This window comes from Microcoleus sp. AT3-A2, assembly GCF_036705685.1.
Taxonomy (GTDB): Bacteria; Cyanobacteriota; Cyanobacteriia; order Cyanobacteriales; family Microcoleaceae; genus Microcoleus.
Genome location: NZ_JAUBVF010000026.1, coordinates 1 through 57,671 on the forward strand (window position 1 = coordinate 1; position 57,671 = coordinate 57,671).

Below are 57,671 nucleotides of genomic sequence, written 5' to 3' on the forward strand. Positions count from 1 at the left end.
TAAACCTTTTAAGTGGACATATAAGGGCAAAGTTTTGGCTATTTAATGGTCTGTGGATTTCCGCCTCGCTGTACTAGAGTAGTGCAAAATCGGTGGTAGTAATCACGCTTGCAGGCACATTATTGAGAGTTGCCAGAAGTTGCCCGGAACCAGTAACTCGGATGAGAGTTGAACTATTCTCGGCAACAATGCTCAGTTGAGAGAAATCCAGGCCACCCATTAAGCCGATCGAATCGATACCGTATTGAAAGTCTAAAATAGTCTCGCTGCCGAGGTCAATACCCAACATAAATCGATCGTTTCCGGTGCCTCCAGTCAGAGTATCATTCCCTTGATCTCCGAACAAGAAATCGTCCCCAGCACTGCCAAGCAAACTATCCTCATCCTTACCGCCGTAAAGAGTATCGTTCCCAGTTTCCCCGTTAACGGTATCCTGACCTTCATTGCCAAACAGCAAATCGTTGCCCAAACCGCCACATATTTGGTCTTTTCCGCCAGTAGAACCAATGGGGAGGGGGCTACCAATATCCCCGTACACTGTATCTTCCCCCTCGCCGCCACAGATAGTATCACTGCCTTCATCGCCAAACAGCAGGTTGCTGCCCAATTCGCCGAAAACTAAGTCATCGCCCTTGCCGGCACGCACTGTATCATCACCCTCACCGCTGGCGATCGTATCTTGATTTTTCTCCCCGCTGAGGAAGTCATCGCCCGCCAAACCGAACACCAAATCATTGCCAGTCAAATCCGGCTCCAAAGGGTTAATAGTTCCCCCGTAGATAGTATCGTTACCCTGGTCGCCAATTAAAGTATCGCTTTCTTGGTCGCCGAAAATAATGTCGTCATCTTTGCCGCCGTAAACCACATCGTCGTTCTTGCCCGCAAAGATTAAATCATCTCCAGCAACCCCATTGAGGTAATCATTACCCTCATTGCCAAACACCAAGTCCCTATCTATATCTGGGCCAACCGGGAAAGCACTGTTAAGTCCTCCGTAAATATTATCATTGCCCTGTAATCCGGCCAACAAATCATCGCCGTCAAAACCATTTATTTCGTCACCGTTATTAGTGCCGAGAATAGTGTCGTTGCCGTTAGTACCGTTGCGGGTATTAGTGACAGAATTTGGACCGCCAATACTGCTAAGGCTGGGTAAAACAATTTGCGAACAAATGCAGTCAGCATCTTGTCCTTCTTGCGGTGGTGGTGTTGGTGTTGGTGTTGGTGTTGGTTGGACTTGGGCGAAGAAATTGCCAAAGTTAATATTGTCAACATTACTGCCGCTGACAGCAATAATATCAGCAGGATTGGCAGTAGTTTGTGTCCAACCAGGTTGATTGACTTCCCGAACTCGATAAGTTCCTGGGCCTAAATTAGCGAAACTGTAGCCGCCCAAACTATCAGTTGAAGTGTTAACTTCTCCACCATCTAAAGAGTCATTGCTGTTAGCGTCAAGGAAGACTTGCCAGTTCGGTAAGAGCGGTTCTTGAGCATCCAAAACCCCATTATTATTGAGGTCATTAAACTTGTTGCCGGAGATGCTAATATTTTGGAAATTGCCAAAATTAACGTTCGATTGACTTTCGCCACTACCCAGATTAACCGCCGCCGGATTAGCAGTAGTTTGCGTCCAACCAGTTTGCTGCACTTCCCGCACATTGTAGGTGCCGGGATTGAGGTTGTTGAAGCTGTAATTACCAGAATTGTCAGTGGTAACAGTAGTTTCGCCCGAATCTAAAGAGTTGTTCCCGTTATCATCGAGAAAAATTTGCCATCCCGAAAGACCAGTTTCCTCTGCATCCTGAGTACCGTTGCCGTTGCCGTCGTTGAATTTAAGACCGCTGATGCTGCCTTGTTGTACGGGAGTGGGAGGCAGAGGCGGAGTCGGAGGCGGAGTCGGAGTCGGAGTCGGAGTCGGCGTTGGTGTTGGCGGGACTGGTTGGTTGCCGAAATTGGCAGTGGAAGTTTGACCTGGATCTAACGGAACGGTTCGGGGGTTAGGGGTGGTTGCCGTAAAACCTGTCGGCACTACTTCCCGGACGTTGTAGGTGCCTGTTTGCAGGTTGGGGAAGCTATAGCTGCCATCGGTACCGGTAGTAACTTGGGTTTCTCCGGTGTCTGGAGTGCCGTTGTTGTTAGTGTCAAGGAAAATCGTGACGCCAGGGATGGCAATTTCTCCGGTATCTTGAGTGCCGTTACCGTTGGTGTCGTTGAATTTAATGCCAGTTATGGTGCCCGTCTGGAGGCGATTCCCAAAATTAACTGTAGCAGGAGTAGTTTGACCTGCTGCCAGCGTCACTTCAACCGGATTGGGAGTAGTTGGCTGGCTGAATGACGGTACAACTTCGCGAACGTTGTAAGTACCCGATGCCAAGTTGGGGAAAGTGAAACTGCCGTCAGCCCCAGTAGTTGCCGAAGTTTCTGTGGCATCGAGAATGCCGTCGTTGTTAGTGTCGAGGAAAACAGTGACTCCGGGCACACCTAGTTCTCCGGCTGCTTGAGTGCCGTTGCCGTCAATGTCGTTAAATTTGATACCAATAATGGTTCCCAATTCAGGAAACAGATCAAACGGGCGATTGCCGAAATTCACCACAGCGGGAGTCGTTTGGCCTGTCGCCAGCGTCACTGAAACCGGATTGGGAGTAGTCGGCAGGTAGGGAAACAGCCCGACTTCCTGAACGCTGTAAGTACCTGCAGGCAAGTTGGGGAAATTGAAGCTGCCGTCAGCCCCGGTAGTTGCGGAAGTTTCTCCGACATCGAGAATGCCGTCATTGTTAGTGTCGAGGAAAACAGTGTTTCCGGCTAAGCCAGTTTCTCCCGCACCTTGAGTGCCGTTGTCGTCGTCGTCCTGAAATGTTATGCCAGTAATGCTGCCGAGTAGAGCGGATATAGATCGATTGCCGAAATTCACCGTAGCAGGAGTAGTTTGGCCTGCTGCCAGCGTCACTGCAACCGGATTGGGAGTAGTTGGCTGGCTGTTGGCGGGTACAACTTCCCGAACGTTGTAAGTGCCTGCGGGCAAGTTGGGGAAATTGAAGCCGCCGTTAGCATCGGTAGTTGCGGAAGTTTCGCCGGCAGTGAGAATGCCGTCACCGTTTGTGTCGAGGAAAACTGTAACTCCGGGCACACCAACTTCTCCGGCTGCTTGAGTGCCGTTGCCGTCAATGTCGTTAAATTTGATGCCGGTGATGGTACTCAGCGGTACTGGTATTGCTTGGTTGCCGAAATTAACTGTAGCAGGAGTAGTTTGACCTGCTGCCAGCGTCACTGCAACCGGGTTAAGCGTAGTTGTTTGGCTTCCAGCCGGTACAACTTCCCGAACGTTGTAAGTGCCAGCAGGCAAGTTGCCGAAAGTGAAAGTGCCGTCAGCCCCGGTAGTTGCGGAAGTTTCGCCGGCAGTGAGAATGGCGTCACCGTTGGTGTCGAGAAAAACAGTCACTCCGGGAACGCCAAGTTCTCCGGCGGTTTGAGTGCCGTTGCCGTCAATGTCGTTGAATTTGATGCCCGTGATGGTACTCAGCGGTACGACAACAGGAACAGGCTGTGCGGAAAATTCCGAAGTGTTGCCGGCGGCGTCGGTTGCTGTCGCGGTGATTAATTGGCCTGCGGTGACTGCTGCTGCGAAAGTTTGATTGAAGGCAGCGTTGCCGGCGGCGTCAGTAGTTACCGGGATAGAAGCGATGAAGGTTTGACCTTGGGTGCCCGGGGGAGTGTTGGCGAAAATTTGCAGGGTGAATGTGGTACTGGGAATGCTGTTGTAAGTTCCCGCGACGGTGACGCTGCCAGCACTGGCGGTAGCGGTAGTGAGTACGGGGGTGTTTTGGAGGTTGTTTGCACCGATGTCGGCGTCGCCCGCATCGTTGGCGGTGATGCCGTTGTTGCCGAGGTCGATGCCTAGGCCGGCGTTGGCGAAGATCGAGTTGTTTTGGATGCTGTTGCCGGTACCGGCGATGATATTTACTGCCGAACCGAGGTTGTTGGCGATCGTATTTCCTTGACCTGCTGCTGTACCGCCGATCGCATTATTGATTGCTCCGTCAATCAACACCCCAGTAATATTGGGCACGGGGGAGGTACCGTCGGAGCCGACGCCGATGAAGTTACCGAACAAGGAGTTGCCCGTGGTGGTGGGACCAGACAGTGATACGCCGTTACCGTTGCTGTTGCCGGAAATAATGTTGCGGGCGGCTGGGGTTGTCCCGCCAACAATGTTGTTGTTTGCACCTCCCTGGATGACGACGCCGACACCAGTGTTGGGCAAAGCGGCGTTACCTGAGACGTTGGTGCCGATGAAGTTCCCTGTCAGAGTATTGCCCGTAGTGGTGGGACCAGACAGTCCCACACCGTTACTGTTGCCGGAAATAATGTTGCGGGCTGCTAGGGCTGTCCCGCCAACAATGTTGTTGTTTGCACCTCCCTCAATGGAGACGCCGAAAGCAGCGTTGGGCAAAGCGGCGCTGCCGATAGCGTTGGTGCCGATGAAGTTGCCTGTCAGGGTATTGCCGATGGCACCGGCACCCAGAATGGCAGCACCGTGAATGCTGTTACCGGAAATGACATTCCCGCTAATCGTGTTGGTGGGTAAGCCGTTGATGCTAACGCCGCTGGTGTTGGGCAAGGCCAGGGTGCCGGCAGCGTTGGTGCCAATGTAGTTGCCCAGCACTTGGTTGCCTCCTGTACCGCCAACGATGGTGATACCGTCGGCTGTATTCCCAGAAATGATGTTGCGATCGCCCGGGTTAGTCCCGCCAATTATGTTGCCACTGCCACTCTGAACGGCGATGCCGAAAACAGCGTTGGGCAAGGCAGCAGTGCCCGCAGCGTTGGTACCGATGTAGTTGCCCAGCACTTGGTTGCCTCCTGTACCGCCAACGATGGCGATACCGTTGGCTGTATTCCCAGAAATGACGTTGCGATCGCCCAGGTTAGGCCCGCCAATTATGTTACCGCTGCCACTCTGAACAAGGACGCCAAATAAGTTGGGTGCAGCGGTGTCAGTGGCGTTGATGCCGATGTAGTTGCCTACTAAGGTGTTGCCGTTGCTTTGGAGGGATATGCCGCTGTTGGTGAAGCGATTAATTATTAATCCCCGCAAAGTGCTGCCACCGCTACCAGCGAGGCTCAAACCCGTGTCAACCGCATTTGCTCCATCGAGTTGGATCAGGGGGGTGCCGGCGAACCCCGGTTGGCTAGTACCGTCGATGATTGTGGGAACGTTAATATTTGGCAAGGCAGTCAGGGGTGCGATCGTCTGCGCGCCTGTACCAATGGCAAAGTTAATATTGTGCGGTGGTGTGGCCGCTGCATTCGCATCCGTAATCGCTTGTCGCAGCGAACCCGGCCCAGCATCGTTGGTATTAAAAACAGTGAATATAGCCAAGGTATGTGCGTAATTTGCCATTACCTCTGGCTCGATCGCCAATCCTGTTTTAATCGCTCCAGTAGCGTATTCAAGTACCCAGTTTCCGCCTTTTTGGGCGCTCCCCGTAATATCTGAAGAAGCAGCAATATTAGCTTTTGTTAACTTGCTTAGCTTTTGTACAAAAGCCTCTCCTTTTTCACCGGCTGCTACGTTACATCCGTATAGCAGAATTTCAAATCGATTTTTAATTGAGTTTACAGATGACGAAAACCACTGTTTCAAACAGTCGCTATATGTTTCTAAATTGTCGGAATTCAGGATAGTTGGCCCTAGCTGCAAACTTCCAGATTCCCCGTGAGAAATAATGTGAACGCTTTCTATACCTTTGCGGCTCTGCAGTGCTTCGGCAATTTGTTCGATGCCGTCGCGCGCCCGATCGACTAAAATTACCTCCATCCCCGCTTTAACACCAACCGCCAGACTTAGCCAATCTTCAACTGCTGAATCTACGAAGACTATGTGTAGGTTTTTCATAATTACTGTTCCCCCATGCACCTAAGTAGGTTTTCAAAATGTTGTTTCCGTGCGATTATAATCGCTACTTCAATCCACCACAAATATGGCTACCACAAAACCCGCCTTCAACTAAGTAAAAGTTGTACAGACAAAGCTTTACAATTATCTATTTTTGTGCTTCTTCTAAATCTGTTGGAGCTGGAAAGTTGCTCGATCGCACTTTTTCATTCTCAACTTAAAAAAACCAGACCCCAGGTACAGCTAGCTTGTTCCCGGTTACGGAAATTTTTCAAAAAACGTAAGTATAATTTACACAACTTAATGTTCGGTTTTTTACTAAGTACACTTTTGTGAAAAAGAATCCAACTCTGTATAAGTTCCAAACCCAGAGAGTCGTGGGTATGCAGCAATTATTCAATCTCAAATCTCCAGTCTCGAAGCTAAAACCGCATGGCTGGGATTTTGGCAAATTCAGCGTGTCCCTCATAACATAGAGGAATAGTCGCCTTCATGGCATCATAGAAACTTGTCCCTCACATAATTGAAATCGATGACCGCTCAAAACTCCCCTGTTTCGCCCGTCACTTGGATGGAAGACCGAGTTCTGCTAATTGACCAAAACCGATTGCCGAAAGAATACGGTGTAGTCGAAATTAGCCGCTACGAAGATATGGCTGAGGCGATTAAAACTATGATAGTCCGAGGTGCTCCGGCGATCGGGGTAGCAGCAGCTTACGGGATGTATTTGGGGGCGCGAGAAATCGAAACGAGCGATCGTACCGAGTTTTTTATTAAACTAGAACAAGTTGGCGAGTTATTGCGATCGACTCGTCCCACTGCGGTTAATTTGTTTTGGGCAATATCGCGAATGCTCAAAACAGCCGAGAGAACTAGCGGTTCTGTCGAACAAGTGCAAAAAACTTTGTTAGAAATGGCCAAAACCATTCAAGCAGAAGACTTGCAAACTTGTAAAGATATCGGCGACAAAGGTTTAGAAGTTCTGCCAGCTACACCAGAAAAATTGAACTTACTAACTCACTGCAATGCCGGTGCATTAGCAACAGCAGGCTACGGTACTGCTTTAGGTGTATTTCGTTCTGCTTGGCGAGAAGGAAGACTTGGAAGAGTTTTTGCCGATGAAACTCGGCCCCGTCTCCAAGGTGCAAAACTGACCACTTGGGAATGCGTGCAAGAAGGAATTCCAGTCACATTAATAGCCGACAATATGGCTGCTCACTGTATGAAACTCGGCATGATTCACGCAGTAGTTGTCGGTGCAGACAGAATCGCTGCTAACGGCGACGCCGCCAATAAAATTGGCACTTACAGTTTAGCAATTGTTGCCAAAGCTCACAACGTCCCGTTTTTTGTCGCTGCGCCTCTATCTACAATTGATTTTGAACTTTCCGACGGCAGCAAAATCCCCATTGAGGAACGCGATTCAGTGGAAATGTATCAAGTTGGAACTACGCGGATTTGTCCTGTGGGAGTTGAATTTTACAATCCCGCTTTTGACGTAACTCCGGCGGAATTAATATCGGGAATAATAACAGAACACGGCACGGTTGCTCCTGGGGCGTTGAAACAGTTTCAGGCAAAACAATTAGTTTAATTATATGTTTCTCAACTGCTCATCCCACCTGTTGTCTGTGAAATTAAGCAGGATTTATAGCAGCAACTGGCAGATCAAAGTTGCGATCGCAGCTCTAACTCTGCCAGTTGTTTTCAGTCCTATCTCGGAAGCTCAAGTTTCACAAACGCTTGAAGCTAAGGAATCACAAGCGAAAAATTTTGTGGGTTCGATGAATAAAGCTCAGCAAGTTTACTATGCTGAAAAAGCAGGCTTTACAAGTTCTGTTTCCAATCTATTGGTTTATCTCGGTCTCCAAGTTAAACCTAACTCAGCCAATTACAGCTACTCGATCGGCATGATGAAAAAAGGTGCTGTATTTAACTACGGAGTATCGAAACAAGCTAATCTCAAAAGTTTTGTGGGGGGAGTCTTTTTGGTGGGAAACAAGACACAAACAATCTTGTGTCTAAATGCTGCTCCTGGCAAGACTAAACCAGCTAATCCAACTAATACCAAAGGGGTTTTAGCCTGCGGTGCTAATACAGCCAAAGTTACTCAATAAATTATGTCTAATTTACTGGGTAATTTAGCAAATAACTGGATAGTAAATGCAGATTTAGCTAAGCAATTGCTGGAACAAGAAGCTACTTTACTAGATGCTCGCGCACCCATTTTAAAGTGGTTTTGCCGTATCCCACCAGCTATTCCCGTAACTTGGCAGGAATTTTCGCGTTCCGACTTTCCCCACAAGGGAAAAATTATCGAAAATAACACAGTTTTAACTCAAAAACTGCAAGCCAGTGGTATTTGTCAAGACAAACCTGTCATAGTCGTTGCCGATTCCGTGAAAGGGTGGGGCGAAGACGGGCGAATTGTTTGGATGTTGCGGACTTTGGGACAGGAAAAAGCAGTTTTTGTCGATGGAGGATATAGGGCTTTAATCCAAGCTGGAATTAATCGAGTAAAAGCTGCAAACAATCCACCAAAAACAGGAGATTTTGTAATATCTCGCCGCTCGAATTGGGAAATTCAGCGGGATGAATTGAAAGCTATTTTAGGAGATGAGAATTTAGTCATTATTGACGCCAGAGAGCCGCGAGAATATGCAGGTAAAACGCCTTACGGAGAAAAGCGGGGCGGCCACATTCCCGGTGCGGTTCACCTCTATTACAAACAGTTAATGGACAAACAGGGAAAACTGCTGGATCGCGGGGAAATTGTCGCTATTTTGCAGCAAAAAGGAGTTTCGCAGTCAACTCAAATTGTCAGTTATTGCTCCGGGGGAATTCGCTCTGGATGGTTGACTTGTGTCTTGACAAATGTGGGATTTAATGCTAAGAATTATGCAGGTTCAATGTGGGAATGGTCGGCTTCGCCTGCTGATAGGTATCCTTTGTCAGTAATCCTTTCACGGGCCGCCTAGAAACCCAACCCCTACTCCCCACAAGAAAATTCAATGTTTGTGGAACAGGCTGGAAAGCCTGTTCTTGAGAATGGTATCTGAACTCAGATTCAACCTATTAACTACAAACGATCGAGGTTGAGAATCTCAACCCACTTGTTCGATATACTGAGCGAGATCGTCGCGCAGGCGGCTGAGTTCGGCTTCGGTGGTCACGCGCACACGATCGTCCCGAACCGTAATCAGCACTTTTGCAGCAAAAGGAGTTGGCCAGATATTCGGGTTGCAGAAAACTTCCAAAAATACATCTCCTGCATACCGATATTCCATCGGTTTTTGGGGAGAAGCTTTAGCGCCAGAGGTTTTGGCTGCTACAGCTTTCAAGCTTTCCATCAAAGCTGCAATTTCGCTTTGCAAATCCCGCGCGGCTTGCGGGGAAAAGCTAAAGGAGACAGAACCTTCGACTAAATTCAGTGTCAGCGGAGAAAGAGACATGGGCAATGAAATTTAACATACTATTGTTAATGATAAAAAATATAGTAACCCAAAAGAAGTACATTCCAGCTCAATTGCACTGCGAAACTGGTATTAATTAAAATTTGTCTCAAGAAGCTCGGCTAAATTAATGAATATCAATCTAGTCGCAAGCTAGATTCCGCAAGAGTTTTAACCTTTTATGACTTGATAAGCTTTAAACTAGAAACCAGAAAACTTAACGGCAGATAGAGGAGATTTTATGGTTGCCGATAACCGTTCCGAAGTCCGCAAGGTTTTAATAATTACCTTATTGCTAAATTTGCTGGTGATGGCAATTAAAGCAGTCGTGGGATGGCTGACTGGTTCCCTCAGTTTGCTGGCAGATGCTTTGCACAGCGTCACGGACAGCGCTAATAATATTTTAGGATTGGTAACTAATCATTATGCCAATCCGCAGCCCGATCGCGATCATCCCTACGGACACCAAAAATTTGATGCTCTCGGAGCTCTGGGAATTGCTGCTTTTCTGGGAATTGCCTGTTTTGAAATTATCAGCGGTGCTGTCGAAAGGTTGCTCAAAGGTGGCACAGTTGTCAAAATATCCCCAAATGAACTGTGGATTTTGCTGATTGTACTGGGGATTAATATTTTTGTCACTTTTTACGAGCGCAGAGTTGGCCAACGTCTCGGTAGCGCGATTTTAGTGGCTGACGCTCAGCACACGATGAGCGATGTTTGGGTGACAATTATGGTCATCGGCGGGTTGATTGGTGTTTGGCAAGGGCAGGTTTGGAATATACCTCAACTGCAATTCCTGGACGTGTTTTTGTCTTTTCCTGTGGCTGTTTTGGTATTTAGCAGCGGTTGGAAAGTTTTAAGGGAAAATCTGCCTTGGTTGGTGGATGAAATGGCGATCGCACCGGAAGTTATTCATGCGATCGCGATCGATGTACCGGGGGTTGTAAACTGTCACTCGATCGCCTCCCGTGGCGTTGTAGGGCGTCAAGTATTTATTGAGATGCACATGATTGTCGATGCTGTCGATGTAGAAACAGCTCACCGGATTACAGAAGAAGTAGAAGCCCGTTTGGAAGAACGTTTCAGCCCTGTACGCATCTTAATTCACGTTGAGCCGCCGGCTTACCATTCCGACCAAATTAGCTACGATTCTGAAAAATGAAGGCACAACCAGTGATTTTGACACGGATACACGGATTAATTGAAGAATCGGGAAAGTATTTTTACTTACCGCAATTCCTCCAATTTTTTAAATCCTATCAATCGGGTTAGAGCGATCGCACTTAATTTAGTAGCAGTTTTCCACAGGAAAACGAGGGTTTTCCACAGAAAAGGGCAAGTTTTCCACAATAGATCGATCGGCTGTCGTCGATTTCTGTCTTTCTATTTGTATAAATTCCAAGTATTTTGAATTTCTGTAGCCATTTCCCCCCGCAAATGCCAAGGTAGCAAAATCTCCACTTTTGAACCGAGAGCTCGCAGCCATCTCAACGGGTAGTGCCGATGGAATTTTTACTTTATTTTATCTGGTGCTAGCCTATCTACTCTCGATCGTAGCGGAAATTCTCCTACTCTGTTTTAGCCGACGATTCTCTTAATTCAGAGAAAGATGAAGAAATGTTTCGATCGAGTGGGATTTGGGGGTGTGAGTGCGATCGGGCCTGAGTTGGTGAAAAAGCGATCGCCTTCTGCCAAAATCAAAATTCAAGCCTCCAAAATCGATCGATGCAGCCATTTCAAAACTGCATCGATGAGATTCGGATGGTTAGGAGAAATGCGTTTTACATTGTCGCATGGTCGATCGGTGATGATTGCGATCGTGCCTCCAAAAGCACTCAGTGCAGTTAGAAAAGGTTCGCTGAATTCGCGATCGATTTTAGAGTTGTAGAACACCAACGCAACTCGTTTTTCTAGGTTTCTCAAATTCAGTCGCCAATAGGCTTTGAGCAGTGGCATAGTTGTGGGTGTTCCTTCTTGTCGTTCTGGACAACCTTGCTCTACCATTTGGATATAGATATCAGTGGCAGGATTATCTGGAGGGTTAAATTCGCTACCATCAATACAAATCAGTTGTACTGCTTGATTGAGTTCTTCATTATGGGAAACCGCAGACTTAAAAACTGAAAATTTCTCAACAATGTTGAGGTATTGAGCAGTAGAAGAGTTAGCAAGAGAGATGTTTTCAAATGCCTCTAAGTCAGTACAAGATGGTTGAACACAACAAGCGTCATAAAATTCCGTATAACTCAAGTGATTAGCACAATGCCACAGCACTGAATGAGCAATTATATATAAATCCGTGTCAAACTTAGCAACTGCATTTTCTACATAATCCTTTAGACCAAAAACTAGCCTTTGCAGTTGTGATTTGTGAGTAATTTGTTTTAATTCGGCGCCAAGAAACCCTTGAATTTGACGGTCTTTTAAATTGACGGTTAAGTTTACTAATTTATCAACAATAGATTGTGGTGACAACGTTTCAATGTTAACTAATATTTCCATACAAATAAAGCGTAATATGTTGTCTTTATTTATTTGGAGAATTTCCATTAGTTTATCGATGACTTCAAAATTAGTTTGTTTAATTTTGGCAATCGCAATTTCTTCGCAATCATATAATTTCTCAGCAAAACTATTTAGCCGCCAATTTATAATGTTTAGTTCTTGTGGCTCGTTAATTAGTGAAACAAATTCAACATATTGTCTTTCAATCAAAAAACCTTCTATATTTTCTGTATCGTCACTTGTGGGTAAATTTAACTCCTCGGTTGTATTTTTATTCAGATAGTTTTCTATCAATAAACTTATATAATCAATGAATGTCTTATCTTTGCTACTTTGGTAGCCTACTATTTTAAAACGCTCATACATTGTTGTAGTTTGAGAAAAAATTTGTACTAAATGTAGTAAAAGATAGTCAAAGTCAATTTTTACTTTTACCAAACAAATCAATTTTTTAATAATTGACCGATTCTCGAAAATTTTTGGATAGCTCAAGCTTGCCATTACTAACATTTGAGCATAAGCTATAGATTCATCTGTGTCTTCTTCATTTGCAATTAATTGGATTAATTTATTAATGATTTCTACAATAAAACCTTGTGTCTCCAAATAGTCAAATAAAGATAGAATAATCACTGGATTTTGTGAAGTATATAACAAATCCATGATTGCTCTGTTGACTTTTGAAATATCAATATCAAGTCTCTTGACTATATCTATACCAGGAATAATACTTATTTGATTGTCTCGATTTTGACTTATGAAATCAATCAAAGCATCCAATACGTCTTGATTGTTGACTAAAGCGTTATGATTTAGGCTTAGTTCGTCTAAATGTGAAATAGCTAGCAATTGAATCATAGAATCTTGACTATTTAAAAATGATGTTAACTTACCAATAACCACTTTGTCCAAAATCTTAAAATCCATTAAAATATTAACGATATCAAAACTTTTTCTTTCGTATTGCTCATCTTCGTTCAATAAAGCCTTAACTAAAAAATCAACGGCAATTTGCTTGAAATTATCATTTTTTAAAGCTATTTTTGCTACTTCTATGGCACCTCCCTCATTATCATCTTTTAATAATTTAGGGATTAATACTTTTAAGCATTCATGCTCCGGGTTGATTTTAAATAAAACTTCCAAAAGCCTAGATAGTTCGTATAGTTCTAAATCAGTATTATTATTGATGACTTCACTTATAATATCACAGGCTTCTTTGGAAGCGTAATATTTTAACGATTCTATGATGAATTCCTCATAACCCGGAAGCATTGATTTGCATACTTTTGTTTGTATATTATCATCCAAGCAAACGAAATACACCCGTCCAGCAATAAATTCTATTTCGCCAGATTGACACGAGTAAACTATCTTTAATGGTAGAAGCTTAAGCCGATACATATTTTTCCATTTATCTTCCTTAAGATTGGTTATTGTGTCGATCAATTCTTTCTTTAGCAGTGCTGAAATTTGGAAACTTTCTAACCATAATATAGCTACTTCTAGCCATTGGGTTTCAAAGATTCGATAGCGCTCCATGAAAAATTGATAATTATCAATTACTAAAGATGCAAAATATTCCTGGAATGTAGGATGAAAGAATGCGTAAACAGGTTCATCTGTTGCAGCTTCTCGATCTACTAAGTTCAGCAAACCGAGATCCCAGGCTAATTTAAAAAGCCTATCGCCCATTTGTTTTTCAATTAAACTCAGCGGCAACCGAAATCTAGCATGGCTATCCAATCCTGCTATAGACAAACGACCGAGGGCTTGATGTAATTCTTCTCGCAAACCTGGTTGAGTTGCCCAATCAATAACCGTTTGGGATGGTTTCCACTCATAGAAATAGCGGACAAAGTGTTGATATAGTTCGGCTTTGGTTTCTGGTAATTCGACTTGCTTATTTTTGCTGGATATTTGACACAGTAGAGATAAGCGAAGCGGATTTTTTACGAGTTGGCGGATGCGATCTTTTTGCGGTTCTTGCAGCTTTTTCTGTAACTCCTGTCCCCGTTGAATATTTTTTGCTTCAGCAAACCACTGCTGAATAAAATCCTCTACTTGCTCTGGTTTAAACTCCTGAGTTTTGTAAGTATCAAAACCTGTGAGGGGATTCTTGAGACTGGCATCCCAAACATTGGTTCGACAGGTCAAAACAACTCGCACATTACCCAACCAATCAGTAAGCTGGTTTCGGATTTCTTCTAAGGACAAACAACTGTTCGCCCCTACAGCCATTTCATCAACACCATCGAGTAACAGCCACACCCCACCGTGACGCAAGCGTTTTTGTAGAGATGTTTTGTGAGACTTCTCTACATCAATATCGGGATAAACCAGAGAAATTGCTTCTGGCAACCATTCCTGAATAATGTATTCTTTCAGTGTCTTTCCTTGCAAACTTGCCAGCGCAATGCAAATCGGCAAATCTTGATTATTTTCCTGAATGTGAGTGGCGATTTTATCTAACAGCGTTGTCTTTCCTGCTCCTGGTTCGCCGACAATAGCAATATGTTTATTTTTTCCAGTAGGGTTTTGTTCAATAACGTCAGTCATGAATTCATCATGTTCGTAAATTCTGGTAACGACTTCCGGTTCTAATTGATGCAACAGTTCCATAGGCACATTACCACTGCGACGCTGCTGCTGTTTCCGTTCGATTAAACCTAGCGGTACAAAAACATTGATTTCAAATCCCATTTCTGTCGCTCTCCGTCTGAAGCGTTGCTCCTCTTGCTGTTCATTTAACATTTCTTGGCAAACTCGCTGCCAATCAATAGCAATGTTTTGCTGTGGCTCTAGCTCGGAATTCTGCAAGTTGGAGTCATGTTCGGCAATAAATTTTATGGGTTCAAATCCTAATGCTTTAAGAATTAAGATGACCTTACTGCGATCGCGTGGCGTACCTTCAAGAAAGCGTTTTATGGTACTGAGACTCACATGAGCTTGTTCTTCAAGATTTTCTTGAGACCAGCCCCGTTTGTCTGGATTTCGTGGCTTCTCCAGTTCAGCCATCCGTTGACGAACTTTATCCAAACCTGCGCCATCAATCCGAACACTGCGAGATGCCATAGTTTGACTCATTCCTAACAACTAGAGTGGATGAAATTGAGAATTTTGCATCAGTTGCATAGCCCGCCAGGGGTTTAAACCCCTGGCTGATAGCGAAAGTCCTCTGCAAGAGGACTAAATGCTGACCCTAAAAAGCGCTCTTCAGTCCACTTGAGTGGACTTTCGCTATCAGCCGTGGACTTGAGTCCACGGCGGGACAACAGCACAGGCGCAAAATCTCAATCAAAACTATCCCTAGCATAGTCAGCATCAAGTTTCTTGACCAGTTCAGATCAGTTCACTTTTTTCTGAACCGTTTTGCTCTGGAGAAATTCAGTTGACCCCAATAGGCTTGAATCATTAACACTCAAAGGTTCAGTTTATGACAGCCTTCCAACTCAGCCTTTTCCCAGACGAGCCACCCACTCCCCTCGACTCCCTTAACAAAAAGAGAAGGGTAAAACTCCCATCGCAACCAACTGTAATTGAGCAATCCTGCACAACCCATAGAGCCGCACAACTGCTGGAGGTATCCACCACAACTCTCTACCGCGCTCGGAAAGAAGGCAAACCTTACCAGAAGGGCGCTTGGACTGCCACCGCTATTGGTGCAAACGCTTGGACAGTCGTCTACAACCTCTTTAATTCCCACTAACCCTAATCGGAAATAAAACTAATGCTATACGCCTTTGACTGTGACAATTCTTTGTCTTCATTTCCCGAATTCCTAAGCGGAGAAATCATCAACGAGTTAGAAACGATCGCTATCGATATTCTAGAGATGATTTTAGGCGATCGCTTCCGTTACTGTCCCCAAGTTCCCCTAGAAATCATCTGTTCTCGTCGAGAAACTTTCACCCGTCTTCCCATTGAACTTTGGAAATTTTGGGTGAGTTCCAGAGTCGATATCGCCTTGATGGAACGCGGCTGTGGTGGTAGTCGCAAAGTCAAATTGGTGATAGAATGTCAATCTCATTGGCACGATCGCCCAGAGGTGCAGGAGCGCGATCGCACAAAAGCCCAACTCCTTGCATCTGTTGGCGTTCCCTTAGTATACCTGCGACCAATCGATCGAGATCGACGCTTCTATTGTTTCTACACTCCCAATGGACAAAAAGAAGTCTTATACAACTCAATTACCCAACAAGGACGGACAGAACTGGAAGCATTTTTGCAACACTATTTAACACAGTTTACAGTTGACAGTTGACTCTTAGACTATAACTTTTCTGTGTAAGTCCTGTAATTAACACAGGACTTACAGACGGCATTTATCCAAATCGAAAATCAATAATCGACAATGGTATCACTCCCACTCGATCTTTCCCGGCGGCTTAGAAGTAATATCGTAAACCACCCGATTCACCCCCTTAACCTCATTCACAATCCGATTCGAGATCAGTTCCAACAAATCGTAAGGAACCCGCGCCCAATCAGCTTTTGCTCTGATCTACTGAATACCGTGTTCCACAAATGGAATATGCTGGATGATTACAAATACCGATCGCAACTTGGACAACGGTACAACATGGGTGAGAATTGTGCGGACAAGCTTTACTTCCTAAAATGTTAAAAATTGTGGAGGTGGGACATTTTTTAAATATAAGTTGGTGGCAGAATTATCTATCTTTAGCCCTGGGCGCATTAATACCTTTATAACCGGGTTTTTTACCCTTTTTAAAGGCTAATTATGCAGTTTGTTTGTCCATCAAACCCGGTTTCTGGCAACCCGTGCGTCCATGAGTATATCTTCCTTTACAAGGATGACTTGATTCCGATTTGTGGTATGTTTTGTTGGCGAGGGGATTTTTTAGGACAATGTTCAATATGAAACGTTTAACATTAAAATCAATGCTGGCGGCGGCGATCGCGATCGCCTTTTGTTTAATTGCGATCGCCAGCTACGCCCAAGCCAACAAGACTTTAACACTGGCGACTTCCCCAGACTACCCGCCCTATGAATTTAAAGATACGGCTGTTAGCGGCAACGAAATCATCGGTTTTGACATCGATATTGCCAAATATATTACTAAAAAATTAGGCTACGAACTGAAAGTAGTTGGCATGGATTTTAACGGCTTAATTCCCGCTTTGCAGGCCGGAAGAGCCGATTTTGTGATGGCTGGAATGACTCCCACAGCAGAAAGGAAAAAAAATGTTGATTTTTCTGACCTTTACTACGAAGCTCAAAATACAATTGTCGCCAATAAAGGCAGCAATTTGACCAAAGCTGAAGATTTAGCCGGGAAAAAAGTAGGCGTTCAACTCGGAAGCATTCAGCAGGAAGCTGTGAAAAAAATGCCCGGTGTGCAACTGGCTGCTCTCAATAGGATTCCTGACATTATTCAAGAAATTAAATCGAACCGCATCGCGGCAGGAGTGATCGAGGATACTGTTGCTACGGGTTATGCAGCAGCGAACCCGGACTTGGAATTTAACACAATTCCGAATACTGAAGAAAGCGGTTCGGCGATCGCCTTTAGCAAAGGTTCGAGATTAGTTCCAGAATTCAACCGAGTCCTCCAGCAAATGAAAGCCAGCGGTCAAATTAAGGAACTAGCTACTAAGTGGTTTTCTCGACCGATTCCGCAAGAATCTGCTCAAGCAAATCAGCCTGCGGTAGCGCCCAAGTTCGGGTTATATTTTGGCAAAATCTTGCCGAGTTTGCCTTATATTTTGTCCGGGATTTGGGTAACGCTAACTTTTACCTTGCTGTCGGCATTTCTGGGATTTATCTGGGGAATCGTGCTGTCTCTGTTTAAGATTTCTAGCATTAAACCGCTGTTCTGGTTTGCGACTGCTTACACCTCAATTTTTCGCGGAACACCGCTAATTTTGCAGTTGACGTTAGTTTATTTTGCCACGCCGCAGCTTACGGGCTATAATATATCGGCGCTGCAAGCTGGCGTGATTACTTTTTTCTTGAATTCTGGGGCTTATATTTCCGAAACAATCCGCGCGGGAATTCAAGCCGTAGATAAAGGTCAAAAAGAAGCCGCAGAATCCCTTGGCGTTCCCTACAAACTGATGATGGGCGATATTATCTTGCCGCAAGCCTTGAAAAATATTTTGCCTGCATTGGTGAATGAAAGTATTGCTTTGCTGAAGGATTCAGCTTTAGTTTCAGTAATTGGCGTAGAAGACTTGCTGCGCCGCGCTACAATTGTGGGAGCAGAAAAGTATATTTACTTTGAACCTTTGATATTTGTCGGCGCAATTTATTATTTGATGGTGCTTAGTTTAACTTGGGGGGCCAATGTACTCGAACGCAGACTCCAAAGTAGCAGTTAAGGTCGATCGCCTGTATAAATCTTTTGGCAATCTGAAGGTTTTGCGCGAGATAACTACTGAGATTCATAAAGGAGAAGTGATTGCCATTATCGGCCCTTCGGGGTGCGGCAAGTCTACTTTTTTGCGGTGTTTGAATTTACTGGAAATTCCGACTTCTGGACACATATACATTGACGGGGTGGATATTACTCTGCCGAAGGTAGATATTCTGAAAATCCGCCAGAAAGTGGGGATGGTTTTTCAGCATTTCCACTTGTTCCCGCACATGACAGTGCTGCAAAATGTGATGTATGCGCCTGTAAAGGTGAAGCAGGTGGCTAAGGATGAGGCGCGTCTGAAGGGGTTAGAATTGCTGGAAAAAGTGGGTTTGTCAGATAAGGCCGAGGTTTATCCTTCTAAGCTTTCGGGGGGACAAAAACAGCGGGTGGCGATCGCCCGCTGTTTGGCTATGGAACCGGAAATTTTGTTGATGGACGAACCGACTTCTGCACTCGATCCAGAAATGGTTAAAGAAGTGTTAGATGTGATGAAAGCTTTGACGAAAACGGGAATTACGATGGCAATTGTAACTCACGAAATGGGTTTTGCGCGGGAAGTCGCCCACCGGATATTGTTTCTCGATGGCGGAAAGGTAGCCGAAGATGTGCCACCGCAGGAGTTTTTTAGCAACCCTCAGTGCGATCGCGCCAAGCAATTTCTGGAAAAAATGCTTTAATCTGATATCGCATCCGCAATTAAATAGGTTTGTTGTTCGATCGCACATAATCTCACATTCTCAGCCCCGCACCCTACAATCACGAGAATATTTAGTTTTAAATTCACCTTTTTGGACTGTGCCGATCGCGCTGGCGATCGAGCTTTGCCAAAGCAGCACCCGAAACATCCGCCAGAATGCTAATTATCCGATACAAGGCCACGGCACCCAGAATTATACCCGTAGAAAAGCGATCGGACAGCAGGGCGATCGCCGTTGCTTCAAATACTCCCATTCCCCCCGGTGCTCCCGGTACTACTAAACCGACAACGAACGCAAAACAAAAAGCACCGAACAAGTTGGGAATATTGCTAAATTGCACCGGAGTTAAAGCCGTTACAGTTAGCAAAAAACCGCAGCCCCGCAATCCGATAAAACATATTTGTCCGATTAACGGCACTAAAGGATAGCGTTTAATTGGCAAATTAATTTTGCGGTTTGACTTGACATTCGATGTTTTTTTAGGTAGATTTGAGGTAGACTCTGCACTAATATTCAGTTCCTCGCCCGCAGCCTCCCCAGTATTTGAATTTTCTCCATTATTCTTTGATAACTTCAACCGCTCTACAAAGAGAACGATCGGATTTAAAATTCGGGGATGAATCGCCGTTAAAATAGCAGCACAACCGACAATCCGCAAAAACCAATTGAATTTGTCAAAACAAATCAACCCAATCAAAACGCCCGCCGAAGCCATCAGCAGCGGTTCCAGCAACACGCTGAGAGTAGCAGCTTTCGGGAAAATGCCTGCTTTTTTGGCGTCCAATATTCTGCCCCAAAAATGCCAAATATTCCCCGGCAAATACTTGGCAATATTAGTTTTGAGAAAAACTTGAATCGCCCAGGCGGCAGTTACAGGTTGACGGAATTCCCGCAAAATCAACATCCACACCCAGCCGACGAAAATTAGAGAAAGTAAAGTGACGCCAAGGGCGATCGCCAGTAACGGAAAACTTTCGGCTCGAATTTGGATATTCGCGACTTCTCGCCAGTGAGTTAAAAAAGCTTTGGCAATAAATAAAAACGTCCCGCCCAAAATCAAATAGCGCAAATAAGGCTTTAAATGCGACTTGGCGATGTTGAAAAAATTTTGAATTCGATGCAAGTGTTGTTTTCCCATTTTCTGATCCCGATTTTGAATTTGGGATTAAGTTATACTGTTTTAGATTTTACATTTTAGAGGGGCTAAGGCGGAATTGTGGTTGATTTACAGGGAATGATATGACGGAAAAAATCTGTTTAACCTTAAATCTTGCACCCTTGTCAAGAACGGGCAAGATGCCCGTTCCACAATAACTCAACATTTTTGTGGAACAGGCATCTTGCCTGTTCCTAAACAAGTAATTGAGAAGGGTGGAACATCTCAGTTTAACCTAACCTATGCAGGCCTCTACAGACTGTGCGTAATGCCCGCCTTACAGACTATTTAGGGCGTTCTTAACCACAAACTTAAATTTAAAATCTAAAATTTAGATCGATATACCTCACTAGGAGTACATTTCTATGCCCGGCCCGAGCCCTGACGGTCTTTCCTATCTTTTAGATGATAGCCCCAATAGTTTCGCCTTGACTCCGGGCTTTTTGACTCCTTATCCTAACGGATTTTTTGCCCTCGGCGGCAACGATTTTATTGTCGGTTCGTCGGATGCCGAAATAATTAGCGGTGATAATGGTAACGATCGCATTCTCGGCGGCAGCAATTCCGATACGCTGTTAGGGGGCGCAGACAACGATTTGCTTAACGGCGGTGTCAGCAGCGACATCCTGTTTGGCGATGCTGGCAGCGATACCTTGCAGGGAGGTAAGGGAGATGACGTGCTCAACGGTGACTCTGGCAGCGACGTTTTAGTGGGCGATGGGGGTAAAGATACGCTGACAGGGGGTTTGGGCCCAGATACCTTTGTCCTCCGCAGCGACTCCGCAGTCTCCGATCCGACTGCTGCAGACGTGATTACTGACTTCAACAGTTTTGTGGATTCGATCGGACTGACTGACAATCTTACCGAAGCTGACTTGATTCTCGAAGAAATATCGATCGCCCCCGGTATTTCCAATACATTAATTAAAATTCGCCAATCCAATGCTATTTTAGGCTTGGTAGCCAACGCATCTCCACAAGACCTCGCCGATACATTCATCTCTGCAACTACCGTATTGGGCAACCAACTGGATCAAGCGCGCGATTTAGGCGTTTTGGGTGGCACTCAAACGATCGCAGACTCGGTTAGCAACGCCCGGCCAGACGGCCTTTACCGCTTTACTTTGCCTGCAACTAGCGACTTTAAATTAACTGTCAGCGGTTTGACGGCGGATGTTGACGTGGCATTAATTAAAGATCTTAACGGCGACAATTCTATTGACTTCACCGATATTATTGCTTCTTCTCAACAACCGGATTTATCGCCGGAGTCGATCGACATCGACGGTTTAGCCGCAGGAACTTACTTTCTCCGAGTTTATCAATACCAAGGCAGTACAAATTTCTCCCTCAATCTGTCTGCAACTCCTGCAACTGTTTCTCCTAACAATCCTAGCAACTTGCAAGGTTTTGACTCTCGTTTTGGGTTCGGTTTGGTGAATGCAGCAGCGGCAGTTGCTAAAGCTCAAGGTATTGCACCTTTTCCTGATGTTCCCGATTTGGGTGGCGACGAGTGGGGCAGAGATTTAATTAAAGCTCCAGAGGTTTGGGCCCAGGGCTTGACTGGAGACGGAATTGTGGTGGCAGTTATTGATAGCGGAGTTGACTACAATCACCCGGATTTGACGGGGAATATTTGGAGCAATGCGGGGGAAACCGGCGTTGATGCGATCGGTCGTAATAAAGCTAGCAACATGGTTGATGATGATGGCAATGGCTTTGTTGACGATTTCCGAGGATGGGATTTTGTCAACAACGATAATGACCCGATGGATGATAACAGTCACGGCACTCATATCTCGGGTTTAGTTGCTGCGAAAAAAGATGGGGTTGGGATTACTGGAACTGCTCCAACTGCGAAGATTATGCCTTTGAAAATACTTGATGGGGCAGGGGTGGGTAAAATTCGGGATGAAATTAATGCGATTAATTATGCGGTGGCAAATGGAGCGAAGATAATAAATGTGAGTTTGGGCGGTCAACAGTTCAATGCTCAAGAATTGGATGCTATTCGAGCGGCTGAAGCTCAAAGTGCGATCGTGATTTCGGCGGCGGGAAATTATGCTCGCCCACAAGTAGATTATCCGGCTCGGTTTGCCAATGAGGTAGGAATTGCTGTCGGTGGTGTTACCCGAAATGGCTTGTTTGGGGAGTATTCTAACCGGGCGGGTTCGGAGGCAATTAATTATTTTGTGGGTCCCGGCGGCGACGGTGGTAGGGCGGATTCTGGTGACCTTTATTCAACTGTGCCACTTTCTCAACCGGGGATTCCCTATCGATATGTTGCGGGTACTTCAATGGCAGTGCCACAAGTATCCGGCGTGATAGCTTTAATGTTACAAGCTAATCCGAGTCTGACTCCTGCTGATATTAAGAGGATTCTTGCGGAAACTGCCAATCGAGCGGTTTGAATTTGATGCAAGTGCGATCGATCTACAATCCTCAATCTTATACCAATTATTAAAAGCGATCCGTAGGGACACGGCAATGCCGTGTCCTACTCCCCGCGCCGGACATGGCATTGCCGTGTCCCTACTTTTCAGAATTGGTATTAAAAATTGGCGGCGTAACTTAAGTCAAATTGGCGACACAGAGTGATGCAGCAGTAGGTTGGTCGATCGAATACTAACTCGTAATTCATCTCGCCATCTATTTTGGTGATGGGCTGCTTTAAGGGGATGCCGTGAATGTCATATTGGCGGCGTTCTAAGGCACTCCAGTCGATTATTTTGGTGTCGATTTGGTTCTGCAACTCAGTTGCGATCAGATATAGTTGCATCTTGTCTTGAACTTTTCCAGTCAGGGGGATTTTTATTAACACTGACTGAGTGACGATGGGTTTTTGGTCGTTGGGATGCTTCTGGGTGTGGCAGCTTTTGAGTTCTATATCATAAGGTTCTACCTTGAATTTCTCTCCGCTGGCGATCGCAGATGAGTGCAAATCTTCCAGGCACTTTTCTAGGTGAGGAATCAGCCCTAAGTCTGGATCACACAGCAGTTTACGAATGTTAGAGGTTTCAGTGATTGTCATTTGAGATTTTTGATGTTATTTTTTTATTCTTAACTTTTAGCTTACCACGAAAAGCAAACCTATCGAACTCTCCTTGCGACATACTTCCCCAAATGCCATTTATGGGCAGTATGTCGCAGTGAATCAGACATTTGTTTTTGGGCAGCAAACCAGTGTTTTTTACCTTAAAGTTTTAGATTGTTTTTTGGTAATTTTCCATAGATTAAGATCGACATTAGTGTCAGCCGGATCTATTTGATAGTTTTGTTGCTCAATTGCCGATCGCAAAGTAGAGGAAGGTCTGTATAAAAACAACTCACTGAAACCGCTGGGAATTTGCGGGGGTTGAGGTTTTTTCTTTGCCAATTCTCGATTTTTGTAGCAAGATGTGTAACAGCGGGGTTCTATTAGCAGTTTGACTTTTGGTTCTAGGTAATAACTTAAAGGCATCATATATGCGATATTGGCATCGCTGATAATTAGGGGATTGCTGGCTTGATTGACAGTCCTAGCTACTTCCAATGCACCCAACCAACCGCTGCCTTTATTCCACCAAATGTCTGCTTGAGAACTAACTCCACCGGATATAATACCTGCGGAAAAAACTGCAACTATAACTATTTTCCACAGTTTTTGCTGTTTGAAGTTCTCCAAATTGTTACTAATTTTCGTAGACAACAGGTAAGCCACTGCTAGCTGGATTCCCACATAACAAGGAACTAAATATCGCGGATTTGCCGATCGCCTTCCACCCTTGATTATATCAGGTACTGCTAAAAACAAAGCAGTTGTTGCAATTAATAACAATACAATCAACCACACTCGCTTTGGTGTTTGTCTGCATAGATAATAAAGGGCATAGCCAACTAAAGCTAGAATCATGATAGCAACTGGAATTAGCAAGGCTAGTTGTGTGGCGTTGGCAGTTCCATCAATGCCAATATCAAAAAATGCTATGCTGACGGAACCAACCCACCTGCTGACTAATCTTAAGTAATTTGTCTGTTCAGCCCATGCTGTTGTGCTTCTAACTTGATTGAAGTTTTCTACAGTATTTACCAGGGAAGGCATGAAGCCACTCAATGCGATTAAAGATGCTACATAATAGGAAATGAATGTTTTCACATCGCGCCAGTTGGCAATAACTGCGACGTAGATTGCGTGGGCTGCAGCGACGCAGACAAATAACAAGTGTGTGTACAATCCCAGTGTTGCTGTGCCTGCATAAAGCGCCCAGGAAAGAACGAGGGCGAGCGCATTTTGAGTTGACTCAGGGCGCATTGCTCGCAACAACGCTGCACTGGATAAAATAGTAGTTAATGTCCACAAACTGTACTGTCTTGCTTCTTGGGCAAATAGGATGTGGTAGGGAGAAATTGCGAAAATTGCGATCGCCATCCACGCTACTGCTGAAGATTCAAATAACTCCCAAGCCAGCCAATAAATTGCGGGAAATACTAGCAGGCTAATCACGGCGGCCAAACTTCTCATTGCTGCAACGGAACTGCCGAACCATTGCGCCCAATATCGCGCTAGTACATAATACAGAGGCGGGTGTTGGGGGTCTTCTGTTGCTAAAGAATTCAGGGTATCCCTTAAAGTATTTTCGGAATTTATCTGCTGATATTTTTGTAAATCCGCAGGCGAGGTTATTTTCTGGTACGAAATTTGTTTGATTATTTCGGCTTCGGTGTAGCCCGAAACTCTCAAAGAAGTATATGTTTCGTCGATCCAGTAAAATTTGCGATCGAGATTGGCGAAGCGAAATAAAATGCCTATGATTAATACGGCGATAATTAAAAATCGCAGCCACTTATCAAGTGAAGGGTTGTGAGAATTTAGTCGATCGCGATCTTTCGTAGATTCCATTTTATAACTAGCTAATCTAGCACAAATTTTTACTGTTACCCCACCCGTAAGGTGCGCGCTAGGCGCACCCTACTAACTTAACAGCCAGAAAAAGGACTTCAGTCCTCACTACAAACAAAGGAATGATTAATCATCTACTCCTTCAATCGGCGCAAAACCTTGCCGCTGAATATTTTCGGTTATGGTGCGGGGTTCGAGGAATTGCAGCAAATAATCCGGGCCCCCCGCTTTAGAACCAACTCCCGAAAGTTTGAATCCTCCGAAGGGCTGCCGCGATACCACAGCGCCGGTAATTCCGCGATTGATGTACAGATTTCCGACTTCAAAATCCGATGCGGCTCGATCGATATGTGAAGGCGTGCGAGAATACAATCCGCCGGTTAAAGCAAAATTCGTACCGTTAGCAATAACAATCGCTTCGCTGAAATTCTTTGCCCGAATCACCGACAAGACCGGGCCGAAAATTTCTTCTTGGGCGATAGTTGCTGTGGGCGATACTTCGGTAACAATGACTGGGCCGACAAAATAGCCGATTTCCGGTGCCGGCATTTCTAAAGCTATTTGAGCTTCGGCGCGGCCTGTTTCGATGTATTCACGGATGCGCGAATGGGCATTTGCATCGATCACAGGGCCGACTTGAGTGCCGGGATTTTCTGCTGGGCCGACATTGAGCGATCGCGTCGCTTCTACCAATCTTGCCACAAAATTATCGTACACCGATTCGACCACAATTACTCGCGAACAAGCAGAACATTTTTGGCCACTGTATCCAAATGCCGAATAAACTACGCCTGCAACTGCTTGGTCTAAATCCGCACTTTCATCGACAATAATTGCATTCTTGCCGCCCATTTCAGCAATTACTCGTTTCAGGTGTTTTTGCCCAGGCTGCAAAATCGCAGCATCGGCATAAATCCGACAGCCAACTTCCTGAGAACCGGTGAAAGTAATCATGTGAACGTCAGGATGTTTCACCATGTAAGCGCCCACTGTTGAACCTTTGCAAGGCACGTATTGAAATACGCCTTTTGGAATTCCGGCTTCTACCAATATTTCAGCTATTTTCGCTGCAATTACTGAGGAAACTTCTGCAGGTTTGAGCAAAGTGCAATTACCTGCAACCAGCGAGGCAACTGTCATGCCGACGGGAATTGCCAGGGGGAAATTCCAAGGCGAAATGATTAAAGAAATGCCGCGCGGCTGATAGGTATAGCGGTTGGTTTCTCCGGCTACGTCGTAATTTTTCCCTTGTTCCAACCGTTCCATTTCATCGGCGTAGTAGCGGCAAAAATCAATAGCTTCTGAAACTTCGGCATCGCATTCTCTGACGGGTTTGCCGACTTCAAACACCATCCAAGCTGACAGTTCGTGCCGCCGCTGTTCCATCAATTCTGCGGCTTTGCGGAGGACGCCGGCGCGCTGTCGGACGGGGGTTTTTCGCCAACCTGTGAAGGCTGCTTTTGCTGCTTCAAGGGCTTGTTTGGCTTGTTCTTCGGAAATCAATCCGATTGTGCCAACTACTTCTGTAGGATTGGAAGGGTTGAGAGAGTTAACTGTTGCTTCAGTATTTTGGTATTCGCCATTGATTAGCGGTAAATAGGTTTTACCTAAGTTGCCGCGCACTGATTTGATGGCTGTTTCTGCTTGTTGCCGCAATTTGGTATTGGCGTAGTCGGTATCGGCAACGTTGGGAAATACTTTGCTGTAAACTAGCTGGTCATTTCCGTTAGCAACGGGCGCGGCTAACAATTGTTCGATCGGCATTTCTTCGGAACTTTGCCGGATGAAAGAACTGTTGGCGGTATTTTCCAGCAAACGGCGGATCAAATAAGCCATTCCCGGCAGCAAATCGCCGTAGGGGCAGTAGACTCGGACGCGATAACCTCGATCGACCAAAAGCTTAGCCAATTTGTCGCCCATGCCATACAGCACTTGCATTTCAAAGCGGCGGCGCGGTATATTGAGAGTCTCGGCAATGGCGATCGCCCTCGCTTGCGATCGTACATTATGACTGCCGATAGCTGCATACAAATATTCGTGATTTTCTAGCAGCAACTGCGTCATCTGCTCGAAATTTGCATCGGTAGCAACTTTGTCATTGTAGACCGGCTGCGGCCAATCTTTCTGCATCGCTTTGATAGTTTCCTGATCCCAGTAAGCGCCTTTTACCAGACGCACTGTTACCGGACTTCCGCGTTTTTTTGCCCAGGAAATCAGGTTTCGCAAATCTTGGGCACTGTCGCGCAAATATGCTTGCAATGTAATTCCAATATCCGTGCGACTGCGAAACTCTTCCTCTAGCAATAAGTCTTTGAGAATGGTCAGAGTTAAACTTTTGTAAGCATACTGTTCCATATCAAAATGAACAGCAGCGCCCAACTCCTTGGCGCGGCGCAGTAACAGGCGAATTCTCTCGCTTACTTTCTCCTCGCTACCTTTAGCATCCAACGGGTCAAACTGAGAATAAAAAGCCGTTAACTTTACCGATACTTGCACTCGCGGCAGAGTTTCGCCGTCTGCTTTGTCAATTGCATCTACCTGCGGCCAATTCTTGGCTGCCTTAGCCAGTTCCTCCATCAATTCCAAATAGCGGTTAAGATAAATTTGCGCCTCAGTTTCAGTAATGACAGCTTCCCCCAAAAGGTCAACTGTAAAACCCATTTTATCTTTGCGAAGTCGCTCTAAGGTTTTAATTACCTGCTTGATATTTTCCCCAGAAATATACTTGTGCGCCAAAGTTTCCACAGCAGGCGCAACCGTCGTCGCTGCCAATTGTCCAGGAATCGAATCAGCGTTAGTAAAATTGAGCAATTTTTTCAAAGCTTCGGGCAATTCTACCTCTTGGGCCGTCAGGTATTCTTGCAGGTGGCGGGCAATTTCCGGCTTGCTGCGGAGGGCCGGCAAACAGTCAATAAATCGAAACAATTGCACCCGCAGTCCGGGGCTAGCCATCGCCCAATCCATGAGTTTGTCGTCCCAGCGCATTTGGTCTTGGAGTTGACCGAAAAAAGAGCGCTTTTTGTCTTGAGTTGCCTTCAGGATTTCTTTGGCAATTTCTTGAGTTTTTGCTTCGTAGATGCTGGGAGATATTTGTGCAACCATTGGTAATTAGTAATGTGTAATTTTTTATTGGCAACCAGGGCGGGTTTATGTATTGTGTAACTACCCCCTGATACAATTATAGTTGCTATTTAACTTCAATTTTCACTTGGTAGTTTGCTTGGCGATCGCCTGAAATTTCAATAGTATAATCGCCGCTACTGGCTAATTGACCTTGCCACTGACCTGTACTATCAGCAGTACCTAAACTTTCACCGTTAGGAGCAATAATTGCGGCGCTAACTTGACCTTCTTGAACCTTTATTGTCATGCTTTGGCCGCTATTGCACTCCAGTAAGTAGCGCCTGGATATGTTGGCTCGCAAACTATTGCTCAGAGTAGTTCCCGTAGCACCGGCTTGAAAGTAAACTCGCTCGGTTACAGGGGTTTCAACTGCAGCGGGAGTTGGAGAAGGAGAAGGCAAAGGAGAAGGCAACGGCGAAGCAAGTTGCGGAACGCCAGACACAGAGGGTATTTGAGTGGGGCTGGGCGACGGAGGGATGCTGGCGGGCAGTCCTCTTCCAGGTGCTGGGGGAAGTCCGGGCCGACGGTTGGCGGGCGCTGTTGCGACAGGGGGAGGGCTTTCGGGAAGGGGTACGTCAGCGGGTAGTTTGATTTGAAGGTTCACTCTTTCCTGATACATTCTCCACGCTAGCAAACTGCCGAGACTGAGGACGGAACCGACTAACATTCCGCTGAGAAAAACTGCTAAGATTTGCCAGGAGCGAGCTGGTTTGGGATCGGGGTTGACATTTGGAATTGTTGGAGGCGGATAACTTGCAAGTTGAGTTGTTTCCGGCGCGATATCGGCTGCCATTGGAATTGTTTCGGCTTCGTCGATTGGCGCTGAAATATCTTCGGGCGCGGCAATTTCTGCGGGAGTTTCTACTGATGCTGAAGGTGCATCGGCACTGGCAATTTCACTGCGATCGAACTCATCGCTAGCAGTGGAAATTGTTTCCGGTTGCTGAGTCAAAATTTGTTTTTTTTCCTGTTCGTCGCTCATGGGGCTAAAATTATTTTACAAAGACCGCTTTTAGACATTTTACGTTACTGGTGCGATCGCCTGCACAGCATCCATACGGCACGGCTATTGACAAAATGCCGTCCGTGTCTATCTAGAAATCTATCTGCTGGGGCGATCGCAATTTACCAATTTTTTAAATCTCTGTTACTTATTGAGATGGACGATTGACTCTAACCAGCATTCCTCTCAATGTTTCCACATTAGAAATAGCCTCCGAAATACGTGTAGCCATCCTCTGTCTGTCCTGCTGATCGTCTTTGCAGACAATGATACCAGCATGATTAGGTTGTGAAGCGTGCAGCCGAATAAAATCGATTCGATTGAGTGTTAAAACTGCCCGTTCCTTTGTGACAGCAAAAGCCAGAACATCTTCATCAGGAATGCCCAGATTTGCATTACTTGCTTCTTGTACAGTAAGCACATCGTGACCGAGAGCGCGAAGTAATTCAACTACTACCCGAGGGAATTGTTCATCTGCATACAAACCTGCCATGATATTAGTCTATATTGTTCAACTTAATTACTGCTTCAATCTCGTCAGGAAATGCTTCAGCATAAGCCCAGGCATTTTTCAAGTCGCTAGCACTAAGATGCGGATAATCTTCTAAAAGTTGAGCATCAGTTGCACCTAATCGACGAGACTCTACCAATCCCCAAACAGAAATTCTAGTCCCTGCAATCCTGGCATTACCGCCGACTACACCGGGAGTTTTTTCAATTCCCTGCCAGGTGTTGGCTAAACTTTGAGCTAATATCTGTATTGCTTGAGCTTTCTCGGGCGGAGTCAGGGAAAGCAGTTGCGGTTCTAATTCTTTTAGTGTCATAGTTAATCAGGGGTTTGACTGCTGAGAATGTCGTATCTATATTATAGCGATCGAGCTTTTTACTGGTAAAAATAAACCACCAGACAAGAAAATGGTACTTTTGTGGAACAGGCATCTTGCCTGTTCATAAAAATGGTGCAAGATATTATTTGTCGCGATCCTCTCTAATTAAAGCGGTACTATCTAGTATCATCCCCATATTCGCCGGACGAGACTCGCGACGACGGCTGATTTCTGCCAATAGTTCTGTTACAGACTTTTTACCTTTTCCTGAGAGGGGTTTTGTCTCTGTTGACAACTCGGCTTCTAAAATGGCGATCGCAAACGCGCTAATCGAGCAGTTTTGAGCATCGGCTAACTCTTGCAGCCTCGTATACAATTCCTCTGGTATGTTTTCTATTTGCAGGGTAGCCATATCTTAAACTCCTAGCATATTTTTCCTAAATATTAGCAGAGGAAGGCGGGTTTAGGAGGTATATTGAGATTTACTGTTGGGTGGGGGCGGGTTTACGAGATTGTTCGTTACAGGCGAGTATTGTTGGTGAAACCGCCCCTACAAATTCCTGATTCACGATTCCCCATTCCCGATTCCCGATTCCCGATTCCCAATTAGTAATTATTAGGCAAAGACTGCCAAAAAGGCTGGTCTTCTGGCTTCCTCACAGTATTCGTCGCCGACTGCACGTTTCCTTTCAATTCTTGATAATACCTATCATCCAGAAAACTAACGCTGACGCCAGCAGGAAGCAGCAGTTGGCGCAATCTTTCCTGAGTGTAATCTACACCCTCAATCATTGGCCCGCGCGGATTTGAAACTAACAACTTGCCGTTAACTGGCACCGAATTGACCATATTCGGCCACCAAGCATAACCGCTGTAGCCAAACATCACCGGAACTTGAATAATTTGGTCGTCTCCGAGTAAAAACTCTCTTTTCAACTTCTCTATAATCGGATTAAGTTTCTGATTTTGCAAATAGAGATTGTGTTGAATTAAAGCACGGTTTTTCAAGGCGGCGCTAACAGTTGTTTGAGTGCTCAAACCACGATTAATCGTCACATCGCCGTAACCTCTTCCCTCCAATTCTTCCAACAGCTTAACTCCAGCTTCGGGACTGGCGATCGCCATTACATATTGTCCGGGAGTTTGAGTGGGAATAAAATTGATAATTTCATCGACTTGGCGAGTCAAAAGCCAAGAAGTATCAATATCCACTGGTGGCCCTTGAATTCTCTGAGCTTGAATAAAATCAAGTACCTCTGGATTAAAACTAGAATTTCCCGAATTACCGTAATAAACTCGACCCATTGCGTGTCCGGGAATCGGCGGTGTCACCTGCAAGTTGCCGTATCCGTCAGACCACTGACTTACAGGGTCTAAAGAACGAGGATTGCCAATTTTAACTACTTTCAGATCCCGGTCTTGAGTTGATTTAACAGGCGGGTTTTTCTCTGGCTCACTATTGCTTTTTAGGGCTACATTAAACTGGCGTATCTCCGATTCTTCGGGGAGTTGAACGAATCCGTTTTTCTGGGTATCTTGCATCCAAGTGCGATCGCCCTGGAGAATTTTTACTTTGGCGCCCGTGGGTTCTACTGCTTGTTTTAGTTGCGAGATAAATTCGCTGTTTACCGCGCCTCTGTCGCTGACCTGAACTTCGGTTACTGGTGCTGTATTGGGCGCTATCATCCAAGGACTAACGCCCATTTGGATTGTTGTGGAGGCGATTTCTTGGCCGTTGTTTTGGGCAGTTGCTTTGAGATTTACAGTGCCGTTCCAATTGCGATCGGCAAATTGTTTGGCTTCCACACCTAAAACAATATTCGTGCTAAAAACTAGAGGTTTAGCACCGGATATATCTACAGGTTGCCAGCCCTCGCCAGTTTTCTGAAAAACGCTGATGTGAGGGCTGGCTATGCTGTCAGCCGTGATAAATAACTGAGAGGTTTTGAAGTTTTCAGATAGTGTTAAGTTAACTTGAGAAAGCATTGCTGCACGGCGGGGAACCATAACTTTGGTTTGTTTCCAAGTCGGTATCTTGCCGCGATCGTTATTGCGATCGTTAAATAAAATTAGCGCGCCCTTAGACAAAGACCATTGTTCTTTTCCAGCTTCGTCTTGCTCGTTAATTTGGCCATCTCTGTTAGTATCTCCCGCAAAGAAAAAGTTCGGCGGCGACGCGGCGGGTGTAACTGGGGTCAGAGTTGGTGTTGCAGTTGATTCAGGAGTTGGTTGAGTAGTTGCTTGCTGATTTCTCTCTAATTCTTGTCTTTCAAGTTCTTGTCTGGCTAATTCTTGTCGGGCTAATTCTTGCCTTTCAAGTTCTTGTCTGGCTAACTCTTGCCTTTCAAGTTCTTGTCTTTCAACTTCTTTACGAGCTAATTCTTGCCTTTCAAGTTCTTTCCTAGCTAACTCTTGCCTTTGGAATTCTTGCCTTTCTAGTTCTTTTCTGGCTAATTCTTGCTTTTCAAACTCTTGCCTTTCAAGCTCTTTTCTGGCTGATTCTTGCCTTTCAACTTCTTTGCGAACCAATTCTTGCCTTTGGAATTCTTGCCTTTCTAGTTCTTTTCTAGCCAGGTCTTTTTTCTCTTGCTCTTTTCTCTCTATTTCTCGACGAGCAAATTCTTTTTTCTCTTGCTCTTTGCGAGCTCGCTCTCTTATCTCTTCTTCCTCGGCTCTAATTTTCTCAACAGAACGTGCAACTTGCATTTCATAGGTAGCGACACTGAGGTTTCCTTGATATTCGATGGTTTTGTCGATCGCCCCATCGGCCAAAAAAGAATCGTGAGGAATGAGTCGCAGCGTATTGATAGCCAACTGCCACAGCCGCTGGGACTCTTCCCAAGTAGCAGAAGAATGATTAGAAGTGCGTCCAATTTCGACTGCTTTGGCGGCTAATTTAGCAGCATCGTCCCAATTATATTTGGCTCTTTCTTCTATTTGAATTTGACTTTGAACGCTTTGGAGTTGCTGCGTCAGAGTTTGAGATTGTTGACGGTGGATTGCTGATTGCCAAAGTTCTGCGGGAAACGGGGCGCTGTCGGAAGTTTTGGCAAGGTTATCTAATTGTACTTTCAGCCGATCGCGCAATTTGTAGAGTTCGGAAAGGGATTGCGGATTTTCGCCCTCTGACGGTCGCCCGGAGAGTGCGAGTTGGTAGTTTAGGGAAGGTTGAGCCACTGTTGTGGGGACTGCAACCCAAATAATACCGATGACGACACCGAAACCATTGACGATCGCGATCGCAATATATCGAACCCAGCGCATATAGTTTATCCTCAGACACGCCAATAATTTTACCTAATCTTGGGAGCAATGGGGGATTTATTTATAAGATTTGTAGGATGGTTTGGGGGATCTACTTTTTTTTATGTCGAAGGACGGTTAACTCGAATCAATTTACCGTTCAAAGTATCGATCGCAGAAATAGCCTCATTAATTCGGGTCGCCTGTCTTTCCCAGTTGCTATCTTGAGTACAAATGATAATACCAGCATGGTTGGGTTGTGAGCGATGCAGTCGAATGAAATCCCCTCGATTGAGAGTCAAAACTGCTCGCTCATTACTCACTGCAAAAGCCAATACATCCTCATCAGGAATTCCTAATCCTGCGTTTCCGGCTTCTTGAACTGTTAATACATCGTGACCTAAAGGTCGAAGAAACTCAACTACTGGCAACGGATACTGTTCGTCTGCATAAAGTCGCGCCATGTTTTAGGCTTCCTCATTTTCTCTAATTGCTTGTTCAATTTCTTCTGGGTAAGCATCAGCATAAGCCCAAGCATTGACTAAATCAGCCGCAGTCAAATGGGGATAGCACTTAAAAAGTTCCGCATCGCTGCATCCGAGACGGCGATAACCCACCAGTACCCAAACTTGTATGCGAGTATTGCCGACACAGGCATCCCCTCCACAGACACCGGGAGTCTTTTTAATGCCTAAAGAACCGTTGGTTAAATTTTGAGTTAGGATGCTGATTAGTTTAGCTTTATCAGCGAGACTTAAGGTTAAGACTTGAGTTTCTAATTCTTGTATAGTCATAAGTGCGATCACCGGAATATCTTATCTAGATTATAGCAAATTCGCGCCATGTTTTAGGCTTCCCCGTTTCTAGCGATCGCTGCTTCAATTTCCTCTGAATGTGCCTCAGCATAAGCCCAAGCATTCGCCAAATATGCTGCACTCAAATGAGGAAAGTCTTGCAAAATCCGCACATCACTTGCACCCAGAATGCGATAATTTACCAGCAACCAAATAGGTATGCGAGTCTTGGCAATTCTAGCATCGCCACCACACACCCCCGGAGTTTTTTTCGATTCCTTGCCAAGTATTGCTTAAACTTTGAACTAATAGCTGTATTGCCTGAGTTTTTTCACCAAGAGTTAAGGCAAATAGTTGTTTTTCTAATTTTTTTAGTGTGATTGTTGGCTATCTAATTAAGATTGAATAACATCCGGGTTATAGTACACCGCAGTGCCCTGTCCCTACAAACAATTTGGGTAGGGATACGGCAGTGCCGTATCCTGACAAATATCTACAATTAACCAACAGAATTTGAATGCAATCTATTAGCTAGATTATAGCGATTGAATCAGCGCGATCGCCCGCCCTCGGCGCTGCCAAATTCTGGCAATACTGATTCCCCACCTATAGCTGCAATTGAAAAAATGGTAGAATTTTATTAATGCGCGATCGAGAAAATCATACACCGCTATTGTAGAAATTATTCGCAGGAATTACGCACTCAGACTAAATAAACCGCGTTTTTTAGATAATCTGTAGCTGTGTACGAGGTATTTCGCAAAAAACCCGGTTTCTGACCGCGCACTCAGACCAAATAAACCGGGTTTTTCAGGGAATTTGTGGCTGTATACGAAGTATTTTCGCAAAAAACCCGGTTTATGCCTTCACACGAGTCAGCCTTATATTCATTTAGTCGCTTTCTCCATAAATGGAAGTAAAAATCGTGAAATCGCCCTGTTATTTCTTAATTTTTATCCTTATTGGATTATCCTTAACAAGCTGCGAACAGGCGAAGTCATTTCAAGAAATAGATCGCACATTTAAAAAGAGTAATGCGATCGAACAACACAATTTTAACTTGCAAGCGGACGATCGCACGATCGATCGAACTAACAACATCCAAGGAAGTCCGGTGAGTGGGAAGTTCGAGCGAACTACCAACTCACCGGAAGAAAGTGCGATCGTGTTAGGAATTTTCGGGTTTTGTTTGATGTGTTATTTATTAGTTTTGAAGTTTCGCGGGAGGGAAGAAGCTAACAAGATGCTGAGAAGAATCCGAAGAAGAGTGAAGTGAGGATAGATACTTGCTAAACCTCATTTTTTCTTAGTGCGGTTGCGTTTTCTCGATTCAGCCGCCGTATTTTTTGCTTTTTTTTGTTTTTCTTTACTTGCTTTAGATTCATTGACAGCACTACCACTTATCGGTTGGCTGGAAAATCCCGATGTCTCGGAGTTTTTAGCTGCAAGTAGAGGAGCAATGCTAGCATTATATATCTCCTGAAATTGTGTTAGACCTTCCCCCGTACTCATATCAAACCCTGCTTGATGACCGAGCGTTACAAAGGATTTGGCAAATCCAAATTTAGAGGAATCTTCCATAATATCCTTAAATTCCGGCTCGATATCCCGCAGGTATTTGATAATTGAAGTGGCATTTCGCAGTTTAAATTCTCGCTTCAAAAATTGCCAGAACGCCAATAATTCCGGGATAGCATTTTCACCTTCTTCCGGCGAAAGCAAACTCACTTTCCTGGGAAACAACTCTTCGACTACAGTTGCCACATCTTCCACTTTCATTCGAGGCAGCGTAAAACCTTCATAGCCAAAACCGTAATAAATGAACTGCGAGATCCAAAATCCAACGTCTGGATAAGTTTTACAGTATTCTTCTCCTTCGGGAGAATTGACAAATAGCTCGATTAGCGTTTCCTGATAATCTTCCAGGAGTGGTTCTGCTTCGTCATAATCTAGGTCATTTAGTTGGCGGATGTTAAAAGGTTGATCTGACATAGTTGAAAATTTTTTAATTGAATTGACTTTAGCTCTAAGGTTAGTACAATTTTTGCCGTTCTATTAATTCTTTAGGATTTCATTATATTTAAAAATTCTCCGATCGCAGGTATATTTGACTAGCACCGATCGCCCGTGACTATTTAAACCAAGCTAGCATTGTATAGGGCGATCGCCCGTCTCCACCGAACAGCGAAAGATGTGATATAATCTCAAGTAAAACTATAATTGTTTGAGCTTGGCAGCCCGCCACTTCAAATTATGAAGTCAAGACAACAGTACGAATACATCCACTGCGGCAAAACTCCAGAAGCCATAGCTCAAAAATTTCGGACACTAACTATGGCTCAAGTTGATGCTACGATTTTGTACTATCTGGAAAATCAAGAAACTGTAGGTAAATATGTAGGAGATTGGTTAGAATATTGCCTCAAATCTGAAGCTGAATACGATCGCAATCCATCACCATTTGTCTTAAAAATGCGTAATATAAAAGAGCAAAATAAGAAATCTCAACAATTAGAGCGAATTTATTAGTTATTTTTATTTGATGCTATTATAATATTAACTAAAAGTTGTAATAAATCGCCTTTTGTTACCATGCAACCCGATAACACTGATAGCAGTGAATCTACCAGCTATCCGCCATGCAAAAGATGCGAATATAGTGGAGAATTCTTGTCTCCCGATCCTACGAGTAACTTTAAAATTTGTGCTTATAAATGCAAGGGTTACGCAGCTTTAGCAACATTCCCTTGGCCCAAAGATCGTCCCTGTCCTCAATCTTTTGACGAAAACTTTCCAGGGCCGTAAAAGTTCACATAAAAAACGGAGAACCAAAATGTCAGACTTAGAAAAAGGTCTAGCGGCTTTTAATAACGAAGATTATACCCAAGCCTTTACCTTGTTAAAACCACTAGCAGAAGAGGGCAATGCTGAATCTCAGTGCATCATTGCGAGTATGTATCATTTAGGATTAGGTGGAGAAAAGATGATATTAGAAGCAATTAAATGGTACATCAAATCCGCTGAGCAAGGCTATGGTGTTGCCTCAAACAACTTAGCAGGAATTTATCTTTGCGGTGCTGATGGTGTAGCAGCCGATCGCACTGAAGCAGAAAAATGGTTTCAAAAAGCCAGAGAACAAGGATTTTCACACACACCCATCTCCAGTGGATATTTAAACCAAGCTAGCATTGCATAATATCAAGTCCGCTGGCATCCTTCTAGCATGGAGGGGGCGGGTTTACGAAATTATTAATTTTAGTCAATTATTGTTTGTAAAACCCGCCCCTACAACATTGCAAATCAACCAGACACAATCTCAAACAAACCCAAAACAAAAACCCGGTTTATCCAAGAAACCGGGTTTAATCATCAGCGTTAATCCGCGTTCATCTGCGGTTGCAAAATCCTACAACTGCTTCACCTCAGAAACCAATTTGGCAACCACATCCTTAGCGCTACCAAACAACATCATCGTCTTATCCTTGTAGAACAACTCATTATCTACACCGGAAAAACCAGCACTCATCCCGCGCTTAATCACGATCGTATGCTTAGCCTTATCAACCTCCAAAATCGGCATCCCATAAATCGGGCTCGCCGTATCGTGACGCGCCGCCGGATTCACCACATCATTCGCACCAATCACCAACGCCACATCCGTTTCTTCAAACTGCGGATTGATATCGTCCATATCGTACAACTGCGGATAAGGCACGTTTGCTTCCGCCAACAGCACATTCATGTGCCCCGGCATCCGCCCAGCCACCGGGTGAATTGCGTATTTCACGTCAACACCCATTTTTTCCAAACCGTCGGCTAACTCGCGCACGGCGTGCTGTGCTTGCGCTACAGCCATCCCGTAACCCGGAATAATTACAACCGATCGCGCATAACCCAACATCATCGCACTTTCTTCGAGATTGATGCTGCGAACAGTTTTGTCAGTGGCACCACCAGCAGCCCCAGCAGCAGCCCCAGCACTACCGCCACCGCTACCAAAGGCGCTAAACAGTACACTACCCAAGGATCGATTCATCGCCTTGCACATGATTTGCGTCAAAATAATCCCCGACGCGCCCACCAATGCACCAGCGATAATCAGCATATTGTTCATCAAAATGAACCCCGCCACACTCGCGGCAATCCCCGAATAAGAGTTAAGCAGCGACACCACCACCGGCATATCGCCACCGCCAATCGGGAGCACAAACATGATTCCCAAAATATTGGAAATCGCCACCAAAGCCAGGAATACCGGCACATTTTCGGGATTCGTCAGCATATAACCGCTGCCGGCTAAAAGTGCGATCGCCAGCATGGCATTAAACGGCTGTTGCAGCGGAAACGTCATAGGCGCACCCGGCAGCAATTCTTGCAGCTTCGCAAACGCCACAAGGCTACCAGTGAAAGTAATCCCGCCAATGAGCACACCCAAAAGGATCGTGATTGTCGCGTCTGGAGTTGGCGATTCCGGGATGCTGAGATAGCGCCAGAATTCGCCCACAGCAACGAGTGCAGAAGCCGCGCCCCCAAAACCGTTAAGCAAACCCACCATCTGTGGCATATCCGTCATCGCGACGGTTTTCGCCATAATTGTTCCCAAAATGGAACCGATGATTATTCCGACAGCAATCAATTCGTAGCTGATGACTTGCTTTTCCAGCAACGTACCGACGATCGCAATTAACATCCCGATCGCAGCTAACACATTCCCTTGACGCGCGGTTGCAGGGGAACCCAACTGTTTCAAACCGATAATAAACAAAGATGCGGCAACTAAATAACCTAGTTGAATGCCACTGGGCAGAAAATCGCTCACGCTTTAACCTCTTTTTTCTTGAACATTTGCAGCATTCGATCGGTTACTAAGAAACCGGCGACTACGTTAATTGTGGCCAGGGCGATCGCGATCGTCCCCAAAATCGAAGTAACAGTTACATTACCTTGGCCAGAAATCAGAATTGCACCTAAAACCGCAATTCCAGAAATCGCATTCGATCCCGACATCAAAGGTGTGTGCAGCGTCGGCGGGACTTTATTAATTACTTCAAATCCCACAAACGACGCTAGAGTAAACACCACTAAACCTGCAATCAATCCTTCTGCCATGACAATTGGTAATTGGTAATTGGTTATTGGTGTGAAATTAACGCTAAAGTCCTTTATATCTCTCGTTTGTTGCCGAGTCTCGATCCCCCTAAATCCCCCTTAATAAGGGGGACTTTGAATACTTCTTGTTCCCCCCTTCTTAAGGGGGGCTAGGGGGGATCTTGCCCTAGTCACCAAACAACATTCTGTGACTGCGTTTGACCTGTTTGTTGACACCAAGGGGTAATTGGTAATGACTCGTTAAGATCCCCGATGCTCTTAACGCATTCATCGGAGGCAGAGCCTTCGATATAGACTGGAGGCCGAGCCTCCTGGAGTACATTACAATGCAGAGCATTGTAACGAGAGAAAAGACTAAAGTCCTTACTACAAACCTGTTAACTGACTGCTGAAGCCTCAGCAGCCAAAGCATCCCGAACTCGCTGGTTGCTAATTTCGCCATCGCGGGCGACGCAAGCACCAGCAATGATATCGTCTTCAAAATTCAAATTGAGTTCCTTATCTTTCAGCATCAACTGAACTAAAGCCGAGATATTCTTCGAGTAAGTTTCGCTAGCGTGGACAGGCATAGACGAGGGCACATTAATCGGGCCGATGACATTAACGCCGTTCCATTCAACATCTTTCCCCGCTTCCGTGCATTCGCAATTGCCGCCTTGTTCGCCCGCGAGGTCAACAATTACCGATCCGGGCTTCATTTGAGAAACCATTTCTCTAGTAACTAAAATAGGTGCTTTTCTGCCGGGAACTTGAGCGGTTGTAATAACTGCATCGGAAGCGCTGACGTGTTGGGTGAGCACTTGGCGGGTGTATTCTTTGGCTGCTTCTGATAGTTCTTTTGCATAGCCTCCGGCGGCGACGGTTTCTTCCTTGAGTTCGACATCAAGGAATTTAGCGCCCAAACTTTGCACTTGTTCTTTTGTTTCCGGGCGGATGTCGAAGGCTTCGACTACCGCACCCAAACGGCGCGCAGTGGCGATCGCCTGCAAGCCCGCAACGCCCACACCCATTACCAATATTTTCGCGGGGCGAATCGTACCCGCCGCCGTTGTCAGCATCGGAAAATATTTCGGCAAAGCGGAGGCTGCAATCAATACCGCTTTGTAACCGGCGACGTTACCCTGAGATGACAGCGCATCCATGCTTTGAGCGCGGCTGGTGCGCGGGATCATTTCCATGCTGAATGCCGTTACTTTGCGATCGGCTAAACGCTGCACTAAAGCAGGATCTCCCAGAGGATTCAAAAATCCGATGAAAACGCCTCCTTCCCGGAGTTGATGAACTTCTGATTCTTGCAGGGCCCCGATTTTGACGACGAGATCGGCTTCGCCCCACAGCCTAGCGGTATCGGCGACAACCTGAGCTCCCGCTTCTTCGTAAGCAAGATCCGAGAAAAAGGATTGTGCGCCGGCACCGGCCTCAACCCAAACTTCGACGCCCTGTTTGACTAATCGGGCTACAGCGTCGGGTACTAAAGCCACCCGGCGTTCCCCTGCTGCTATTTCTTTTGCGATCGCTAATTTCATGAACTCTCCTTATTTAAGCCTTCCCAGGGCGGTTGAAGCCGCGCCTACACAGACAAAACCTGCCTCCGCAGGTTTCTTGAGGTGCGATTTTTAATCGCCCCATGCCTTGCTTTACATTGAAGCAGCCGTTGCCCTAAACTTCTCTCGTTGATACTAAAGCCGATCGCCCAAATTCGACCCGTATCTTTAACTTATCTTATACATTCAAATTCGCTAAATGGTTAAGTTTGCCACCGATTATGATATAATTTTATGTCGCCTAATTCTGTAGTTTGAATGTCTGTTATCAGTATTACGCAAAAATTACGCAAAAAAAAGTGACCTCAGCCGGCGATCGCTCGCCCCCATCAAATTGCTGAGACGTGCGATATATTGTAGCCACGATCGCAAATTTCGGGCGAGCAATATTTAAGGTTCACCAAGAGTTTAATTAGAGGAGTTGTTATGCGACGATTATTTTCAGCACTAGCGGTTACAGGTTGCTTGGTGGCTGGATTACCCGCCATCAGTTTAGCCCAGTCCATGCCAGGATTCACGATTTTCGGCGGCCCCGAACGCGCCAACCAATTAAACTATCGCTTAGATTACGGCAAAGCGGGGATGAGCGGCGATAGATATCGGCTGCGAATTCCTTCCAAAAAAGTAAGTTTGGCGATCGCCCAACTGAACATATCCTATCCAGACTACTACAAAGGCGAATTCGACCCAAAAGACATTAAAGTGCGCGTCAAAGACAAAACAATAGAATTGCAAGAAGTAATCTGGGACAAAGAAAATCGATTCATAGAAATTTACCCCACAGAACCAATTCCTGCAGGAAACAATGTTGAGGTTGTACTCTCCAACGTCCAAAACCCATCTCCCGGCGGAATGTACCATTTCAACGTCCGCATCCGCACTCCTGGGGACGTTCCCTTGCTGCGTTATCTCGGTACTTGGCTGTTGAGCATTAATTGAGGGAAAAATTTGGGGAAGGAATTTCTCGTTATTCAAGCGATCGCCACAGTTAAATTTAACTGTGGCGATCGTTTTCCTGCGAGCAAAAATTTAACAATACTCAAATCCTGGTTTTCGGGAGTTGTGAAAATAGAACCTCCGGCTCATATCGCAATTCTCAATGATTCGTAATAATGAGTCTAGGGGCAGTCCCCCGATGGTTGCCCTTCGCTAATTAGGGGTAGGCTTAGGGGCGCTACCCCTACAAAATGTTTACCAATCAAATATGATTGCTCTAGCCGTACTTGCAGCATGAATCTACTAGCAAAAATCAAAACAATACAACTTCCTCCAGCGCTGCGATCTAGAAATTATCGCCTGTTTTTTGCAGGACAAGGCATCTCCCTGATTGGCAATTGGATGACGCAAGTCGCTACTGTTTGGCTTGTCTACAATTTGAGCGATTCACCTTGGATGCTCGGCGTGGTCGGATTTACAAGTCAAATCCCCACATTAATTTTACTGCCTTTTGCAGGAGTTTTAATCGATCGCTGGAACCGCCACCGAGTCATAATTGCCACTCAAATATTAGCGATGGTTCAATCCTTAGCGCTAGCATTTTTAGCGCTAACAGGAGTCGTTAACATTTGGCAGATCCTGTTACTGAGTTTCTTTCAAGGCGCAATTAACGCCTTTGACGCGCCGGCACGGCAAGCTTTTGTACCGGAACTTGTAGAAAAGAAAGAAGATTTAGCAAATGCGATCGCCCTCAACGCTTCCATGTTCAACGGCGCCAGACTAATCGGCCCAGCAATTGCAGGTTTGGTAATAGCTACAGTCGGCGCAAGTTATTGCTTTCTCATTGACGGACTCAGCTACATCGCTGTAATTGCAGGCTTATTAGCGATGCAAATCAAACCCCGTAAAATTGCAGCAACTAATACCAAACCCTTACAAAGATTAAAAGAAGGATTCGTTTATGCCTTCGGGTTTCCCCCGATTCGAGCAATTTTACTGCTATTAGCCTTAGTCAGTTTTGCCGGAATGTCACACACAGTATTAGTCCCTATTTTTGCCACCAAAATTCTGCACGGCGACGCACAAACCCTCGGTTTTTTGATGGCGGCTTCGGGAGTTGGCGCCTTCGCGGGCGCGATTTATTTGATTTCGCGCAAAAGTGTAGTTGGCCTCGGCAAATGGATTGCGATTTCACCGGCAATTATGGGATTCGGGCTGATAGGTTTTGGTTTGTCCCGCGTCTTGTGGCTGTCATTAATCATGATGTTATTTGTGGGGTTTGGTTTCATTTTGCAATTTGCAGGCGGGAACACATTTTTGCAAACAATTGTGGAAGACGACAAACGCGGAAGAGTGATGAGCATATACACGATGGCATTTTTTGGAGTGACACCCTTTGGGAATTTAGTTGCCGGCGGATTGGCAAATTATATCGGCGCTCCCTATACAGTCATCATTGGAGGTATAATTTGTATTTTAGGCTCGGTAGTTTTTACCAAACAGTTGCCAGCTTTAAAAAACTTAGTCCGGCCACTTTATCAAAAAATGGGTTTAATTTCGCACTAAGGATTTAGCACCCCATCACAAATGCCAACATTAAACAAGATTCCCAAAGCTAATATCTGACTGTCTCTCTAGCAATCCTCAACAATTTGTAAACTTCTCTCTTTATCTATTTCTCTGCGCCCTCTGCGCCCTCTGCGGTTAAAACATCCAAATTAATTACGCAACCAGAGGTGAAACCAATGGCAAATACAAGTGCAATACCACAGCAGAGCGATCGCGTTCCCTTAAAAACCTGGATCGGCGTCATGGGAACAATTCTCGGCGCTTTCATGGCAGTTTTGGACATCCAAATCACCAACGCGTCTCTCAGAGATATTCAAGCAGCTTTAGGCGCAACCTTAGAAGAAGGTTCTTGGATTTCCACCGCCTATCTAGTCGCAGAAATTGTAGTAATTCCGATTACGGGTTGGCTGTCGCAGGTGTTTTCAGTCCGTCGCTACATCTTGGTAAATGCCGCTTTTTTTGTATTCTTTTCCATGTGCTGCGCTTGGGCGTGGAATTTGAATTCAATGATTGTATTTCGGGCTTTGCAGGGGTTTTCAGGCGGCATTTTAATCCCGATGTCTTTTACATTTTTGCTGACGAATTTGCCTCCCAAAAAGCAGCCAATCGGCATGGCGATGTTTGCAATGACAGCTACTTTTGCACCATCCATCGGGCCGACATTGGGAGGGTGGCTGACTGAGAATTACGGCTGGCAATATGTCTTTTATTTAAATTTAATTCCAGGGCTGCTGCTGCTAGCTGCTGTGTGGTACGCCGTCGCCCCCGCACCGCTGAAACTCGAACTGCTAAAAGAGGGCGACTGGTGGGGAATTGCCTCAATGGCGATCGGCTTGGGTTCCCTGCAAGTCGTGTTAGAAGAAGGAAGCCGCAAGGACTGGTTTAGTTCTGATTTTATTGTGCGTTTAAGCATAATTGCAGCAATATTTCTCAGCGCTTTTTTCTGGATTGAACTAACTCGCAAACGACCGTTTATTAACTTGCGCTTGCTGACTCGCCGCAATTTCGGTTTAGCTAGTATTGTGAATATTTCCTTGGGGGTGGGATTGTACGGTTCGGTGTACATTTTGCCCCTGTATTTAGGTCAGATTCAGCAGTACAATGCCATGCAAATTGGCGAGGTGATTATGTGGGCCGGCGTGCCGCAGTTATTCATCGTGCCGATGGTGCCGAAATTGATGCAGCGAATTGATATGCGGGTGATGATTGGTATCGGTGTGAGTTTGTTTGCGGTGAGTTGTTTTATGAATGCCAGCATGACTCACGATACGGGTATCGATCAGTTGCGTTGGTCGCAATTAGTTAGGGCATTGGGACAGCCTTTAATTATGGTGCCGCTGTCAACTATTGCCACTGCTGGTATGGAGAAACACGAGGCTGGTTCGGCTTCTGGTTTGTTTAATATGATGCGAAATATGGGAGGTTCGATAGGGATTGCGGCGCTAGCAACTTTGGTGACGCAGCGCGAGCAATTTCACTCGAATCGATTGGGGGAATCTGTTTCTTTGTACAATCCGGCAACGCAGGAGCGACTTAATCAAATGACTCAGTATTTTGTGAGTCGTGGTGCAGATTTAAGCGTGGCAAAAGACCAGGCAATTAAGGTAATTGATAATCTTGTCCGCCGTGAAGCTTATGTAATGGCTTTTAATGATTGTTTTTATTTTGTGGGAATTGCTTTGTTGTTAAGTGGGATTGCTATTTTGGGTTTTAAAAAGGTGAAAGCGGGTGCGGGTGCTGGGGGAGCTCATTGATTCTGTAGGGATCGGAGTGCGCTGTATCTTTGGGGCAGGCAGAATGCCCACCCCACAAGAATTTTAAGAGTTTTAAAAATGCCAACTAAATGTTTTTTAGCTTATTTACCATTCTTGTTGGGCTTCTGCTTCTGCTTGGATTAAATTTTGTCGCAGTTGCACCCAATTTATTTGATGAGAGGGCAAATCTTCGATCAGCTTTCCGCGCTGTAAATGCAGAATTCGCGTGCTAAATTGCTCGGCTAATTCTAATTGATGGTTTACCATTACAATAGTGGTTTGGCCGTTTGTTAGCTGTGTCAATACTTGCAAAAGGTGGGCGGCTTTTCCTGCGTCTAGGGCGGATGTTGGCTCGTCTAAAAGCAAGATTTTTGGTTGTAGGATGATGCCGCGGGCGATCGCCACGAGCTGTTTTTGGCCTGTGGAAAGCTGCAATTCGGTGCGATTGAGCCATTCTTGGGGTATGTGCAGTTGTTCGATCGCGCCGTTAATTCTCTCAGCAATGTTTGATGAAGTCACGCCGCGCAGCTTTAAAGGATAAGCCAATGCTTCCCGCACCGACATTCCCAAAAGCTTGGATTCTTGCAGGATGAGGGTGATTTGTTTGCGGAGTTCGATCGCAGGTATTTGGCGATATTCTGTATTTTCCAGATAAATCGAGCCGCTGGTGGGACTGCTGAGCCGATTTAGCAGTCGCAACAGGGTTGTTTTGCCGGCACCTGAAGGGCCAACAATTGCCACGCGAGATCCCTTGTCTACCTGAAACGATATATTTTCCAATAAGTAGCTTGAGGCGATCGGTGTTTTCAAGCTTACACCGTCAATTCGCAGTTGAGGATTTGTTTCTGTATTATTTTCCGAATAATTAGGCATTTAATTAATTAAAAATCCCAAAAAGTTGCACATATTTCGATCCCCCTAAATCCCCCTTAAGAAGGGGAGTAGGGGTTGACTTTGATCGGAATCTTGTCCCCCCCTTATTAAGGGGGGTTAGGGGGGATCGGAATTCTATGCAACGACCTATAAAATTGGTATGAGTCGAGGACGATCGCAACTAAATTCATCCGTGTATCCGTGTCGTTATCCTTTTCCTCCTCAAAATTTTACAGCTTTTTCTAAAGGAAAACCCAGTTTTTCGCGCTGTTCCAAATAAAGCTGGGCAACTCGCCGCGCCAAGTTGCGAATTTTGGTGATATACCGAGTTCTTTCAGTTACCGAAATCACACCTCTAGCATCGAGTAAATTGAAAGTGTGAGAACATTTTAACACATAATCAAGACTAGGCAAAACCAATCCTTGTTTTGTCAATTGTTCGGCTTCTTGTTCGTACAATCCAAATAGAGTAAACAGCAATTCCGGATTGGAAGCTTCAAAGTTATAAGTACACTGTTCTATTTCTCCTTGCAGGTGAACGTCGCCGTAAGTGATGCCATCTTTCCACTGTATTTTCGTCATCGCATCGACTTCTTGGAGATACATTGCAAGGCGTTCTAGTCCGTAGGTAATTTCAATGGAAACGGGGCGACAGTCAATGCTACCGCACTGTTGAAAATAGGTAAATTGGGTGATTTCCATGCCGTCGAGCCAGACTTCCCAGCCGACGCCCCAAGCTCCGAGGGTGGGCGATTCCCAGTTGTCTTCTACGAAGCGAATGTCGTGATCTTCTGGGCGAATTCCTAATGCTCTGAGGGAGTCTAAATAGATGTCTTGGATGTTGGGAGGAGAGGGTTTAATTAAAACTTGATATTGATAGTAATGTTGGAAGCGGTTGGGATTTTCGCCGTAGCGTCCGTCGGTGGGGCGGCGACAGGGTTCGATGTAGGCGACAGACCAAGGTTCGGGGCCGATTGCTCTGAGAAAGGTGTGGGGATTCATGGTTCCTGCACCTTTTTCTGTGTCGTAGGATTGGGCGATCAGGCATCCTCGATCGCTCCAGAATTTGTTTAAGGTGGCAATGACTGATTGAAAGTTCACTGGTTTAAATCTGGTTGGTGAGTGTCTAAGCTTATTTAAGCATACTCAAGGCAGGGGTGATTTCAATAAACCCTGCGGAAATTAGATAAGACAGGACTTACGCAGGCACGCTGAAAAATTGGTTTTTGGAAATGTCGAAATGGCGCTAAACTCTTATAACGGATAAAACCCGTAGAATCGATTGTGTAGCGCCTAATGAATTTAGCTGATATTCTCAAAGACTCAAATTACAAGCTGTCGCAATTTACGGCGGCTGAAATTAAGGAGTTAGAAAAGACGATTACCCTCAAGGCAACCAAAAGCGGCGAAGTCCCCTATACGGAGTGTTTGGTGCGTCAGAAGGCGATTAAGCTGACGCCAGAGGAAGCGATCCGGCAGCTATATTTACGGATTTTGACCGATCGCTTGCATTATCCCATCAGTCGCATTCAGGTGGAGTATGGGGTGAACTTTGGGCGGGAGGTGAAACGGGCAGACATTGTGGTAATGGACAAAGACCGTCCGAACACGGTGTATATGCTGGTGGAGCTAAAGAAGCCGAAGCTGAAGGATGGGAAAGACCAGCTTCGCTCTTACTGTAATGCTACAGGTGCGCCGATCGCCATTTGGACGAATGGGGATCAGATTTCCTATTACCAGCGCAAAGATCCCAACTATTTTGAAGATATCCCCGGTTTGCCCAATGCCAATCAAACCTTGGCAGATATTCTCCAGATCAAGTTCACGCTGGAAGACTTGATCGCCAATGACAAGTTGGTGAAAGAGAATAAATCCCTCAAAACTTTGATCGAAGAAATGGAAGATGAGGTACTAGCAAATGCTGGGGTGGATGTGTTTGAAGAGTTGTTTAAGCTGATTTTTACCAAGCTCTATGATGAGTGGTATTCCGGGCAGGGGAATCGACGCAAAACTCGTTCTCTGGAGTTCCGAAATACGGGACAGACGGAAGCTGCTCTCAAAACTAAGATTCAAGATTTGTTTGATGGAGCGAAAAAAAAGTGGGAAGGGGTTTTTAGTACAGATGCCAAGATTAGCCTTACGCCGTCTCACTTGTCGGTATGTGTGTCGTCGTTGGAAAATGTGAAGCTGTTTAACTCCAACCTGGATGTGATTGATGAAGCGTTTGAGTATTTGATCAACCAAAGTAGCAAGGGAGATAAAGGGCAATATTTTACGCCGCGCTATGTGATTGATATGTGCGTGAAAATGCTCAATCCGCAAGAGGATGAGTACATGATCGACACGGCAGCGGGGTCATCGGGGTTTCCGGTGCATACAATTTTCCATGTGTGGCGACAGATTTTAGCGGATGAGGGATTGCAGGCGAGTCATTTGTTTTCTTTGGAAGATAAGCCACCCCGTTGTAGTGAATATGTGGAAGAGAAGGTGTTTGCGATCGACTTTGATGAAAAGGCGGTGCGGGTGGCGCGGACGCTGAACTTGATTGCCGGGGATGGACAAACGAATGTATTGCACCTGAACACGCTGGATTATGAACTGTGGGATGAAGTCACGCAACAGGAAGATTGGCAAAGCGTTTATTTCCCCGGGTTTAATCGTTTAAAAAAACTCCGACCTAAAGGGAGCAAAGACTATCGAGAGTTTAAGTTTGATGTGTTGATGGCAAACCCGCCCTTTGCCGGAGATATCAAAGAACCGCGCATGATCGCCCGTTATGACTTAGCTAAAAAGAGCGATGGCAAGTGGCAAACCAAAGTCGGGCGCGACATTTTGTTTATTGAGCGCAACTTGGACTTTTTGAAGCCAGGGGGCAGAATGGCGATCGTGCTGCCTCAAGGACGGTTTAATAATTCATCGGATAAGAATATTCGCGATTTCATTGCGGAACGCTGCCGGATTTTGTCGGTGGTGGGGCTGCATGGCAATACGTTTAAGCCGCACACGGGTACGAAGACTTCGGTGCTGTTTGTGCAGAAGTGGAATGACGACCCGAATGCGGGCGCACTCTGCCCGCGCCGGGATGACTACAACATCTTTTTTGCGACGATGCGAAAGAGTGGCAAAGACAACTCTGGCGACAAGGTTTATCGCCGCATTGTGCCTAAAGATGAGGAAGGTTTATCCGAAAAGGAAAAGGAACGAAAGTTTTTGCTCGACCCTCACGATCACCTGATAGTGGATCATGACTTGTATAACCACGAAGGACTGACGGAAGACGGCATTGCGGAAGCATTTATGGAGTTTGCCAAAAAGGAGAAACTCAGTTTTTTTGAACCTAGCCCATTTGTGACACCGTTTGATGCTGTAAAGTATCAGCAGTTAATGGATGGGCTAGAAGCAATTGAAATTTTGTTGAATGAAGCTTTAGAAAATAAAGATTTTAGAATTGATAGTGAGTTCCATCGAAGACCACCTATTCAAAATCCAAATTATAGTTATGGTGATGTTGGTAAAAACCTAACTTTCGTTCAGTACGGAATCTCAATAGAGATGAATGAAATAGGTGAAGGTACAAAAATCTACAGAATGAATGAAATTCATAATATGCTCTGCGATACCGAGGTTTCAAAGTGGGCCGATATTTCTTCTGTAGATATAGAAACTTTCAAACTAAAAGACCGGGATATTCTCTTCAATAGAACAAATTCTTTTGCATTCGTTGGAAGAACAGGCATATTTAGAAATTTCTCAGATGAAGATTTAGTTTTCGCATCTTATCTAATACGACTAAGAACTGATGAGTCAAAAATTTTACCTGAATATTTAGTCGCATTCTTAAATTCGAGTTTAGGAATTTGGGATATAAAAAGACGGGCTAGGATTTCAATCAATCAGTCAAATGTCAATGCTCAAGAACTAGCAGCAGTAAAAATTCCTCTGTTGAACCTTGAATTTCAATTAAGACTCAAGGAATTATTTGAACAAGCACACCATGATAGATTGAAAGCAATTGAAGTCTACCAACAAGCTGAGAATTTGCTGTTGTCGGGGCTTGGCTTGAAGGACTGGCAACCCACGGAAGAAACCGTTGCCGTCAAGAGTTTTGCCGAGTCGTTCCTGTCCTCCGGTCGCTTGGACGCTGAGTATTACCAGCCAAAATATGATGAGGTGGAGAAACATATCAAAAAATATTCTGGCGGCTGGGATTATCTAGGTAATAAATTTGTAGTGGAAACAGGTGAATATTCAGAGCAATATTTTCAAAAGTCGGAGAATCTCAACTTCTATATTAGAAATACAAATATAGTTGGAGGGGTAATAATTATTGATGAGGATTACTATGTTCATCCTAAGAACTTTTCAAAATTTGTTCGAGAAGGAGATATTTTGACAGCTAGAGTTGGGGCTATTGGTTATTTTGGAACTGTAGATCAAGAATTGAATGGATCTATCTATTCTGACAATGTTCTTTCTCTACGGCGAATTCAGACAAAACATTTTTTGCCTGAAGTATACACTTTGTATTTCAATACAAGACCTAATCGAGAGTTGATGGATAAACTTTCAGGAGGTTCTGTTCAACCACTTATAACTCAAACTTCTATAAAATCTCTGCCAATACCTATATTTGATTGGCAATTTCAACGAAAAATAAATTCAATACTCAATGAGAGCTTTGAACTAAATAAGAAATCTAAACAATTGCTAGAAATTGCTAAAACAGGAGTAGAACGGGCGATAGAAACCGATGAAGCGACGGCAACAACTTGGATGAACCAACAACTTGAAGCCTTGAGGGTCCAACTAACATGACCATTATTATCGACAACTCATGAAAACAGACACCATTTTCTACAGCCTGTTTCAGGAATTTCCTAGCTTCTTCTTTGAACTGATCGATCGCCCTCCAGACGAAGCTACCGCCTATGAATTCACCTCCCGCGAAATCAAACAACTCGCATTCCGCATCGACGGGTTATTTCTCCCCAAAACCGAAGAACCTGAAAAACCATTTTACTTAGCTGAAGTTCAGTTTCAACCCGATGCCGACTTGTACTACCGCATCTTTGGCGAACTCTTTCTCTATCTGCGACAATACAAACCCCTCAATCCTTGGCGCGTGGTTGTCATCTATCCCAATCGCCGCATCGAACACGAACAGATGCTGCAATTTCAGGAACTCTTAACGAGTCAGCGCGTCCAACGGATTTACCTCGATGAATTGCCAGAAGCCGCAGATCGATCGCTGGGAGTGAAAGTTGTTAAACTGGTAATCGAGCCAGCAGAGACAGCAGCAGAACAAGCACGCCAGTCGATCGCAATGGCCCGACAACAGTTGTCCGATCCAACCGTTCTACGCGATTTAATTAACCTCATCGAAACAATTATCGTCTACAAACTCCCCCAGAAAAGCCGCGAGGAAATTGCCGCCATGTTGAATTTAAGCGAACTCAGACAAACTCGATTTTACCAAGAAGTCAAGCAAGAAGGCTTAGAAGAAGGACTAGAACAAGGTGAGCGGCAGGCGAAGTTAGAAGCCATTCGTCGGATGATAGCGTTTGGAATGAATTTAGAGACGATCGCGCAATTATTAGATTTGTCTCTCGAATTTGTTCGCCAAACAATTAACAAAATCCAACGGGAATCGATGTCACTCCCCGAACAAAAGATCGACTCGTTTATCGAACTATTAACTCAGCAGCGATCGCTCTTCGGGGCCGAACAATTAACCGAACTAGCCCAGCTAATTGAACCCTTATCCGATGAGATCGATGTCCTTTCAGAAGCGATTTCATCCTGGGCAGAAAATTACCCTTCAATTCAGGAAGCTCAAGCCAAACTGCTCGAACCACTACCGATCGCTAAGGCATCAGAAAAAGCAGCAGTCAGCGGAGAAAGTAGCGAATCTCAACTCCGCGATCGCCTCAACAAACAAGCTCTCAAAAATGCCATTTTATTGTAGCGCGATCGGCCATATTTCAACTGGTAAATAAACTGAGGCAGATATTGCTGTCTTGCGTCAGATGTTGAGTGGAAGCGATCGCCAAATTGCCACTAAAAAACAAAATAGTCTGAGCCCCGACTTATTGAATAAGTCGGGGCTCAGACAGTGAAAAAGTTGAGATTACTTTATAGTTTAGTTTGCGGGAGCGAGGGAAACTAACAGAGTGATGTTGTCAACGCCGATGACATAAACCGTATCTCCGGGGGTGAGGGTGATTTGGCGATCGCACCGTGCGGGCCACCAGCTACCTTGGAAGCGGACGCGACCTGTTTGATTCGGGTAAATCGATTCATCAACGACTGCTTCTTCGTTGAAGTAGTTAAAATTGGTGTTGATGTAGTTATCCATTAAGAGATTGTTTTCTGTGCTGTAGGTGTGAGTAGAAAAAATAGAACCGAAAGCTTTTACTACGTTAAACATTTTGTTGACTCCTTTTGTGTTAATATATATCGAAGTTTTATCGCCTATTTATGCTCTTGAAAAAGTAGCATTTCCTGGTTGAAATTGATGACCAGGTCGCTGATGATCTGATTTAGTCTGCGGGAGCGAGGGAAACTAACAAAGTGATGTTGTCAACGCCGATGACATAAACCGTGTCTCCAGGTGTGAGGGTGATTTGGCGATCGCACCGTGCGGGCCACCAGCTACCTTGAAAGCGGACGCGACCTGTTTGATTCGGGTAAATCGATTCATCGACGACTGCTTCTTCGTTGAAGTAGTTAAAATTGGTGTTGATGTAATTTTTGATGAGCATATTGTTAGCTGCGCTGTATCCTTGGGTAGAGAAAATCGAGCCGAAAGCTTTTACTACGTTGAACATGATATTTACTCCTGTGGTGTTAAAATATAGGGATGTGTAATTGTCTGTTTGTGCTAGTTGAGAGGCTGCATTTCCTCGGTTAAGATTGATTGATTGCCTTGATATTTCATTGTTCTTGCCTTCCGTGGTTTTATCAGGATAAAAGGCAAAGAATTTTGGAAATGTTGAGGGGATTTGAGAAGCGGTTGCCGGGAGTCTAAATCCAGTAATTCCGAGGTATTGAATTAAGGATTTAGTGGTTGAGCATTTGGTGGGATTTACCTTAATGGTAGATGTTGTTAGCTACATTAGAGATTGGCTGATTCCGCATTACTGCTGCTGTGAAGATGTTTTATTTTTGGGTTGAATGTTTTGATTGGGTTGTGACTCACTTGCTTTACACTTACTAATTTGCCAGGAGTCGAATATCTTTGGGGCGATCGCCAGTCCACTTTCCGAGTCTGGTACTGGCACATGACACTTTAAAGCCTGCAAACAACGATTTTGCAACGGTTTTTGCCTAGCTATCAGGCTGGTAGCTGTGCCAATTTAGCCAACTGGACTACCGCGAACGGTGAATCATGAACTTACGCAGTCTCGATCGCCCAATCCGGAATATCCATAAATATCTAGTCCGTAACTTACGCACCAAACCCCTAAAAACCCCGTTTCTGACACCCTGTGCGCCATTAGGGGCCCGTAAGCGGATCTATGATATAAGCAAGTAAACTTGGCAACTCACCCACCCTCCCCATGCGATATTGATTTGTACCTACCTATTTAGGCATAGAAAATAGGCGATCGAGAATGACGCACATATCAGGAGGCGGTAGGAGTTTTTGATCGATGCAGGTCGATCGCACCCTGTTATCTAATTATTGAACAGGTCGAACTTAAAATCCATTCATAAATTCAGAATCTTAAATTCATAAAAGTCATAATTATAGACAACCTGCTTGATACTGCATAATTGTTACAGGAATTCTGAATAAAGTTTTAGCTAATTGAGACAAACCGAACTTGAATTTAAGCGACTGCGGCAATTCTTGTACGGAAACTTCTACGAAGCCAAAGCGAGTATAAAATGATGCGAGTCGCTTTCCCAAGCATTCTAAATATAGCGGTTCTGTAGCTTGTTGAATTAAATATTTTGTGAGGTAGCTTCCCAAACCTCGATCGCGCCAATCTTTCGCCACCACCAAACTGCCCAATTCTTGCGCGCCCGCAAAGTTCCGCAACTGTCCGCAAGCTACCAAATCCCCGCTGCATTCTATCACCCAGAATTGCTGCCAGCGCAACTGAGTAGGATCGAGCTTGGCGCTCCACACTAACATTCTAATTGATTTGATGTCTTGATCACAGGCCGGGCGGATGGCGCATTCAGACGGCAACGAAAAAAAACTTTCATTCATTATGATTCCATAAAATGAGCTTTAGTAAATTTATCGTTATTTTCTGAGTCTAGTTCCATATGGTGCCTTTAAGTAAAACTGCTGTAACTGGAAATCATACCAGATAATCGCTTCAAAATGCGAAATACTTCGTAAAAGTCATTAGCGCGATCGATTACGAACTCGTAAGATAAAGCGTACTGCGGAGTGTCTTGTTTAATCAATTTGATAAATCTGAAGTTGCTGCCATTTGTCAGAAGCCCAAAAGTTGGTCTGTCTGGACTGGGGTCATTCAGCATATAAAATAGTAACTGGGGAAGTCCAGCTTCAACGGAATATTGCGATCGCTTCGCTTCTATCGCAACAACCCAAAAAGATTCTATTAAAAGCAGAACATCAATACTTCCCCGGACAAGTATATTTTCATCCACGGTGACAAGTTCCACCGATTTTTCTGCCTCTATGTGAAAGGGATTCAAGTATAAATCTGCTAAAAATAGCAAGGGAGCCAGTACCACCATTTTTACGGTATCTTCTATCATGGGGTAGTCGGCACTGTTAGCATAGCCAGCCTTTACTTTGTCTAAATATCGCTTTTCTTCATCAGTAATTTCTGGTAAATCGTCAATCCACTCCCGGAAGAATTGCTCCTCTTCTGCAAGTTGGCAATTAAATTTTGTTTTGACATCGCGCAGTGTCAGTGTTTTTGCTTGAATGCTTTGTGTCATAGTTTTATGTAGCTATTTGCTGGTTGGTGTTGATTGTAGCATATCAACTGTCGATCGCCTCCCACAAAACCTCCGCGCCAAACCTTACCGGATCGGTACAAGGCAATCCCGTTTCTGCTTGAACTTCAGCTATTGCTAACAGCGCTTCTGCCTCATTTAAGTGATGAGTGTTGAGGGCGATCGCGCTCACTTTCCCCCCAGAAAAAGCACCTGCAGCAGCGGCCAACATTTCATACAGTTCGACCACTTTTGATAAATTTGGAATCGATACGTGCGGGTGATTGCGAATGTGAGTTTGTCCGGCTCGGTGCGCTAAAATTAAGTGAGTTGGCTGCGTACCCCGCAACAGTGGCAGAGTCGCCGTCGAACCCGGATGCAATAGCGAACCTTGCCCTTCTACGTGCAGAATATCGCATTCAGAACCCAATTTTATCACCATTTGTTCGACAGCACCAGCCGCGAAATCAACTCGCACTGCATCCAAAGGAATACCTTCATTTCCGATCATTAAACCCGTTTGTCCGGTTGCCAAAAATTTGGAACGCAAACCCCGCTGTAAGCAAATGCGATTGAGTTCCAGACTGGTTGACATTTTGCCAACGCTCATATCTGTGCCGACAGTTAACACGCGGCGGCAGCTTAATTGAGCAGCAGCAGCAGAGGCGATCGCACCGACAGATTTCGGTTCCTGACGCACGTCCCAAATCCATTGATTTTCGGTTAACGGAAGTGTTATCAAAGGTGCAAGTTTCGCGTGCAAACCGTTGACAATTGACAAACCTGCTGCTACCGCTTGATTAATTTCTGGCAGCCATTCCGCAGGCAAAACACCGCCGGAAGGAGCGATACCAATTAGCAGAATATCCGGCGCAAATTGCAGTGCTTCTGCAACGGAAGCAACTATCGGTACTTGTTGAGGAATGCCCGTTAATTCAGGTAAAGATTGTCCTGCACATTGGCGGTCTATTACTGCTACAATTTGTGCTTCGCTGTAGCGCAAAAATGCTAAACCTGTTTTCCCGGAAGAACCGAGAATTCCCTCGTGGAACAATATAGCAACTTTGCCATTTTTGATAGGATAGTTTTTTGTCATTGGTTCATGGTAAGTAAATGAAACTTGAAAATACATAAGCCCGTGACGCAGTGAGTGAAGCTGTATCTTTCGGGAGCAGAAGGAAAACAATTGCAAAGGTTATGATAGCTTGATATTCGGTTACATGGTAAAGTTTATTTGCGCTGACCTACTTACTTCTATTCTCCAATATCAACTCGCCGCACTCCCAATCCCGATCGCCCGTTTGGCAGCAAACACCCATTTTCGACGATCGCACCTGTGAAAGGATCGTCTAATAAATTTAAGTGACTGTCCAAATCCAAATAGTCAGCTAGCGGTGAAAGTTGTGCTGCTGCTGTATTTGCGATCGCGCTATCTGAATAGCAGCCGAACATTACTTGCAAATTGCAGGCTTTTGCTGTGTGAATCATCCGCATTGCTTCGGTCAATCCGCCTGACTTCATCATTTTGATATTGATGCCGTGGACGCAGTGCGCTAACTTGGGTATATCCGAACTGTTAAAGCAACTTTCATCGGCAAAAATTGGCAGCGGCGATTGACGGTACAGTTCTGAGAATTCCTCCATATCTGCGACGGGTGAAAGCGGCTGTTCTACATATTTTATCTGGTATTTTTCCAGCCAGTGACACATCTCTGCTGCATCTTTTAAACTCCAACCGCCGTTAGCATCTACACTGATTTTAAGGTTAGCTGGCGCTTCCTCTAGCACTGCTATTAACATAGCTTTGTCTGCTTCGATTCCTGTGGGATTTCCTAATTTAACCTTAACGGCGCGGTATTTGATGCTTGCTGGATCTGTCGCATCTTTACCAAACCAATCGCGCACTCTTTCTCTTGCACCAGACGGCGAATTAATGCCGATTGTGACGGATGTGGGGACGATGCGCGATCGATCTAATCCCCACATTTTCCACAGCGGCAAGCCTGCTTTTTTGCCCAGCCAGTCGTGCATTGCCATGTCTATGCCAGCGCGGGCGGCTGAGGGTAAGTTGACCTCTGTTAATACTTGTTCGATTTTTTGGCGATCGAACGGAGTAAACTTTTCTAGTAGCGGTGCAACTTCCTGCAATGCAGCTAGCAAAATTTCGGTAGTTTGGGGCCGAGAACCTGTGGAAAAGGGCGATGCTTCTCCCCAGCCTTCGATTCCTTCGTGTGCTAATTTTACCCATAAATTGGTACTTTGGGCTGTTGTACCGCGGCTGATGGTAAGGGCAAACCGCTTGCGGACAGTGACAGTTTCAATTTGAAGGTGCATTGTCAGTGATTGGTAATTTTTTCTAAATAAAAATCCAAGGTGGCGGATTGCGCCGCTATTGCCATTTTTAACTTTTTACTTTATAGTTTGATTTTGCTTGTTCTAGTTTATCAAAAACTTGATGAAATTCCTTATTTCTGTTTCGCCGAAGAGAGTTGCTTTCTCTCTCAGCATTTGGGTGCTCTTCTTTGCTGTTGCTGGTTGCATCGTACAAGTTCTGCGCTACGGTTTTAACTATAAAGAACGCTGGATTAATTTGTTTAATTTAGACCAAGAAATAAATTATCCTTCGTGGTACTCGTCATTTACTTTGCTGTTTTGCGCTATTTTGCTAGGTATTATTGCTAGTGCTAAGAAGAAGCAGGGCGATCGGTATTTTGGGCACTGGAAAGCGCTGGCGTTGATGTTTGTATTTTTTTCTTTAGATGAAATTTTGAGTTTGCACGAAATATTAATTATTAACGACTTGCGAAAAGCACTGGATTTAGGGGGAATTTTTTACTTCATTTGGGTAATTCCGGGGGCGATTTTTGTTGGGGTTACTGGGCTGGCTTATCTCAAGTTTCTCCGGCACTTACCCCGGAAAACAAGGGATTGTTTTTTACTGGCAGGCAGTATATATGTCGGTGGAGCACTTGGCATGGAAATGGTTACTGGCTATTATGCAGATG

General features: G+C 45.0%; 45 protein-coding genes and 2 pseudogenes (1 of these 47 running past the window's edge). 18 read left to right on the forward strand and 29 right to left on the reverse strand.

Going from position 1 to position 57,671, the window contains the following annotated elements:
- Positions 1-73 precede the first annotated feature (73 nt).
- Positions 74-5,896: an SdrD B-like domain-containing protein gene (locus QUB37_RS16005; RefSeq protein WP_333163597.1), complete on the reverse strand. Its 5,823-nt coding sequence runs from the start codon at positions 5,894-5,896 to the stop codon at positions 74-76.
- Between the two features lie 532 nt (positions 5,897-6,428).
- On the opposite strand from QUB37_RS16005, the gene mtnA reads away from it, so the two are divergent.
- The 3 genes from mtnA to QUB37_RS16020 are packed head-to-tail and all read left to right on the forward strand — an operon-like array spanning position 6,429 to position 8,874.
- Positions 6,429-7,490, forward strand: coding sequence for an S-methyl-5-thioribose-1-phosphate isomerase (gene mtnA, locus QUB37_RS16010; RefSeq protein ID WP_333163600.1), 1,062 nt, complete (start codon positions 6,429-6,431; stop codon positions 7,488-7,490).
- A gap of 37 nt (positions 7,491-7,527) precedes the next feature.
- On the forward strand, positions 7,528-8,013 hold the full coding sequence (locus QUB37_RS16015) for a type IV pilin-like G/H family protein (RefSeq protein ID WP_333163602.1): 486 nt from the start codon (positions 7,528-7,530) through the stop codon (positions 8,011-8,013).
- A 3-nt stretch (positions 8,014-8,016) separates the two neighbouring features.
- Complete coding sequence (locus QUB37_RS16020; RefSeq protein WP_333163605.1) at positions 8,017-8,874, forward strand: rhodanese-like domain-containing protein; 858 nt, start codon at positions 8,017-8,019, stop codon at positions 8,872-8,874.
- Positions 8,875-9,000: 126 nt separating this feature from the next.
- Here the strand turns inward: QUB37_RS16020 and QUB37_RS16025 are convergent, their stop codons facing one another.
- A complete protein-coding gene (locus tag QUB37_RS16025) occupies positions 9,001-9,348 on the reverse strand; it encodes a hypothetical protein (protein ID WP_333163608.1) in 348 nt (115 codons plus the stop codon).
- A gap of 241 nt (positions 9,349-9,589) precedes the next feature.
- On the opposite strand from QUB37_RS16025, the gene QUB37_RS16030 reads away from it, so the two are divergent.
- Complete coding sequence (locus tag QUB37_RS16030; protein WP_333163611.1) at positions 9,590-10,510, forward strand: cation diffusion facilitator family transporter; 921 nt, start codon at positions 9,590-9,592, stop codon at positions 10,508-10,510.
- A 432-nt stretch (positions 10,511-10,942) separates the two neighbouring features.
- On the opposite strand, the gene QUB37_RS16035 is transcribed toward QUB37_RS16030, so the two are convergent.
- The gene (locus QUB37_RS16035; protein WP_333163614.1) at positions 10,943-11,083 is read right to left on the reverse strand and encodes a hypothetical protein; all 141 of its coding nucleotides are present in this window, start codon (positions 11,081-11,083) and stop codon (positions 10,943-10,945) included.
- Positions 11,053-14,928 (reverse strand): NACHT C-terminal alpha/beta 1 domain-containing protein, encoded by a 3,876-nt coding sequence (locus tag QUB37_RS16040; protein WP_333163616.1) that lies wholly within the window; start codon positions 14,926-14,928, stop codon positions 11,053-11,055. The genes QUB37_RS16035 and QUB37_RS16040 overlap by 31 nt, the downstream gene beginning before the upstream one ends.
- 361 nt (positions 14,929-15,289) lie before the next feature.
- Between QUB37_RS16040 and QUB37_RS16045 the strand changes: the two genes are divergently transcribed.
- Both QUB37_RS16045 and QUB37_RS16050 read left to right on the forward strand, forming a co-directional pair.
- Positions 15,290-15,562 (forward strand): hypothetical protein, encoded by a 273-nt coding sequence (locus QUB37_RS16045; RefSeq protein WP_333163618.1) that lies wholly within the window; start codon positions 15,290-15,292, stop codon positions 15,560-15,562.
- Between the two features lie 21 nt (positions 15,563-15,583).
- Positions 15,584-16,117 (forward strand): DUF2726 domain-containing protein, encoded by a 534-nt coding sequence (locus QUB37_RS16050; RefSeq protein ID WP_333163620.1) that lies wholly within the window; start codon positions 15,584-15,586, stop codon positions 16,115-16,117.
- Positions 16,118-16,213: 96 nt separating this feature from the next.
- Here QUB37_RS16050 and QUB37_RS16055 read toward each other — a convergent pair.
- A pseudogene (locus tag QUB37_RS16055) lies at positions 16,214-16,345 on the reverse strand (GMP synthase (glutamine-hydrolyzing)); the annotation flags it as partial.
- Positions 16,346-16,734: 389 nt separating this feature from the next.
- On the opposite strand from QUB37_RS16055, the gene QUB37_RS16060 reads away from it, so the two are divergent.
- Together QUB37_RS16060 and QUB37_RS16065 are read left to right on the forward strand one after the other, a co-directional pair.
- Entirely contained in the window at positions 16,735-18,198 is a 1,464-nt protein-coding gene (locus QUB37_RS16060) for an ABC transporter substrate-binding protein/permease (RefSeq protein WP_333163622.1), read from the forward strand.
- Entirely contained in the window at positions 18,164-18,913 is a 750-nt protein-coding gene (locus QUB37_RS16065; protein WP_333163624.1) for an amino acid ABC transporter ATP-binding protein, read from the forward strand. The genes QUB37_RS16060 and QUB37_RS16065 overlap by 35 nt, the downstream gene beginning before the upstream one ends.
- 103 nt (positions 18,914-19,016) lie before the next feature.
- Here the strand turns inward: QUB37_RS16065 and QUB37_RS16070 are convergent, their stop codons facing one another.
- Positions 19,017-20,072, reverse strand: a complete 1,056-nt coding sequence (locus QUB37_RS16070) for a UPF0104 family protein (RefSeq protein ID WP_333163627.1) — start codon at positions 20,070-20,072, stop codon at positions 19,017-19,019.
- Between the two features lie 383 nt (positions 20,073-20,455).
- On the opposite strand from QUB37_RS16070, the gene QUB37_RS16075 reads away from it, so the two are divergent.
- Positions 20,456-22,501 (forward strand): S8 family serine peptidase, encoded by a 2,046-nt coding sequence (locus QUB37_RS16075; RefSeq protein ID WP_333163628.1) that lies wholly within the window; start codon positions 20,456-20,458, stop codon positions 22,499-22,501.
- 140 nt (positions 22,502-22,641) lie between these two features.
- On the opposite strand, the gene QUB37_RS16080 is transcribed toward QUB37_RS16075, so the two are convergent.
- From QUB37_RS16080 to QUB37_RS16130, 11 genes and pseudogenes are all read right to left on the reverse strand, one after another.
- A complete protein-coding gene (locus QUB37_RS16080) occupies positions 22,642-23,121 on the reverse strand; it encodes a hypothetical protein (RefSeq protein ID WP_333163631.1) in 480 nt (159 codons plus the stop codon).
- A gap of 159 nt (positions 23,122-23,280) precedes the next feature.
- A complete protein-coding gene (locus tag QUB37_RS16085; RefSeq protein ID WP_333163633.1) occupies positions 23,281-24,969 on the reverse strand; it encodes a glycosyltransferase family 39 protein in 1,689 nt (562 codons plus the stop codon).
- A gap of 126 nt (positions 24,970-25,095) precedes the next feature.
- Positions 25,096-28,071 carry an L-glutamate gamma-semialdehyde dehydrogenase gene (gene pruA, locus QUB37_RS16090; protein WP_333163635.1) on the reverse strand — a complete coding sequence of 992 codons (2,976 nt, stop codon included), beginning with the start codon at positions 28,069-28,071 and terminating at the stop codon, positions 25,096-25,098.
- 85 nt (positions 28,072-28,156) lie between these two features.
- On the reverse strand, positions 28,157-29,074 hold the full coding sequence (locus tag QUB37_RS16095; protein WP_333163638.1) for a hypothetical protein: 918 nt from the start codon (positions 29,072-29,074) through the stop codon (positions 28,157-28,159).
- 169 nt (positions 29,075-29,243) lie between these two features.
- Positions 29,244-29,588: a DUF5615 family PIN-like protein gene (locus QUB37_RS16100; protein WP_172190526.1), complete on the reverse strand. Its 345-nt coding sequence runs from the start codon at positions 29,586-29,588 to the stop codon at positions 29,244-29,246.
- 4 nt (positions 29,589-29,592) lie between these two features.
- On the reverse strand, positions 29,593-29,919 hold the full coding sequence (locus QUB37_RS16105; protein WP_333163642.1) for a DUF433 domain-containing protein: 327 nt from the start codon (positions 29,917-29,919) through the stop codon (positions 29,593-29,595).
- Positions 29,920-30,064: 145 nt separating this feature from the next.
- Complete coding sequence (locus QUB37_RS16110) at positions 30,065-30,334, reverse strand: FitA-like ribbon-helix-helix domain-containing protein (RefSeq protein ID WP_333163644.1); 270 nt, start codon at positions 30,332-30,334, stop codon at positions 30,065-30,067.
- Positions 30,335-30,528: 194 nt separating this feature from the next.
- A complete protein-coding gene (locus QUB37_RS16115) occupies positions 30,529-33,186 on the reverse strand; it encodes a protein-arginine deiminase family protein (RefSeq protein WP_333163647.1) in 2,658 nt (885 codons plus the stop codon).
- Positions 33,187-33,287: 101 nt separating this feature from the next.
- Positions 33,288-33,629, reverse strand: coding sequence for a DUF5615 family PIN-like protein (locus QUB37_RS16120; RefSeq protein ID WP_333163649.1), 342 nt, complete (start codon positions 33,627-33,629; stop codon positions 33,288-33,290).
- A 3-nt stretch (positions 33,630-33,632) separates the two neighbouring features.
- Positions 33,633-33,959, reverse strand: a complete 327-nt coding sequence (locus tag QUB37_RS16125; RefSeq protein ID WP_333163652.1) for a DUF433 domain-containing protein — start codon at positions 33,957-33,959, stop codon at positions 33,633-33,635.
- 53 nt (positions 33,960-34,012) lie between these two features.
- A pseudogene (locus tag QUB37_RS16130) lies at positions 34,013-34,340 on the reverse strand (DUF433 domain-containing protein).
- 544 nt (positions 34,341-34,884) lie between these two features.
- On the opposite strand from QUB37_RS16130, the gene QUB37_RS16135 reads away from it, so the two are divergent.
- Complete coding sequence (locus QUB37_RS16135) at positions 34,885-35,235, forward strand: hypothetical protein (RefSeq protein WP_333163655.1); 351 nt, start codon at positions 34,885-34,887, stop codon at positions 35,233-35,235.
- A 20-nt stretch (positions 35,236-35,255) separates the two neighbouring features.
- Here QUB37_RS16135 and QUB37_RS16140 read toward each other — a convergent pair whose 3' ends face one another.
- Positions 35,256-35,951: a hypothetical protein gene (locus tag QUB37_RS16140; protein ID WP_333163657.1), complete on the reverse strand. Its 696-nt coding sequence runs from the start codon at positions 35,949-35,951 to the stop codon at positions 35,256-35,258.
- Between the two features lie 261 nt (positions 35,952-36,212).
- Between QUB37_RS16140 and QUB37_RS16145 the strand changes: the two genes are divergently transcribed.
- Entirely contained in the window at positions 36,213-36,488 is a 276-nt protein-coding gene (locus tag QUB37_RS16145) for a hypothetical protein (protein WP_333163659.1), read from the forward strand.
- A 304-nt stretch (positions 36,489-36,792) separates the two neighbouring features.
- On the forward strand, positions 36,793-37,155 hold the full coding sequence (locus QUB37_RS16150) for a tetratricopeptide repeat protein (protein WP_333163661.1): 363 nt from the start codon (positions 36,793-36,795) through the stop codon (positions 37,153-37,155).
- Positions 37,156-37,365: 210 nt separating this feature from the next.
- On the opposite strand, the gene QUB37_RS16155 is transcribed toward QUB37_RS16150, so the two are convergent.
- The 3 genes from QUB37_RS16155 to QUB37_RS16165 form a co-directional block, all read right to left on the reverse strand.
- The gene (locus QUB37_RS16155; RefSeq protein ID WP_333163663.1) at positions 37,366-38,778 is read right to left on the reverse strand and encodes an NAD(P)(+) transhydrogenase (Re/Si-specific) subunit beta; all 1,413 of its coding nucleotides are present in this window, start codon (positions 38,776-38,778) and stop codon (positions 37,366-37,368) included.
- Positions 38,775-39,068, reverse strand: coding sequence for an NAD(P) transhydrogenase subunit alpha (locus QUB37_RS16160; protein ID WP_106150865.1), 294 nt, complete (start codon positions 39,066-39,068; stop codon positions 38,775-38,777). Before QUB37_RS16160 ends, QUB37_RS16155 begins: the two co-directional genes overlap by 4 nt.
- A 377-nt stretch (positions 39,069-39,445) precedes the next feature.
- Positions 39,446-40,594 (reverse strand): Re/Si-specific NAD(P)(+) transhydrogenase subunit alpha, encoded by a 1,149-nt coding sequence (locus QUB37_RS16165; protein WP_333163665.1) that lies wholly within the window; start codon positions 40,592-40,594, stop codon positions 39,446-39,448.
- 444 nt (positions 40,595-41,038) lie between these two features.
- Here QUB37_RS16165 and QUB37_RS16170 point away from each other — a divergent pair, with 444 nt between their 5' ends.
- From QUB37_RS16170 to QUB37_RS16180, 3 genes are all read left to right on the forward strand, one after another.
- Positions 41,039-41,551: a DUF2808 domain-containing protein gene (locus QUB37_RS16170; protein WP_333163667.1), complete on the forward strand. Its 513-nt coding sequence runs from the start codon at positions 41,039-41,041 to the stop codon at positions 41,549-41,551.
- 291 nt (positions 41,552-41,842) lie between these two features.
- Positions 41,843-43,114 carry an MFS transporter gene (locus QUB37_RS16175; protein WP_333163669.1) on the forward strand — a complete coding sequence of 424 codons (1,272 nt, stop codon included), beginning with the start codon at positions 41,843-41,845 and terminating at the stop codon, positions 43,112-43,114.
- Positions 43,115-43,293: 179 nt separating this feature from the next.
- Complete coding sequence (locus QUB37_RS16180; protein WP_333163671.1) at positions 43,294-44,871, forward strand: DHA2 family efflux MFS transporter permease subunit; 1,578 nt, start codon at positions 43,294-43,296, stop codon at positions 44,869-44,871.
- A gap of 105 nt (positions 44,872-44,976) precedes the next feature.
- Here QUB37_RS16180 and QUB37_RS16185 read toward each other — a convergent pair whose 3' ends face one another.
- Together QUB37_RS16185 and glyQ are read right to left on the reverse strand one after the other, a co-directional pair.
- Positions 44,977-45,744, reverse strand: a complete 768-nt coding sequence (locus QUB37_RS16185; protein WP_333163674.1) for an ATP-binding cassette domain-containing protein — start codon at positions 45,742-45,744, stop codon at positions 44,977-44,979.
- 222 nt (positions 45,745-45,966) lie between these two features.
- A complete protein-coding gene (glyQ, locus tag QUB37_RS16190) occupies positions 45,967-46,845 on the reverse strand; it encodes a glycine--tRNA ligase subunit alpha (protein ID WP_333163676.1) in 879 nt (292 codons plus the stop codon).
- A 195-nt stretch (positions 46,846-47,040) separates the two neighbouring features.
- Between glyQ and QUB37_RS16195 the strand changes: the two genes are divergently transcribed.
- Positions 47,041-50,559: an N-6 DNA methylase gene (locus QUB37_RS16195; RefSeq protein ID WP_333163678.1), complete on the forward strand. Its 3,519-nt coding sequence runs from the start codon at positions 47,041-47,043 to the stop codon at positions 50,557-50,559.
- 19 nt (positions 50,560-50,578) lie between these two features.
- Positions 50,579-51,709, forward strand: coding sequence for an Rpn family recombination-promoting nuclease/putative transposase (locus tag QUB37_RS16200; RefSeq protein ID WP_333163681.1), 1,131 nt, complete (start codon positions 50,579-50,581; stop codon positions 51,707-51,709).
- 174 nt (positions 51,710-51,883) lie between these two features.
- Here QUB37_RS16200 and QUB37_RS16205 read toward each other — a convergent pair whose 3' ends face one another.
- From QUB37_RS16205 to QUB37_RS16230, 6 genes are all read right to left on the reverse strand, one after another.
- Positions 51,884-52,171 (reverse strand): NfeD family protein, encoded by a 288-nt coding sequence (locus QUB37_RS16205; RefSeq protein ID WP_333163682.1) that lies wholly within the window; start codon positions 52,169-52,171, stop codon positions 51,884-51,886.
- A gap of 112 nt (positions 52,172-52,283) precedes the next feature.
- Positions 52,284-52,571 (reverse strand): NfeD family protein, encoded by a 288-nt coding sequence (locus tag QUB37_RS16210; protein ID WP_333121703.1) that lies wholly within the window; start codon positions 52,569-52,571, stop codon positions 52,284-52,286.
- A gap of 920 nt (positions 52,572-53,491) precedes the next feature.
- Positions 53,492-53,962: a GNAT family N-acetyltransferase gene (locus QUB37_RS16215; RefSeq protein WP_333163684.1), complete on the reverse strand. Its 471-nt coding sequence runs from the start codon at positions 53,960-53,962 to the stop codon at positions 53,492-53,494.
- Positions 53,963-54,030: 68 nt separating this feature from the next.
- Positions 54,031-54,669, reverse strand: coding sequence for a type I restriction endonuclease (locus QUB37_RS16220; protein ID WP_333163686.1), 639 nt, complete (start codon positions 54,667-54,669; stop codon positions 54,031-54,033).
- Positions 54,670-54,712: 43 nt separating this feature from the next.
- Positions 54,713-55,762, reverse strand: a complete 1,050-nt coding sequence (locus QUB37_RS16225) for a DUF1611 domain-containing protein (protein ID WP_333163688.1) — start codon at positions 55,760-55,762, stop codon at positions 54,713-54,715.
- Positions 55,763-55,920: 158 nt separating this feature from the next.
- Positions 55,921-57,000: a dipeptide epimerase gene (locus tag QUB37_RS16230; RefSeq protein ID WP_333163690.1), complete on the reverse strand. Its 1,080-nt coding sequence runs from the start codon at positions 56,998-57,000 to the stop codon at positions 55,921-55,923.
- A 121-nt stretch (positions 57,001-57,121) separates the two neighbouring features.
- Between QUB37_RS16230 and QUB37_RS16235 the strand changes: the two genes are divergently transcribed.
- Positions 57,122-57,671: the 5' portion of a hypothetical protein gene (locus QUB37_RS16235; RefSeq protein WP_333163692.1), read on the forward strand. 170 nt of this gene lie beyond the right edge of the window; only the first 550 of its 720 coding nucleotides appear in the window; its start codon is at positions 57,122-57,124; the stop codon falls past the right edge of the window.

Coding starts and splice junctions, on each gene's coding strand:
- QUB37_RS16005 (WP_333163597.1), bottom strand. CDS start 5,896: ATGAAAAACCTACACATAGTCTTCGTAGATTCAGCAGTTGAAGATTGG.
- mtnA (WP_333163600.1), top strand. CDS start 6,429: ATGACCGCTCAAAACTCCCCTGTTTCGCCCGTCACTTGGATGGAAGAC.
- QUB37_RS16020 (WP_333163605.1), top strand. CDS start 8,017: ATGTCTAATTTACTGGGTAATTTAGCAAATAACTGGATAGTAAATGCA.
- QUB37_RS16025 (WP_333163608.1), bottom strand. CDS start 9,348: ATGTCTCTTTCTCCGCTGACACTGAATTTAGTCGAAGGTTCTGTCTCC.
- QUB37_RS16030 (WP_333163611.1), top strand. CDS start 9,590: ATGGTTGCCGATAACCGTTCCGAAGTCCGCAAGGTTTTAATAATTACC.
- QUB37_RS16035 (WP_333163614.1), bottom strand. CDS start 11,083: ATGGCTGCATCGATCGATTTTGGAGGCTTGAATTTTGATTTTGGCAGA.
- QUB37_RS16040 (WP_333163616.1), bottom strand. CDS start 14,928: ATGGCATCTCGCAGTGTTCGGATTGATGGCGCAGGTTTGGATAAAGTT.
- QUB37_RS16045 (WP_333163618.1), top strand. CDS start 15,290: ATGACAGCCTTCCAACTCAGCCTTTTCCCAGACGAGCCACCCACTCCC.
- QUB37_RS16050 (WP_333163620.1), top strand. CDS start 15,584: ATGCTATACGCCTTTGACTGTGACAATTCTTTGTCTTCATTTCCCGAA.
- QUB37_RS16060 (WP_333163622.1), top strand. CDS start 16,735: ATGAAACGTTTAACATTAAAATCAATGCTGGCGGCGGCGATCGCGATC.
- QUB37_RS16065 (WP_333163624.1), top strand. CDS start 18,164: ATGTACTCGAACGCAGACTCCAAAGTAGCAGTTAAGGTCGATCGCCTG.
- QUB37_RS16070 (WP_333163627.1), bottom strand. CDS start 20,072: ATGGGAAAACAACACTTGCATCGAATTCAAAATTTTTTCAACATCGCC.
- QUB37_RS16075 (WP_333163628.1), top strand. CDS start 20,456: ATGCCCGGCCCGAGCCCTGACGGTCTTTCCTATCTTTTAGATGATAGC.
- QUB37_RS16080 (WP_333163631.1), bottom strand. CDS start 23,121: ATGACAATCACTGAAACCTCTAACATTCGTAAACTGCTGTGTGATCCA.
- QUB37_RS16085 (WP_333163633.1), bottom strand. CDS start 24,969: ATGGAATCTACGAAAGATCGCGATCGACTAAATTCTCACAACCCTTCA.
- pruA (WP_333163635.1), bottom strand. CDS start 28,071: ATGGTTGCACAAATATCTCCCAGCATCTACGAAGCAAAAACTCAAGAA.
- QUB37_RS16095 (WP_333163638.1), bottom strand. CDS start 29,074: ATGAGCGACGAACAGGAAAAAAAACAAATTTTGACTCAGCAACCGGAA.
- QUB37_RS16100 (WP_172190526.1), bottom strand. CDS start 29,588: ATGGCAGGTTTGTATGCAGATGAACAATTCCCTCGGGTAGTAGTTGAA.
- QUB37_RS16105 (WP_333163642.1), bottom strand. CDS start 29,919: ATGACACTAAAAGAATTAGAACCGCAACTGCTTTCCCTGACTCCGCCC.
- QUB37_RS16110 (WP_333163644.1), bottom strand. CDS start 30,334: ATGGCTACCCTGCAAATAGAAAACATACCAGAGGAATTGTATACGAGG.
- QUB37_RS16115 (WP_333163647.1), bottom strand. CDS start 33,186: ATGCGCTGGGTTCGATATATTGCGATCGCGATCGTCAATGGTTTCGGT.
- QUB37_RS16120 (WP_333163649.1), bottom strand. CDS start 33,629: ATGGCGCGACTTTATGCAGACGAACAGTATCCGTTGCCAGTAGTTGAG.
- QUB37_RS16125 (WP_333163652.1), bottom strand. CDS start 33,959: ATGACTATACAAGAATTAGAAACTCAAGTCTTAACCTTAAGTCTCGCT.
- QUB37_RS16140 (WP_333163657.1), bottom strand. CDS start 35,951: ATGTCAGATCAACCTTTTAACATCCGCCAACTAAATGACCTAGATTAT.
- QUB37_RS16145 (WP_333163659.1), top strand. CDS start 36,213: ATGAAGTCAAGACAACAGTACGAATACATCCACTGCGGCAAAACTCCA.
- QUB37_RS16150 (WP_333163661.1), top strand. CDS start 36,793: ATGTCAGACTTAGAAAAAGGTCTAGCGGCTTTTAATAACGAAGATTAT.
- QUB37_RS16160 (WP_106150865.1), bottom strand. CDS start 39,068: ATGGCAGAAGGATTGATTGCAGGTTTAGTGGTGTTTACTCTAGCGTCG.
- QUB37_RS16165 (WP_333163665.1), bottom strand. CDS start 40,594: ATGAAATTAGCGATCGCAAAAGAAATAGCAGCAGGGGAACGCCGGGTG.
- QUB37_RS16170 (WP_333163667.1), top strand. CDS start 41,039: ATGCGACGATTATTTTCAGCACTAGCGGTTACAGGTTGCTTGGTGGCT.
- QUB37_RS16175 (WP_333163669.1), top strand. CDS start 41,843: ATGAATCTACTAGCAAAAATCAAAACAATACAACTTCCTCCAGCGCTG.
- QUB37_RS16180 (WP_333163671.1), top strand. CDS start 43,294: ATGGCAAATACAAGTGCAATACCACAGCAGAGCGATCGCGTTCCCTTA.
- QUB37_RS16185 (WP_333163674.1), bottom strand. CDS start 45,744: ATGCCTAATTATTCGGAAAATAATACAGAAACAAATCCTCAACTGCGA.
- QUB37_RS16195 (WP_333163678.1), top strand. CDS start 47,041: ATGAATTTAGCTGATATTCTCAAAGACTCAAATTACAAGCTGTCGCAA.
- QUB37_RS16200 (WP_333163681.1), top strand. CDS start 50,579: ATGAAAACAGACACCATTTTCTACAGCCTGTTTCAGGAATTTCCTAGC.
- QUB37_RS16205 (WP_333163682.1), bottom strand. CDS start 52,171: ATGTTTAACGTAGTAAAAGCTTTCGGTTCTATTTTTTCTACTCACACC.
- QUB37_RS16210 (WP_333121703.1), bottom strand. CDS start 52,571: ATGTTCAACGTAGTAAAAGCTTTCGGCTCGATTTTCTCTACCCAAGGA.
- QUB37_RS16215 (WP_333163684.1), bottom strand. CDS start 53,962: ATGAATGAAAGTTTTTTTTCGTTGCCGTCTGAATGCGCCATCCGCCCG.
- QUB37_RS16220 (WP_333163686.1), bottom strand. CDS start 54,669: ATGACACAAAGCATTCAAGCAAAAACACTGACACTGCGCGATGTCAAA.
- QUB37_RS16225 (WP_333163688.1), bottom strand. CDS start 55,762: ATGACAAAAAACTATCCTATCAAAAATGGCAAAGTTGCTATATTGTTC.
- QUB37_RS16230 (WP_333163690.1), bottom strand. CDS start 57,000: ATGCACCTTCAAATTGAAACTGTCACTGTCCGCAAGCGGTTTGCCCTT.